A 49,698-nucleotide genomic window follows, 5' to 3' on the forward strand; every position below is an offset into this window, starting at 1 on the left:
AGTTCTTCGGGCTTACCAATATGGGCCAGAATTGCTGACCAGTTATCGTGAGAGTAATTCATCGGCACGTTAAATCATATCAGGCGTAATACCACAACCCTTAAGTTAGCGCTTATGGGGTTTTTCCCCACCGTTCAGGGTGTTCCCCGCGCCAGCGGGGATAAACCGGTCATCACGATGAATCAAAATTTCGCCCGGCTGTGTTCCCCGCGCCAGCGGGGATAAACCGATTGTTATAATTATTTATTGAAATATCATTCCGTGTTCCCCGCGCCAGCGGGGATAAACCGAATCTATTGTGAATTTGAAATGGTCCAGCACTGTGTTCCCCGCGCCAGCGGGGATAAACCGGGTAAAAACACGGTCTGAACCGACATTCATGTGTGTTCCCCGCGTCAGCGGGGATAAACCGGGCGCACTGGATGCGATGATGGATATCACTTGGAGTTCCCCGCCCCTGCGGTAGAACTCCCAACTCCCATTTTCATACCCATCAAGACGCCTTCGCCAGCTCCTTCACCAGCGGTAGCATTATCCGCATAACATCACGGCAGCGACGTTCTATTCTTCCTGGAAGTGCCTTATCAATATGTTGTTGATTATCCAGTCTTACGTCATGCCAGCTATTTCCCGCAGGGAATGCAGCTGTTTTTGCGCGTTGCTGATAACCATCCTTATTCCCAAGATTCCAATTTGTTGCTTCTACCGAAAGTACGGCAATACCGGCTTTGTCGAAAACTTCGGCGTCATTACAACAGCCAGTACCCTTCGGATAATTTTTATTCAAACCCGGATTGGTCGTTGCGGCAATTCCATGACTACGCGCAATTGCCAGTGCCCTGTCGCGCGTTAATTTCCTTACTGCTTCAGGGGTTTTTACACCACTGTTGAAATACAATTTATCGCCAACAATTAAGTTATCGAGATTAATCACCAGCAGCGTATTTTTCTTTTCGGTGTCACTCATCCGCTTGAGTAAATTCTCAGCGCCTAATTTCCCTTCCTCTTCACCGCTGGTCGCTACAAATCGAATACCATACTCGGTAGGCGTATTTTTCAGGCGTTCTGCCAATTCCAGCATGACACCTAAACCTGCGGCGTTATCATCCATTCCTTGTAACGTCAGCCCGCCGAGATTGGCATCGGCGTCAGCATCGCTCAGCGGGGCGTAAGTATCCAGATGCGCCATAATGATGATCTGCTGCGGCGCTTTGCCTTCATGAGCGGCAATCACCGTACTTCCCGTCACGTTATGCCAGCTCTTACGATTATCGCGGGCGGTATAAATATACCGACTATTAAATGTCCGAATATCACTGCGATAACCCATTTGCTGAAACTGTTGGCGAATATAATCGGCAGATAACATTTCTGCAGGAGTTCCGGTCATGCGTCCCGGAAAGAAAGTAGCAATATGTCGTGCCTGAGTATTAGCAAAATCGCCAGGTTTAGGTGACGAGGCGTGTACGGGGAGAATAAAGCATACGCCGAGCGCCAGGGCAGCGGTACGGTGGCGCAATGCGGAAAACATAGTGAGTCCTTAAATACCATGCAAATTTTTTTACCGCCATAGTATGAAACTGCCGCTGCGCTAAAACAATTTCAAATCTTCCTAAACGCCCGAAATCCGGTGCCTTAAGCACTTTTTGATATTAGCTTTGCCAAATCGTTATTCCGTTAAGGAACTACTCATTCTAATTGGTAATTTCATTCGTTCTCTTACGCTCCCTATAGTCGAAACATCTGATGGCAAGAAAATAGCGGTATTGCAAAGGAACGGTTATGGATCAAATACGACTTACTCACCTGCGGCAACTGGAGGCGGAAAGCATCCACATTATTCGCGAGGTGGCGGCAGAATTCTCAAATCCGGTGATGCTCTACTCTATCGGTAAAGATTCCAGCGTCATGCTGCATCTGGCGCGCAAGGCGTTTTATCCAGGTACGCTGCCTTTCCCGTTGCTGCATGTCGATACCGGCTGGAAATTCCGCGAGATGTATGAGTTCCGCGATCGTACGGCGAAAGCCTACGGCTGCGAGCTGCTGGTGCATAAAAACCCGGAAGGCGTGGCGATGGGGATTAATCCATTCGTGCACGGCAGCGCGAAACATACCGATATTATGAAAACTGAAGGCCTGAAACAGGCGCTGAACAAATACGGTTTTGATGCCGCCTTCGGTGGTGCGCGCCGTGACGAAGAGAAATCCCGCGCTAAAGAGCGAATCTACTCTTTCCGTGACCGCTTCCATCGCTGGGATCCGAAAAATCAGCGCCCAGAGCTGTGGCACAACTACAACGGGCAAATTAACAAAGGCGAAAGCATCCGCGTCTTCCCGCTCTCTAACTGGACCGAGCAGGATATCTGGCAATACATCTGGCTGGAAAATATCGACATTGTGCCGCTGTATCTCGCTGCGGAACGTCCGGTTCTGGAACGCGACGGTATGTTGATGATGATTGATGACAACCGTATCGACCTGCAACCGGGCGAAGTGATTAAAAAACGGATGGTGCGTTTCCGTACGCTGGGCTGCTGGCCGCTGACCGGTGCGGTGGAGTCAAATGCACAAACACTACCGGAGATCATCGAAGAGATGCTGGTTTCTACCACCAGTGAACGTCAGGGCCGCGTGATTGACCGCGACCAGGCGGGGTCTATGGAGCTGAAAAAACGTCAGGGGTATTTTTAAGATGAACACCGCACTTGCACAACAAATCGCCAATGAAGGCGGCGTCGAAGCCTGGATGATTGCGCAACAACATAAAAGCCTGCTGCGTTTTCTGACCTGTGGTAGCGTCGATGACGGCAAAAGTACTCTGATTGGTCGCCTGCTGCACGATACCCGCCAAATCTACGAAGATCAGCTCTCATCGCTGCATAACGACAGTAAACGTCACGGCACCCAGGGCGAAAAGCTGGATCTGGCACTGCTGGTGGACGGCCTGCAAGCTGAGCGCGAACAGGGCATCACCATTGACGTGGCTTACCGCTATTTCTCTACCGAGAAGCGTAAATTTATTATCGCCGACACCCCAGGGCACGAGCAGTACACCCGCAATATGGCGACTGGCGCATCGACATGTGAACTGGCGATCTTACTGATCGATGCCCGTAAAGGCGTGCTCGATCAAACCCGTCGTCACAGTTTTATCTCCACACTGTTGGGGATCAAACATCTGGTCGTGGCGATCAACAAAATGGATCTGGTGGATTACAGTGAAAAGACGTTCACCCGTATTCGTGAAGATTATCTGACCTTTGCCGGGCAGCTGCCGGGTAATCTGGATATCCGCTTTGTGCCGCTCTCTGCACTGGAAGGCGACAACGTGGCTTCGCAAAGTGAAAGTATGGCGTGGTACAGCGGTCCAACACTGCTCGAAGTGCTGGAAACCGTGGAGATCCAGCGAGTGGTGGATGCTCAGCCAATGCGCTTCCCGGTGCAGTACGTTAATCGCCCGAATCTCGATTTTCGTGGTTACGCCGGAACGCTGGCATCCGGTCGCGTAGAAGTCGGGCAACGAGTCAAAGTGCTGCCCTCTGGTGTGGAATCAAACGTCGCCCGGATCGTGACTTTTGATGGCGATCGCGAAGAAGCCTTTGCCGGAGAAGCGATCACCCTGGTGCTGACGGATGAGATCGACATCAGCCGTGGCGATCTGCTGCTGGCGGCAGACGAAGCGTTACCAGCTGTGCAGAGCGCGTCGGTGGATGTGGTATGGATGGCGGAACAGCCGCTTTCCCCGGGCCAGAGTTATGACATCAAAATTGCCGGTAAGAAGACGCGTGCTCGTGTTGATGGCATTCGTTATCAGGTTGATATTAATAACCTTACCCAACGCGAAGTTGAAAACCTGCCACTGAATGGGATCGGCCTCGTGGATCTCACTTTTGACGAGCCGCTGGTGTTAGATCGTTATCAACAAAATCCGGTGACGGGTGGGCTGATTTTTATCGATCGCCTGAGCAATGTGACCGTGGGTGCCGGTATGGTGCACGAGCCAGTTAGCCAGGCAACTGCTGCGCCATCTGAATTCAGTGCATTCGAACTGGAATTGAATGCTCTGGTTCGTCGCCACTTTCCGCACTGGGGCGCGCGCGATTTGCTGGGGGATAAATAATGGCGCTGCATGACGAAAACGTCGTCTGGCATAGCCATCCGGTCACTGTGCAACAACGCGAGCTACACCACGGTCATCGTGGTGTAGTGCTGTGGTTTACCGGCCTCTCCGGGTCCGGTAAATCAACGGTCGCCGGGGCGCTGGAGGAGGCGTTACATAAACTCGGCGTCAGTACGTATCTGCTGGATGGCGACAATGTTCGCCACGGATTATGCAGCGATCTCGGTTTTAGCGATGCCGATCGTAAAGAGAATATCCGTCGCGTCGGTGAAGTGGCGAATTTGATGGTTGAAGCCGGACTGGTGGTGCTGACCGCATTTATCTCGCCACACCGCGCCGAACGCCAGATGGTTCGCGAACGCGTAGGAGAAGGGCGCTTTATCGAAGTGTTTGTCGATACGCCGCTGGCGATTTGCGAAGCCCGCGATCCCAAAGGCTTATATAAGAAAGCGCGTGCCGGTGAACTGCGCAACTTTACGGGAATAGATTCCGTTTACGAAGCGCCTGAATCGGCAGAAATTCATCTCAATGGTGAACAATTAGTAACAAATTTGGTACAGCAATTATTAGATCTGTTGAGACAGAACGATATTATCAGATCCTGAGACACCACCGGGTTTCCATGCCCGGTTCGTCAAAGTAACAGGATCAAATATGCGTAATAGCCATAACATTACACTAACAAATAACGACAGCCTTACTGAGGATGAAGAAACCACATGGTCACTGCCTGGTGCCGTGGTCGGTTTTATCTCCTGGTTATTTGCGCTGGCGATGCCGATGTTGATTTATGGCTCTAACACGCTGTTCTTCTTTATCTACACCTGGCCTTTCTTTCTGGCGCTGATGCCCGTCGCGGTAGTGGTGGGGATTGCGCTGCATTCATTGATGGACGGAAAGCTACGCTACAGTATTGTTTTCACCCTGGTGACAGTAGGCATTATGTTTGGCGCACTGTTTATGTGGCTACTGGGCTAATTTGTACTTTCTTGTCTCCTCTGTTCATAATTCAAACCGTAACTAATAATGAGATTATGTTCTGCACGCCCTGGGTATACGTAACAATGGACAAATGTGGTACATTTGCCCGCGTTGTCGCGGTATCCCCAACAGAGGATGTAGAGTCGTCTTCGGATGCATGGGATGATGATGCCGTTTTTCAGGGGGCAGGATGGGTAAACTAACGCTGCTGTTGCTGGCTATTCTGGTCTGGCTACAGTATTCGCTGTGGTTCGGTAAGAACGGTATACATGACTATACCCGCGTCAATGATGATGTGGCGGCACAGCAAGCTACAAACGCGAAACTTAAAGCGCGAAACGATCAACTTTTTGCCGAAATTGACGATCTCAATGGCGGCCAGGAGGCGCTCGAAGAGCGTGCGCGTAATGAACTCAGCATGACCAGGCCGGGCGAAACTTTTTATCGTCTGGTGCCTGACGCGTCGAAGCGCGCACAGTCTGCGGGGCAAAACAATCGATAAATCAGCCCGGGAATTAACATGGCAACCACTCATTTGGATGTTTGCGCCGTGGTTCCGGCGGCCGGATTTGGCCGTCGAATGCAAACGGAATGTCCTAAGCAATATCTCTCAATCGGTAATCAAACCATTCTTGAACACTCGGTGCATGCGCTGCTGGCGCATCCCCGGGTGAAACGTGTCGTCATTGCCATAAGTCCTGGCGATAGCCGTTTTGCACAACTTCCTCTGGCGAATCATCCGCAAATCACCGTTGTAGATGGCGGTGATGAGCGTGCCGATTCCGTGCTGGCAGGTTTGAAAGCCGCTGGCGACGCGCAGTGGGTATTGGTGCATGACGCCGCTCGTCCTTGTTTGCATCAGGATGACCTCGCGCGATTGTTGGCGTTGAGCGAAACCAGCCGCACGGGGGGGATCCTCGCCGCACCAGTGCGCGATACTATGAAACGTGCCGAACCGGGCAAAAATGCCATTGCTCATACCGTTGATCGCAACGGCTTATGGCACGCGCTGACGCCGCAATTTTTCCCTCGTGAGCTGTTACATGACTGTCTGACGCGCGCTCTAAATGAAGGCGCGACTATTACCGACGAAGCCTCGGCGCTGGAATATTGCGGATTCCATCCTCAGTTGGTCGAAGGCCGTGCGGATAACATTAAAGTCACGCGCCCGGAAGATTTGGCACTGGCCGAGTTTTACCTCACCCGAACCATCCATCAGGAGAATACATAATGCGAATTGGACACGGTTTTGACGTACATGCCTTTGGCGGTGAAGGCCCAATTATCATTGGTGGCGTACGCATTCCTTACGAAAAAGGATTGCTGGCGCATTCTGATGGCGACGTGGCGCTCCATGCGTTGACCGATGCATTGCTTGGCGCGGCGGCGCTGGGGGATATCGGCAAGCTGTTCCCGGATACCGATCCGGCATTTAAAGGTGCCGATAGCCGCGAGCTGCTACGCGAAGCCTGGCGTCGTATTCAGGCGAAGGGTTATACCCTTGGCAACGTCGATGTCACTATCATCGCTCAGGCACCGAAGATGTTGCCGCACATTCCACAAATGCGCGTGTTTATTGCCGAAGATCTCGGCTGCCATATGGATGATGTTAACGTGAAAGCCACTACTACGGAAAAACTGGGATTTACCGGACGTGGGGAAGGGATTGCCTGTGAAGCGGTGGCGCTACTCATTAAGGCAACAAAATGATTGAGTTTGATAATCTCACTTACCTCCACGGTAAACCGCAAGGCACCGGGCTGCTGAAAGCCAATCCGGAAGACTTTGTGGTGGTGGAAGATTTGGGCTTTGAGCCTGATGGTGAAGGTGAGCATATTCTGGTTAGAATCCTCAAAAACGGCTGCAATACCCGTTTTGTGGCGGATGCACTGGCGAAATTCCTGAAAATTCATGCCCGTGAAGTCAGCTTCGCTGGGCAAAAAGACAAACATGCTGTTACGGAACAGTGGTTATGCGCTCGCGTGCCGGGCAAGGAAATGCCCGATCTGAGCGCCTTTCAACTGGAAGGCTGCCAGGTGCTGGAGTATGCGCGGCACAAGCGCAAGCTGCGTTTAGGCGCGCTGAAAGGTAACGCCTTTACCCTGGTTCTGCGCGAAGTGAGCAATCGCGATGACGTTGAACAACGTCTGATCGATATTTGCGTAAAAGGTGTACCGAACTACTTCGGTGCCCAACGTTTTGGGATTGGCGGTAGCAACTTGCAGGGGGCGCAGCGCTGGGCGCAAACCAATACTCCGGTGCGCGATCGCAATAAACGGAGTTTTTGGTTGTCGGCAGCCCGCAGTGCGTTGTTTAATCAGATTGTTGCTGAGCGCCTCAAAAAAGCAGACGTTAATCAAGTTGTTGACGGCGATGCGCTACAATTAGCCGGACGTGGTAGCTGGTTTGTAGCAACCACCGAAGAACTGGCGGAATTACAGCGTCGCGTCAACGATAAAGAGTTGATGATAACCGCCGCATTGCCAGGCAGTGGCGAATGGGGAACTCAGCGTGAAGCGCTGGCATTCGAACAAGCAGCTGTCGCCGCAGAAACTGAATTACAAGCTTTACTGGTGCGCGAAAAAGTTGAAGCCGCGCGCAGAGCGATGCTGCTGTATCCGCAACAATTAAGCTGGAATTGGTGGGATGACGTCACCGTAGAGATCCGTTTCTGGCTTCCGGCGGGTAGTTTTGCAACCAGCGTTGTCAGGGAACTTATCAACACAACAGGTGATTATGCGCATATTGCTGAGTAATGATGACGGGGTACATGCACCCGGTATACAAACGCTGGCGAAAGCCTTGCGTGAGTTTGCTGACGTTCAGGTGGTCGCCCCCGATCGTAACCGCAGCGGCGCTTCAAATTCTCTGACACTGGAATCCTCCCTGCGCACGTTTACCTTTGAAAATGGTGATATTGCTGTGCAAATGGGAACCCCGACCGATTGCGTCTATCTTGGCGTGAATGCTCTGATGCGTCCGCGCCCGGACATTGTTGTGTCCGGAATTAACGCCGGGCCGAATCTGGGGGATGATGTTATTTATTCCGGTACGGTAGCCGCCGCGATGGAAGGCCGTCATTTAGGTTTTCCGGCGCTTGCCGTCTCGCTTGACGGGCATAAACATTACGACACTGCCGCGGCGGTAACCTGTTCAATTTTGCGCGCACTGTGTAAAGAGCCGCTGCGCACCGGGCGTATTCTTAATATTAACGTTCCGGATTTACCCTTGGATCAAATCAAAGGTATTCGCGTGACGCGCTGCGGTACACGACATCCGGCAGATCAGGTGATCCCGCAGCAAGATCCGCGCGGCAATACGCTGTACTGGATTGGCCCGCCGGGCGGTAAATGTGATGCTGGTCCGGGGACCGATTTTGCTGCGGTAGATGAGGGCTATGTCTCCATCACGCCGCTGCATGTGGATTTAACTGCGCATAGCGCGCAAGATGTGGTTTCAGACTGGTTAAACAGCGTGGGAGTTGGCACGCAATGGTAAGCAGACGCGTACAAGCACTTCTGGATCAATTACGTGCGCAAGGTATTCAGGATGAGCAGGTGCTGAATGCACTTGCCGCCGTGCCGCGTGAAAAATTCGTTGATGAAGCGTTTGAACAAAAAGCCTGGGACAATATCGCTTTGCCGATAGGTCAGGGGCAGACAATTTCGCAGCCATATATGGTGGCGCGAATGACCGAATTACTCGAGCTGACGCCGCAGTCGCGGGTGCTGGAAATTGGCACCGGTTCGGGATATCAAACGGCAATCCTGGCGCATCTTGTCCAGCATGTTTGCTCGGTTGAACGGATTAAAGGCTTGCAGTGGCAGGCACGTCGCCGCCTGAAAAATCTTGATTTACATAATGTTTCAACCCGTCATGGCGATGGATGGCAAGGTTGGCAGGCACGTGCGCCGTTTGACGCTATCATTGTTACGGCGGCACCGCCGGAAATTCCAACTGCGCTAATGACGCAGCTGGACGAAGGCGGGATTCTCGTCTTACCCGTAGGGGAGGAGCACCAGTATTTGAAACGGGTGCGTCGTCGGGGAGGCGAATTTATTATCGATACCGTGGAGGCCGTGCGCTTTGTCCCTTTAGTGAAGGGTGAGCTGGCTTAAAACGTGAGGAAATACCTGGATTTTTCCTGGTTATTTTGCCGCAGGTCAGCGTATCGTGAACATCTTTTCCAGTGTTCAGTAGGGTGCCTTGCACGGTAATTATGTCACTGGTTATTAACCAATTTTTCCTGGGGGATAAATGAGCGCGGGAAGCCCAAAATTCACCGTTCGCCGCATTGCGGCTTTGTCACTGGTTTCGCTATGGCTGGCAGGCTGTTCTGACACTTCAAATCCACCGGCACCGGTCAGCTCCGTTAATGGCAATGCGCCTGCAAATACTAATTCTGGTATGTTGATTACGCCGCCGCCGAAAATGGGGACGACGTCTACAGCGCAGCAACCGCAAATTCAGCCGGTACAGCAGCCACAAATTCAGGCTACTCAACAACCGCAAATCCAGCCAGTGCAGCCAGTAGCTCAGCAGCCGGTACAGATGGAAAACGGACGCATCGTCTATAACCGTCAGTATGGGAACATTCCGAAAGGCAGTTATAGCGGCAGTACCTATACCGTGAAAAAAGGCGACACACTTTTCTATATCGCCTGGATTACTGGCAACGATTTCCGTGACCTTGCTCAGCGCAACAATATTCAGGCACCATACGCGCTGAACGTTGGTCAGACCTTGCAGGTGGGTAATGCTTCCGGTACGCCAATCACTGGCGGAAATGCCATTACCCAGGCCGACGCAGCAGAGCAAGGAGTTGTGATCAAGCCTGCACAAAATTCCACCGTTGCTGTTGCGTCGCAACCGACAATTACGTATTCTGAATCTTCGGGTGAACAGAGTGCTAACAAAATGTTGCCGAACAACAAGCCAGCTGCGACCACGGTCACAGCGCCTGTAACGGTACCAACAGCAAGCACAACCGAGCCAACTGTCAGCAGTACATCAACCAGTACGCCTATCTCCACCTGGCGCTGGCCGACTGAGGGCAAAGTGATCGAAACCTTTGGCGCTTCTGAGGGGGGCAACAAGGGGATTGATATCGCAGGCAGCAAAGGACAGGCAATTATCGCGACCGCAGATGGCCGCGTTGTTTATGCTGGTAACGCGCTGCGCGGCTACGGTAATCTGATTATCATCAAACATAATGATGATTACCTGAGTGCCTACGCCCATAACGACACAATGCTGGTCCGGGAACAACAAGAAGTGAAGGCGGGGCAAAAAATAGCAACCATGGGTAGCACCGGAACCAGTTCAACACGCTTGCATTTTGAAATTCGTTACAAGGGGAAATCCGTAAACCCGCTGCGTTATTTGCCGCAGCGATAAATCGGCGGAACCAGGCTTTTGCTTGAATGTTCCGTCAAGGGATCACGGGTAGGAGCCACCTTATGAGTCAGAATACGCTGAAAGTTCATGATTTAAATGAAGATGCGGAATTTGATGAGAACGGAGTTGAGGTTTTTGACGAAAAGGCCTTAGTAGAAGAGGAACCCAGTGATAACGATTTGGCCGAAGAGGAACTGTTATCGCAGGGAGCCACACAGCGTGTGTTGGACGCGACTCAGCTTTACCTTGGTGAGATTGGTTATTCACCACTGTTAACGGCCGAAGAAGAAGTTTATTTTGCGCGTCGCGCACTGCGTGGAGATGTCGCCTCTCGCCGCCGGATGATCGAGAGTAACTTGCGTCTGGTGGTAAAAATTGCCCGCCGTTATGGCAATCGTGGTCTGGCGTTGCTGGACCTTATCGAAGAGGGCAACCTGGGGCTGATCCGCGCGGTAGAGAAGTTTGACCCGGAACGTGGTTTCCGCTTCTCAACATACGCAACCTGGTGGATTCGCCAGACGATTGAACGGGCGATTATGAACCAAACCCGTACTATTCGTTTGCCGATTCACATCGTAAAGGAGCTGAACGTTTACCTGCGAACCGCACGTGAGTTGTCCCATAAGCTGGACCATGAACCAAGTGCGGAAGAGATCGCAGAGCAACTGGATAAGCCAGTTGATGACGTCAGCCGTATGCTTCGTCTTAACGAGCGCATTACCTCGGTAGACACCCCGCTGGGTGGTGATTCCGAAAAAGCGTTGCTGGACATCCTGGCCGATGAAAAAGAGAACGGTCCGGAAGATACCACGCAAGATGACGATATGAAGCAGAGCATCGTCAAATGGCTGTTCGAGCTGAACGCCAAACAGCGTGAAGTGCTGGCACGTCGATTCGGTTTGCTGGGGTACGAAGCGGCAACACTGGAAGATGTAGGTCGTGAAATTGGCCTCACCCGTGAACGTGTTCGCCAGATTCAGGTTGAAGGCCTGCGCCGTTTGCGTGAAATCCTGCAAACGCAGGGGCTGAATATCGAAGCGCTGTTCCGCGAGTAAGTAAGCATCTGTCACAAAGGCCAGTCTCAAGCGAGGCTGGCCTTTTCTGTGCACAATAAAAGGTCCGATGCCCATCGGACCTTTTTATTAAGGTCAAATTACCGCCCATACGCACCAGGTAATTAAGAATCCGGTAAAACCGAGAATGGTCGTTAACACTGTCCAGGTTTTCAGACCGTCTGCTACCGACAACCCCAGATATTTGGTCACAATCCAGAACCCTGAGTCATTAATATGTGACGCGCCAAGCCCACCAAAGCAGGCTGCCAGCGTCACCAATACGCACTGAATCGGATTCAATCCCATCACCGCTTCTGAGAGTAACCCGCCGGTTGTCAGTATTGCTACGGTTGCTGACTCCTGCGATGCACGCAGCGCCAGTGAAATAATAAATGCGGCTGGTAACAGAGGCAGGTCAATCATTTGTAGCATGTTGGCAAGGGCTTTGCCGACGCCCGATTCCACCAGCACTTTGCCAAATACCCCTCCAGCACCAGTAACCAAAATCACTACCGCCGCAGTAGGAAGCGCTGAGCCCATAATGTCGCTGGTGTGTTGTAAGCTCCAGCCGCGACGTAAAGCCAATAACCAGAATGCCAGCACCAGCGCAATCATTAGAGCTACCATTGGTGAGCCGATCAGCTGTAGCGTACCAAGCAGGGGATGCGAAGGCGGCATCAGTGTTGCGGAAACCGTACCCGCCATGATAATCGCGATAGGAATAACAATTAGCGAGGTGACCAGCGCGACGCCCGGTGGATTTATTTTATCGCTTAATTTTGTCGCGCCTTCCTCACTGGCCGGAGCCAGTTGCATCTGTTCCAGTACTTCTACTGACATCGCATATTGGCGCTTATTGATTATTTTCGCTGCAAAGTAGCCAACAACCCCTACGGGAATAGAAATCGCAATACCGATGATGGTTAGCCAGCCGATGTCTGCGTGGAGTAACCCCGCTGCGGCGACAGGGCCTGGATGCGGCGGTACCGCCACATGTACAGTTAGCATGATCCCAGCGACAGGCAGGCCAAATTTGAGTGGCGATATTTTGGCAACCTTGGCAAAACCGTAAATGATTGGCGCAAGAATAATAAAGCCGACATCAAAGAAGACGGGAATACCGAGGAAGAACGCTGCCAGAGTCAGCGCAGCGATAGTTCGTTTGTCACCTAACTTGCGACTGAAATAATTAGCCAGTGACTCTGCACCACCAGAGTGTTCGATCATACGCCCCAGCATAGCGCCCAGACCAATAATAATAGTGACGGAACCAAGCACACCGCCCATCCCGGCGATCATCACTTTACCCACTTCGCCCGCCGGTATACCCGCCGCAAGTGCGACTAACAGGCTGACGAGGAGCAGAGCAACGAATGGTTGTACCTTTGCCTTGATGACCAGCAGCAACAGCATGATTACGCCAGCTAACGCAATGCATAACAATGTAATTGTGGACATGGGAAACCCTGTCTGAAAGTTATAGTTAACCTACCCCATCCGTAGATGGGGGGATGTATGGGTACGTTGTAATTAGGGATTTAACGAATTAGCGCCAGGCGTCAAACCAGCCAAGCCCTTCTTCGGTGAGGCCACGAGGTTTATATTCACAACCGATCCAGCCCTGATATCCCACCTCATCGAACAGGCGGAACAGCCACGGATAGTTGATTTCTCCATCGTCCGGTTCATGTCGATCAGGTAGTCCGGCAATTTGTACGTGCGCATATTTCCCGGCGTAGTCGCGGATTAAATGCGTCAGGTTGCCATCTACTTTTTGCGCATGAAAAGTATCTAGTTGAATAAACACGTTATCTCGCGCAACCTCTTCAACAATAGCCAGTGCCTGATACTGGCTGGAGAAGAGATAATGAGGCTTAACGTCGGGGCTGAGTGCTTCAACTAATATTCGCTTGCCGTGTAGCGCAAAGCGGTCGGCAGCGTAGCGGAGATTATCGATAAATACTGCCCGGTACCGTTCAGCGTCTTCGCCAGCGGGCACGACGCCTGCCATCACATGGACTTGTTCACAATTGAGCGCCAATGCATATTCCAGTGCCAGGTCGATGTCTGCGTGTGCTTCGTGCTCACGTCCGGGAAGGGCGGATAATCCCCATTCCCCCGCATTAATATCTCCGGGAGCGGTATTGAACAGCGCCAGTGTCAGATGGTTTTGCTCCAGTTGCTTTTGGATTTGCAGGGTGGAGTAGTCATAGGGAAACAGAAATTCCACAGCATCGAACCCGGCTTTTCGCGCTGCGGCGAAGCGTTCAATAAAAGGCACTTCGGTGAACATCATGGATAAATTAGCTGCAAAACGAGGCATTGCATTAACTCCTTAATTCCGCAATTTCACCTGCGGTCAGATAACGGATCGGGCGGTCACCGAGAATAAAAATCAGCTTTGCCGTTTCCTCCAGCTCTTCCATATTGTTGGCGGCTTCTTGCAGGCTTTCACCGCAAACTACTGGGCCATGATTTGCCAGTAAAAAAGCCTGATTGTCTGCTGCCAGTTCCGCCAGATCCTGTGCGATGCGTTTATCGCCCGGTCGGTAATAAGGTACCAGCGGGACATTTCCCATCCGCATCACCACGTATGGTGTGAACGGACGAATAACGTTGCTGCTGTCCAGCCCTTGCAGGCAGGAAAGCGCCGTCGACCATGTGCTGTGCAAATGCACCACCGCTTTACAACGCGGATTGTTGCGATACAGCGCCAGATGAAAGAGCACCTCTTTCGAGGGTTTGTCACCACTTAACCATTCGCCATCCGCGGCGACTTTGGAAAGCCGCTGCGGATCGAGATTGCCCAGGCATGAACCTGTCGGTGTCGCCAGTAAATTCCCGTCAGGTAAAAGCAGCGACAGATTGCCAGCCGAACCGGTTGCATAGCCGCGCTGAAAGAATGAACTGGCAATCCGCGTCATCTCCTCTCGCAAAGACTGCTCTACTTTTGCGAAATCGCTCATGATAAAAACTCTCTTTGGGCTCGTGAAAAAAAGGCGTCATCACCGAAGTTGCCAGATTTAAGGGCGAGTGAGACAGGCTTATCCAGTGCGTTTACCCACGGCACGCCGGGGGAAATGGTTGGGCCAATATGAAACCCTTTTATGCCCAGGCTCTGTGTGACTACGCCGGAGGTCTCACCGCCTGCGACAATAAAGCGTGCCACGCCTTCCGCCGCTAACCGCGCCGCTAGTTGAGAAAACAGTGTTTCTACTGCCTGACTGGCTTTTTGTGCACCGTATTGCTGTTGAATTGCTGCCAATGCGTCAGTGCTGGCGGTGGCAAAAACCAGTGGAGCAAGTACACTTTCCTGGCCCAGAACCCACTCTGCCAGTTCGTGTGCATAAGTGGCCAGAGTTTCAGTTGAGAGGCAGCGTGCCACATCAACTTCACGGGCTGGTGCAATTTGACGGTAATGTGCTACCTGGCGGTTGGTCATTTGAGAGCATGAACCGGAGAGCACTACGCCGCGCCCAGCGAGCGGATGCCCTGCTTCGCGAGCCTGGTTACCGTTTTCTTGCGTCCACTGCCGGGCCAGGCCAATCGCCAGACCAGAACCGCCCGTTACCAGTGGGGCATCGCGCAAGGCTTCTCCCTGAATTTCCAGATGGTGTTCGGTCAGCGCATCAAGCACCGCGTAGCGGTAGCCCTCTTGCTGTAAGCGAGCCAGCTCTTGACGAACGGCATCCACACCTTGTTCGAAAACATGTGCCGAAACGACGCCGCAGCGCCCTGTGGATTGCGCTTCAACCAGACGGGGAAGATAGCTGTCGGTCATGGGATTTACCGGGTGATGGCGCATCCCGGATTCGGCCAGCAGTTGATTCATTACGAACAAATACCCCTGATAAACCGTACGTCCGTTGACCGGCAGGGCCGGAGAGAAGACCGTAAACGGCGTGTCGAGAGCATCCATTAATGCATCGGTAACCGGGCCGATATTACCTTTAGCCGTACTGTCGAAAGTAGAGCAGTATTTGAAATAGATCTGTTTGCAACCTTGCTGTTGCAACCAGCTCAGAGCCGCCAGCGATTGCTGTGTGGCTTCAACCACCGGACAGGAACGCGTTTTCAGGCTGATCACCAGTGCGTCGATTGCTTCCGGCATTTTACCTGTTGGAACACCGTTAATTTGTACCGTTGGTAGACCGTTTTCCACCAGAAAACTGGCGATATCCGTTGCGCCGGTAAAATCATCGGCGATAACGCCAATCTTGATCATGATTTCGCTCCCGGTAGAGTGATGCCAGAGAAAATCTTGATAACTGCGCTATCGTCTTCTTTCCCGTAACCCGCGTTACTGGCGCTGGTGAACATATTCAATGCTGTTGAGGCCAATGGCAGCGGGAAGTGCAGGACTTTGGCTGTATCGGCAACCAGACCAAGATCCTTAACAAAAATATCGACGGCTGAATGCGGGGTGTAATCGCCATCCACCACATGACGCATCCGGTTTTCGAACATCCAGGAATTTCCGGCGGCATTGGTCACGACGTCATACATCACATCCAGCGGGATCCCCGCACGGGCTGCAAGTGCCATCGCTTCGGCTCCGGCAGCAATATGTACGCCCGCTAACAACTGGTGAATAATTTTTACGGTCGAACCTAGTCCCGGTTCTGCACCTATGCGATAAACTTTTCCGGCAACGGCTTCCAGCACGGGTGCCAGTCGTTCAAAGGCAATATCGCTACCGGAGGCCATGACAGTCATTTCACCGTTAGCGGCTTTTACTGCACCACCAGAAACTGGCGCATCCAGCATTTCCAGATCGAATCCAGCCAGAGCGGTAGCAATTTCTTGCGCATCAGCACTAGCGATAGTGGAAGAAACCATTACTGCCGTACCGGGTTTCAGATGTTGTGCAACGCCTGTTTCACCAAACAGCACCTGTTTAACCTGGGCCGCATTGACCACCAGCACCAGCAGAGCGTCCAGTTTTTCGGCAAACGTCGCGGCGTTATCAGAAACCCCGCAAGCACCTGCCTCTTTCAACGTAGCGCAGGCATTGCTGTTCAGGTCTGCGCCCCAGGTAGAAAGACCTGCGCGGACACATGACAGTGCTGCTCCCATTCCCATTGACCCTAAGCCAACGATACCGACATGAAACTCAGATCCCGTTTTCATCTGCTCTCCTTGTTAATTTAAGTGATATTTTGTTTGATATTGTGAATATAAGCGCTGGAAGATAACGATATGGTGAGCTGATTCACATAAATTAACATTGTGTGTTATTTTATGTGAACTAAGCGTTAGTTGCGCCGCGCACGTTTCGCAGGCAAATAGCGTAGAATGTCAGCAGGACAAAGGAAGGAGCAAAAGTTGATACCCGTAGAGCGTCGCCAAATCATCCTTGAGATGGTAGCTGAAAAAGGCATTGTCAGTATTGCTGAACTAACGGACAGAATGAATGTGTCACATATGACCATTCGTCGGGATTTACAAAAACTGGAGCAGCAGGGAGCCGTTGTGCTGGTGTCCGGAGGCGTCCAGTCTCCGGGACGCGTGGCGCATGAACCTTCTCATCAGGTAAAAACTGCGCTGGCAATGACGCAAAAAGCGGCTATTGGCAAGCTGGCGGCAAGTCTTGTTCAGCCGGGAAGTTGTATCTATCTGGATGCGGGAACGACCACGTTAGCGATAGCACAGCATCTGATTCACATGGAGTCACTGACTGTGGTCACAAACGATTTCGTTATTGCAGACTACTTGCTCGACAACAGTAATTGCACAATTATTCACACTGGCGGTGCAGTGTGTCGGGAAAACCGTTCCTGTGTCGGGGAAGCCGCTGCGACCATGCTGCGCAGCCTGATGATTGATCAGGCTTTTATTTCTGCATCGTCATGGAGTGTGCGGGGGATTTCTACGCCAGCGGAAGATAAAGTCACGGTGAAACGGGCGATTGCCAGTGCCAGCCGCCAGCGAGTTTTGGTCTGTGATGCGACGAAATATGGTCAGGTGGCGACATGGCTGGCGTTACCATTAAGCGAGTTTGATCAGATTATCACAGACGACGGTTTGCCGGAGAGTGCCAGTCGCGCGCTGGCGAAGCAGGATCTCTCTTTGCTGGTAGCGAAAAATGAATAATGGCCTGCAATAACATTTGGTTACTCATGCTTCACAGAAGAAGCATGAGACTACTTTATTTTATAAAATGACAGCCGCCCGCTTTTCGGCGTGCCGGTATCAATATAAATCTGGTTAGCGAACGTCTGAATGTTATCAAACATCATATGTCCAAATATAAAATAATCAGCGCCGTTTATTTGTTGTAACTCGCCATTAAGCGATTTCTGCACACGATCAACAGGCCAGAGTAATTCGCTTTCTACTATTTCTTTACCAAACTGATATTCATCACCCGGATAATCTGCATGTGCGATGACATATTTTATGTTGTCATTAATGATTTCAATAATATGTGGAAGGTGATGGAATTTCAGCAACAGATCTATTGCCTCTTGTTGCTCTGAATCATTTAAATCGAAAAACCAGTCACCACCGCTGGCAAGCCACATATTTCCATCGCCGGTCGCGAACGCATCCAGCGCCATTGCTTCGTGGTTGCCTTTAACCGGCGTAAACCAGGGCTGGTTTAGCAGGCGCAGCACGTTAAGACTCTCCGGCCCACGATCGATGTTATCGCCTACCGAAATAAGTAAGTCGGTTTCAGGGCAAAAAGAGAGTTGATGTAAGCGGGATTGTAATAATTGATATTCACCATGAATATCACCAACGACCCATATATGGCGATAGTGATGGGCATTAATTTTTTGATAGCGTGTAGATGGCATGGTTTTACCCTGTAAAATAAGCTTTCCTATTATACAGGGTGTTTTTATTTTATTCGTCAGTTGTCGTTAATATTCCCGATAGCAAAAGACTATCGGGAATTGTTATTACACCAGGCTCTTCAAGCGATAAATCCATTCCAGCGCCTGACGCGGAGTCAGTGAATCCGGGTCCAGGTTTTCCAGAGCTTCGACCGCTGGCGAGGTTTCTTCCGGTACTGACAGCAAAGACATTTGCGTACCATCCACTTGCGTAGCGGCGGCGTTCGGCGAAATGCTTTCCAGCTCACGCAGTTTTTGCCGTGCGCGCTTAATCACCTCTTTTGGCACGCCTGCCAGAGCTGCAACCGCCAGGCCGTAGCTTTTGCTCGCCGCGCCATCCTGCACGCTGTGCATAAAGGCAATGGTGTCGCCGTGCTCCAGTGCATCGAGATGCACGTTGGCGACGCCTTCCATTTTCTCCGGTAACTGTGTCAGCTCGAAATAGTGGGTGGCAAACAGCGTCAACGCTTTAATCTTATTCGCCAGATTTTCCGCGCACGCCCACGCCAGCGACAGACCATCGTAAGTGGAAGTTCCGCGCCCAATCTCATCCATCAGCACCAGACTGTACTCGGTGGCGTTATGTAAAATATTGGCGGTTTCAGTCATCTCCACCATAAAGGTTGAGCGCCCGGAAGCCAGGTCATCTGCCGCGCCTACGCGGGTAAAGATACGGTCAATCGGGCCAATCTCGACTTTTTGCGCCGGTACGTAGCTGCCGATATAGGCCATCAGCGCAATCAACGCGGTCTGGCGCATATAGGTACTTTTACCGCCCATGTTCGGACCGGTGATGATCAACATACGGCGCTGCGGCGACAGATTCAGCGGGTTAGCGATAAATGGCTCATTCAGTACTTGTTCAACTACCGGATGGCGACCTTCGGTAATGCGAATGCCCGGTTTATCAATGAAGGTCGGGCAGGTGTAGTTCAGGGTATAGGCCCGTTCCGCCAGGTTAACCAGCACGTCGAGTTCCGCCAGCGCGCTCGCGCTCTGTTGCAACGCTTCCAGATGCGGCAACAGCAGGTCGAACAGCTCTTCATAAAGCTGTTTTTCCAGTGCCAGTGCTTTGCCTTTTGAGGTGAGAACTTTATCTTCGTACTCTTTTAGCTCTGGAATGATGTAGCGCTCGGCGTTTTTCAGCGTCTGGCGACGCATGTAGTTGATGGGTGCCAGATGGCTTTGCCCACGGCTGATTTGAATGTAGTAGCCGTGCACCGCATTAAAGCCAACTTTCAGCGTGTCCAGGCCGGTACGTTCACGCTCGCGGACTTCCAGACGCTCCAGATAATCGGTCGCGCCGTCAGCCAGCGCGCGCCACTCATCCAGCTCTTCGTTATAGCCCGATGCGATAACACCACCGTCGCGTACCAGCACCGGCGGTGTGTCGATGATTGCTCGCTCCAGCAGATCGCGCAGCTCGGCAAACTCGCCCATCTTCTCACGTAGCGCCTGTACCGGTGCACTATCGACAGTTTCTAACTGCGCACGCAGCTCCGGCAGTTGCTGGAAAGCGTGGCGCATACGGGCCAGATCGCGTGGGCGAGCAGTTCGTAAAGCCAGACGTGCCAGAATACGTTCCAGGTCGCCGACCTGACGCAGTACCGGCTGTAGCCCGGCGGTGAAATCCTGCAATGCGCCAATAGTTTGCTGGCGCTCAAGCAACACGCGGGTATCGCGCACTGGCATATGCAGCCAGCGTTTCAGCATACGGCTGCCCATCGGCGTGACGGTGCAGTCGAGCACAGAAGCCAGCGTATTTTCCGCACCACCCGCCAGGTTCTGGGTGATTTCCAGATTACGACGCGTCGCGGCATCCATAATGATGCTGTCCTGCTCACGTTCCATGGTGATGGAACGAATATGCGGCAGAGTCGTACGTTGGGTATCTTTCGCATACTGCAACAGACAACCGGCAGCACAAAGTCCGCGCGGCGCGTTCTCGACGCCAAAACCGACCAGATCGCGGGTCCCAAATTGCAGATTCAACTGCTGGCGCGCGGTGTCGATTTCAAACTCCCACAGCGGGCGACGGCGCAGGCCGCGACGGCCTTCAATTAACGACATTTCAGCAAAATCTTCTGCATACAGCAGTTCCGCAGGATTAGTGCGTTGCAGTTCTGCCGCCATCGTTTCGCGGTCAGCCGGTTCGCTCAGGCGAAAACGCCCGGAACTGATATCCAGCGTCGCGTAGCCGAAACCTTTGCTGTCCTGCCAGATAGCCGCCAGCAGGTTGTCCTGACGCTCCTGCAACAGGGCTTCATCGCTGATGGTGCCTGGCGTAACGATACGCACAACTTTGCGCTCAACCGGACCTTTGCTGGTCGCCGGATCGCCAATTTGTTCGCAGATGGCAACGGACTCGCCCTGATTCACCAGTTTGGCGAGGTAGTTTTCCACCGCATGGTAGGGGATCCCCGCCATCGGGATCGGCTCTCCCGCTGAAGCGCCGCGTTTGGTCAGTGAGATATCCAGCAGTTGCGACGCACGTTTTGCGTCGTCATAAAACAGTTCATAAAAATCACCCATCCGGTAAAACAGCAGGATCTCGGGATGCTGGGCTTTCAGCCTGAGATACTGCTGCATCATGGGCGTATGGGCGTCGAAATTTTCTATTGCACTCATGGGGTTATGTCCGGTTCCCTGATATTAAATGGGGTGTGATGGTTTTTATTTTCGTTGTAATCACATAAGGCGCACATGATACCGGAGTTAATCATTTCAGGGGAAGAAGCGAACGGCGAGTTCTTGATGCTGGTTCCGGGAAAGATGCTGTTTTGCAGCTTTTGCGTGATGCTTATGAAGCAAGTACGCAAAATTGCGTCGGTTGGCGAACCCTTCTTCTTTAGAGTCATAGTGCCCTTTAAGATTAAGATGTAATATAAATACATCTTAATGAGGTGGAGGCAGCATGTCCGGCAAGCGTATCTCTCGTGAAAAACTGACGATTAAAAAAATGATCGATCTTTATCAAGCGAAATGCCCGCAGGCGTCAGCGGAGCCGGAGCATTACGAGGCGTTGTTTGTTTACGCGCAAAAGCGGCTGGATAAATGTGTGTTCGGCGAAGAGAAACCAGCCTGTAAGCAGTGTCCGGTGCACTGTTACCAGCCTGCAAAGCGTGAAGAGATGAAACAGATTATGCGTTGGGCCGGGCCGAGAATGCTGTGGCGTCATCCGATCTTAACCGTGCGTCATCTCATCGATGACAAGCGTCCGGTGCCAGAACTGCCGGAAAAATATCGTCCGAAAAAACCTCATGAATAGTATGCCGGACAGGCAGATCTGTCCGGCAATTTGCAGTTAAATCAATGCCGATTTATCAATTCCCAGCCGCTTCATCCGTGACAGCAGGGTCGTGCGTTTCAGCCCCAGACGTTGCGCAGCGCCTTTAGGCCCGGCAACCACGCCGTTGGTTTCTTTCAGCACGCGCACAATCAACTGATATTCATCTTCGCCCTCCTGGGCGACAACCGTTGCGGCAGGCGGCGTTTCAGGTTCCGGTAAAACAATATCTGGCAATGACAGCTGCAGCACGTTACCGCGTGTTAGCAATACCGCGCGCTCAATGACGTTTTCCAGTTCGCGTACGTTACCCGGCCACTCCATGTTGCTCAAGGTGCGCAGCGTCTCGGCAGGAATGCTGTCGATATTGCGCCCCAGACGACGGGCAATTTTGAAGGTAAAGGCTTTCGCCAGCAGCGGAATATCTTCCGGACGCTCGCGTAGTGGCGGCAGGTGAATCGGGAATACGTTCAGGCGGTAATAGAGATCGCTACGGAACTCACGGTCGGCGACCATTTTTTTCAGATCGCGGTTAGTCGCGGCGATTAGACGCACGTCCGTCTGAATGATTTTGTTGCTGCCGAGACGTTCAAACTCCTGTTCCTGCAATACACGCAGCAACTTCGGCTGTAACTCCAGTGGCATATCGCCCACTTCGTCGAGGAACAGGGAGCTTTTATCCGCCAGTTCAAAACGACCGATACGCTGGGCGCTGGCACCGGTAAAAGCCCCACGCTCATGACCAAACAGATCGCTTTCCAGCAATCCGGCAGGCATCGCCGCGCAGTTCATTTTGACCATGCGGCGATTATTACGCCCACTGAGATTATGGATCGCACGGGCAATCAGCTCTTTACCCGTGCCAGTTTCACCGAGGATCAGCACGGTACTGTCACTTTGCGCCACCATTTCAACTTGTTTAAGCACGCTGTACATGGCTTCGCTGCGGCCAATAATCTCGCCAAATTCACTATCAACATTGTTGAGCTGCTCGGTCAGGGCGAGGTTTTCATCAACCAGCCGTTCTTTCAGACGATGGATTTCCTGATAGGCGAGGGCGTTATCGACAGCGATTGCCACACGTTCGGCAATCTGGCGCAGTAAATTCAGATTGGTAGTGGTAAACACTTTCTCTTCGCATTGCGCCAGTTTCAGCACGCCCAGCATGGTGTCGCCAGACATCAGCGGTAACAGGCACAAGGTTTGAATCTGGTTGCCCCAGGTGTCGAACAACATGCGTTCATAGGGGGCTAAATCGTCCCGCTCGTGGAGATTGATCAGCAGCATCTCTTTACTTTTGAACACGCGTTCGGTGAGGGTTCCGGCTTCATCGACTTCGCTCTGTTCGTGGGCGGGATGCTGTTTATCAAGATAGTGAGTGGAGTAGATGTTGAGTTTGTTTTTACGGTGGCTGCGTAAGACGATACTGATATCGTCAATGTCGAAATAGTAATGGATTTCTTTGGCGACTTCGCTGACCAGTTCGTCCATATCCAGGCGGGAAAGCACCGCGTTGGTGATGGCGACCAGGATGCGGAAGTTATCGCGTTCCCGGCATAACAACTCATAGTCGACATTGTTAACGACGCGGCTCTGGATTTGTTCGGTGACGACAGAAACGATCTGCGTAAATGTTTGCAGACGATTGAACTCTTTTTCGCTCCAGGGGCGATCGTCATAACGAATAAATTCACAGCCACCAAAAATATGCCCTTCCGCCGCCAGTGGCATCAGGCAATAGTGACCAAATTTTGGGTATAGCCCACCTGCGTCCAGCTGCGGCCAGGTTTCACAAAATTCTTCGTAACTGCAATGCAGCGTATCAGGGCGCGACAAAATGCTGCGTACCGGACCGTGTGCCAGAACAGTTTCGTCTTCATATTTAATGGGGGTGTCTTTTTCACGCGACGCGTAATAAGACGCACGTTGAGTCTGCGCTTGCCACAACACAATAGCCGCGTTGTCGGCGAGCGCAGAACGCTTTACCAGTTGCGAAAGAGCCTCACACAGCGAGGCCAGATCGGGCTGCTGCAATAGTGTCCGAGTGATGTCGAACAACCCTTGTTGTCCGAGATCACTCATCGGTGTATATGACATTTTGTTCTTCCAGGAAAGCACCGCAAAGCGGTGCAAAAGGTCATTGACTAACTATAGGAGATTTAGAATTTTATTAGCATATACGCGGAAGCGGTTCGGCGTGTGGTAAATCGAGGGTTCGTTTCACGCCATACAGACCGGCAAGACGAACACCTTTACGTTCCACCACTTCACCAATCAGCGCCGCGTCTTTCCCCAGTGGATGGGAATGTAACGCTGCCAGCACTTGCTCTGCCGCGTTGCGTTCAACAGCTATTACTAGTTTGCCTTCGTTGGCAAAGTTCAGGGCGTCCAGTCCCAGCAATTCGCAAACGCCACGCACGGCAGGTTTAACAGGCAGTGCCGCTTCTGAAAGTTCAATACCACAACCGCAGGCTGCCGCGAACTCATGAACCACCGCGTTTACACCACCACGGGTGGCATCACGCAGCGCTTTCACGCCGGGAATGTCACGCAGCGTCTGAATAAGCGGCGTCAGCACCGCGCAGTCGCTGACCAGTTCGCCATCCAGCCCCAGCTGCTCACGCAGGTTAAGGATAGTCGCCCCGTGGTCGCCGAGTGTACCGCTCACCAGCAATACATCGCCTGCGGTTAGCGTCTGTGCGCCCCAGTGAATATTCGCCGGAATTGCGCCCATGCCAGCGGTGTTGATAAACAGTTTATCTACCGCGCCGCGCTGCACCACTTTAGTATCGCCAGTAACGATGGCAATGCCTGCCGCGCGGGCGGTTTCTGCCATGCTGGTCACTACGGCTTTCAGTGTCTCCATCGGCAATCCTTCTTCGAGGATAAAGCCACAGGAGAGATAGCGCGGAATAGCGCCACTGACCGCAACGTCATTGGCTGTGCCGCAAATCGCCAGCTTGCCGATATTACCGCCAGGGAAGAACAGCGGGTCAATAACGTAACTGTCGGTGGAGAACGCCAGACGGTCGCCTTCCGCTACCAGCTGCGCCAGATCAAGACGTGCCTGATCTTCCTGCTCTGCCAGCCACGGGTTGGCAAAGGCTTCCATAAACAGGCTGTTGATTAATTGCTGCATCGCCTGGCCGCCGCTACCGTGGGCGAGTTGGATATTATTCACGCTTCACTCTCCTGCTGACGATACTGATACCACGCGGCGCACGCTCCTTCGGAGGAAACCATCAGCGCACCAAACGCGGTTTGAGGATTACAGGTGTTACCAAACAGCGGGCATTGATGCGGCTTACATTTGCCCGTTAATACCTCACCACAACGCGCGCGCGGGTCATCGCAGACCTGCTGCGGTGCCGGGCGGAAATGTGCTTCGGCATCGAATCGTTGATAATCCGGCGTCAGGTGCACGCCAGAAGATTCAATCACGCCTAAGCCGCGCCATTCGCTGTCGCCGTTGACACAGAACACATCGGCAATCGCCTGTTGCGCCAGCAGGTTACCGGCATCCGGTACCACTCGACGATACTGATTCTCTACCTTGCTGTGGGCCGCTATTTTCTGCTGCACCAGCATGACCACGCCTTGTAGTAGATCAAGGGGTTCGAATCCAGCAACCACCAGCGGACGATGAAAATCGCTGGCGATAAAATTATAGGCGTCGGTGCCGATAACCATACTGACGTGACCCGGCGCGAGGAACGCATCGATACCGTTATCCAGCTGTTCCAGCAAACTGCGCAACGTCGGGATAAGCGTAATGTGCTGGCAGAAGAAGTAAAAATTCTGCACATCACGCGCTTTCGCCTGTTGCAGAGTGATAGCGGTGGTCGGCATAGTGGTTTCAAAACCTAAGCCGAAGAACACCACTTTGCGGGTTGGATTCTCCTGCGCCAGTTTCAACGCATCCATCGGCGAGTAAACGATGCGCACATCGGCACCGCGTGCTTTTGCCTGCAACAGCGATCCCTGTTTCCCCGGCACGCGCATGGCGTCGCCAAAGGTACAGAAGATGACTTCCGGATGGCTGGCAATCTCCACGCAGGTGTCGATTCTACCCATCGGCAGTACGCACACCGGGCACCCCGGACCGTGGATAAACTCAACGTTTTCCGGCAGTAACTGGTCGAGGCCGAATTTAAAGATAGCGTGGGTATGACCGCCACACACTTCCATAATCCGCAGAGGGCGTTCGGCGGTGTAAGAGAGATGTGAAGCACGTTCGCGCAGATGCTCAATTAACTGCATCACCTGTTCCGGCGCGCGATATTCATCAACAAAACGCATTATTTTTCCTCGCCATACAACAGCGCGCCGACATCCGGCTCAACGTCAAACATGTTTTGTAAGGCGTCGAGAGTGTCGCGTGCTTCGGCTTCATTAATTACGCTCATGGCAAAGCCAACGTGTACCAGTACCCACTGGCCCACGCGCGGCTGACCGTTTTCATCGCAGCTGCCGACTAACGTTAAATCGACATCGCGCTGAATGCCGCAGACGTCGACTTTCGCCTGGTTGCCGTCAATGGTGCGGATCTGGCCGGGAACGCCTATGCACATCGCTGTGTCTCCAGCCAGTTCAGCCACTGGTCCATCCCTTCGCCGCTGGTGGCGGAAATAAGGATGATTTCAATTTCTGGATTGACTTCGCGGGCGCAGGCGATGCACTTTTCAACGTCAAAGTTGAGATACGGCAACAGGTCAACTTTGTTGAGCAGCATCAGCGAGGCGGCGGCAAACATATGCGGATATTTCAGCGGTTTGTCTTCACCTTCGGTAACGGAAAGCACCGCCACTTTGTGTTTTTCACCGAGATCGAAGCTGGCCGGGCATACGAGGTTGCCAACGTTTTCGATAAACAGAATACCGTTATCGTCCAGTGGCAGACGCGGTGCGGCGTCGGCAATCATCTGTGCGTCAAGATGGCAGCCTTTACCGGTGTTCACCTGAATCGCTGGTGTGCCGGTAGCGCGAATGCGTGCGGCATCGTTCACGGTTTGCTGGTCGCCTTCAATAACTGCGCACGGAACGCTGTCTTTCAGGCGCATTAGGGTTTCCGTCAGCAGGGTGGTTTTACCGGAACCAGGGCTGGAAACCAGGTTGAGCACCAGTTGCTTGCGGGCAGCAAAGCGCGCGCGGTTGCGTTCAGCCAGACGGTTATTTTTGTCCAGCACGTCAATTTCGACTTCCAGCATCCGACGCTGGCTCATGCCCGGTGCGTGAGTGCCCGCTTCGCCATGACCGTAATGCAGGTCGCCTTCTTCAGTCTGGCTGGGGGTAAATTCAGGCGCTTTAATGCCGGTGATTTTCATCTTCGGGCGTGCCGCCGGGGCAAATGGCGCGCTACGAAACGCGGAATGAGGGTTATGTTCATCACCCTCGATATACAGGTTGCCTTCACCGCAACCGCATGTTGTACACATCGCTCACTCCTGGTCTATTTCTATCCGCCGAATCTGTAAACCGTCGTCTGCCACAATCTGCAGCATGTCACCATGACACTGTGGACAGCGGCGGACGCGCTGGGTCAGTAGCGTCACATACTGTTGGCATGTTTCACACCAGCATTCGGCCTCTTGTTCTTCGAGGTGCAGTTTACAACCTTCCGCCACGCTGCCGCGGCAAACCAGATCAAAACAAAAGGCAAGAGAGCTGGTTTCGACACAAGAAAATGCGCCAATTTTGAGCCAGACCCCAGTTACGCGTTTTGCGCCGTGTTTTGCGGCCTGCTGTTCGATCAATTCCAGTGCCCGTTGGCAGAGGGTTATTTCGTGCATATCGCCTCCCATTAACTATTGCCAGCTACAAGCAATAATTGTGCCAGTGTTGATTATCCCTGCGGTGAATAATGTCGATGATGTCGAAATGACACGTCGACACGGCGACGAAATTCATCTTTAGCTTAAAAATCTCTTTAATAACAATAAATTAAAAGTTGGCACAAAAAATGCTTAAAGCTGGCATCTCTGTTAAACGGGTAACCTGACAATGACTATTTGGGAAATAAGCGAGAAAGCCGATTACATCGCACAGCGGCATCGTCGCCTACAGGACCAGTGGCACATCTACTGCAATTCGCTGGTTCAGGGGATCACGTTATCGAAAGCGCGCCTGCATCACGCCATGAGCTGTGCGCCAGACAAAGAACTCTGTTTCGTCCTTTTTGAACATTTTCGTATTTACGTCACCCTGGCGGATGGCTTTAACAGCCACACCATCGAGTATTACGTCGAAACAAAAGATGGCGAAGACAAACAGCGGATTGCGCAGGCGCAACTGAGCATTGACGGCATGATTGATGGCAAGGTCAACATCCGCGATCGCGAACAGGTTCTGGAACACTATCTCGAAAAAATCGCTGGCGTTTACGACAGCTTATACACCGCCATTGAAAACAATGTGCCGGTGAATTTAAGCCAACTGGTAAAGGGACAAAGCCCGGCAGCATGAGCTGAGGCTTTGCCCGTTTTGCAGGCGTTACGCCTGTTTGGGGATGGGCGTGTCGATGAGTGTCGAAAATGACATTTCATCGGCATGTTTTCGTCAAAAATGACAATCACCTGAGGAATGCCTGGTGAATCGTTTTGTAATTGCTGACTCCACGCTCTGTATCGGCTGCCACACTTGTGAGGCCGCCTGTTCAGAGACGCATCGCCAGCACGGCCTGCAATCAATGCCGCGCCTGAGAGTGATGCTGAATGAAAAAGAATCTGCGCCGCAGCTCTGTCACCACTGTGAAGATGCACCCTGCGCGGTGGTCTGCCCGGTTAACGCCATCACCCGCGTTGATGGGGCCGTGCAGTTGAATGAAAGCCTGTGCGTAAGCTGCAAACTGTGCGGCATCGCCTGCCCGTTTGGCGCAATTGAATTTTCCGGCAGCCGTCCGCTGGATATTCCGGCAAACGCCAATACCCCGAAAGCGCCACCGGCACCGCCTGCTCCGGCGCGTGTCAGCACATTGCTTGACTGGGTGCCAGGTATTCGCGCGATCGCCGTCAAATGTGACCTTTGTAGCTTTGATGAACAAGGTCCGGCCTGCGTGCGGATGTGCCCGACTAAAGCCCTGCATCTGGTGGATAACACCGATATCGCCCGCGTCAGCAAACGTAAGCGTGAGCTGACCTTTAACACGGACTTTGGCGATCTCACCTTGTTTCAGCAGGCTCAAAGTGGAGAGGCTAAATGAGCGCAATTTCCCTGATCAATAGCGGCGTGGCGTGGTTTGTCGCCGCCGCTGTTCTGGCATTTCTCTTTTCTTTTCAAAAAGCGTTAAGTGGCTGGATAGCTGGAATTGGCGGCGCGGTTGGTAGTCTGTATACGGCAGCCGCGGGCTTCACTGTACTGACTGGCGCGGTTGGCGTGAGCGGTGCGCTGTCGCTGGTAAGCTACGATGTGCAAATCTCTCCGCTTAACGCGATTTGGCTGATTACGCTCGGTCTGTGCGGTCTGTTTGTCAGCCTCTACAACATTGACTGGCATCGCCACGCGCAGGTGAAGTGCAACGGCTTGCAGATCAATATGTTGATGGCTGCCGCCGTCTGCGCCGTCATTGCCAGCAACCTCGGCATGTTCGTGGTAATGGCCGAAATCATGGCCCTGTGCGCGGTGTTCCTCACCAGCAACAGCAAAGAGGGCAAACTGTGGTTTGCGCTGGGGCGTCTTGGCACTCTGCTGCTGGCGATTGCTTGCTGGCTGCTGTGGCAGCGTTACGGCACGCTGGATCTGCGCCTGCTGGATATGCGTATGCAACAGCTGCCGCTCGGTTCCGATATCTGGCTGCTCGGAGTGATTGGCTTTGGCCTGCTGGCCGGGATTATTCCGCTGCACGGCTGGGTGCCGCAGGCACATGCGAACGCCTCTGCGCCAGCTGCCGCGTTGTTTTCTACGGTAGTCATGAAAATTGGCCTGCTGGGCATTTTAACCCTGTCACTGCTGGGCGGTAATGCACCGCTGTGGTGGGGGATCGCGCTGCTGGTGCTCGGCATGATCACCGCGTTTGTCGGTGGTCTGTATGCGCTGATGGAGCACAACATCCAGCGCCTGCTGGCTTACCACACCCTGGAAAATATCGGCATCATCCTGCTGGGGCTGGGCGCTGGCGTAACGGGTATCGCGCTCGAACAACCGGCGCTGATTGCTCTTGGCCTGGTCGGTGGTCTGTACCATCTGCTTAACCATAGCCTGTTCAAAAGCGTACTGTTCCTCGGGGCGGGGAGCGTCTGGTTCCGTACCGGTCATCGCGATATCGAAAAACTCGGTGGTATTGGCAAGAAAATGCCGGTTATCTCCATCGCCATGTTAGTCGGGCTGATGGCAATGGCTGCGCTGCCGCCGCTGAATGGTTTTGCCGGGGAATGGGTTATCTATCAATCATTTTTCAAACTGAGCAATAGTGGCGCGTTTGTTGCCCGTCTGCTGGGGCCGCTGCTCGCTGTGGGGCTGGCAATTACCGGTGCGCTGGCGGTGATGTGTATGGCGAAAGTCTATGGCGTCACGTTCCTCGGCGCGCCGCGTACCAAAGAAGCCGAAAACGCCACCTGTGCGCCGCTCCTGATGAGCGTAAGCGTAGTGGCACTGGCGATTTGCTGCGTAATTGGCGGTGTTGCTGCGCCGTGGCTACTGCCGATGCTCTCTGCTGCTGTACCTCTGCCGCTGGAGCCTGCTAACACCACCGTTTCTCAACCGATGATCACGTTGCTGCTGATTGCCTGCCCGCTGCTGCCATTCATCATTATGGCGATTTGCAAAGGCGATCGTTTGCCATCGCGTTCCCGCGGTGCGGCCTGGGTGTGCGGTTACGACCACGAAAAATCAATGGTGATTACCGCTCACGGTTTTGCCATGCCGGTGAAACAGGCGTTTGCGCCGGTGCTGAAACTACGCAAATGGCTGAATCCGGTGTCTCTGGTGCCGGGCTGGCAGTGCGAGGGGAGTGCGTTGCTGTTCCGCCGGATGGCGCTGGTTGAACTGGCGGTACTGGTGGTGATTATTGTTTCACGAGGAGCCTGAGAATGAGTGTTTTATATCCGTTAATTCAGGCGCTGGTGTTATTTGCCGTTGCGCCGCTGCTCTCCGGTATTACCCGCGTGGCGCGCGCCCGTCTGCATAACCGTCGTGGGCCGGGTGTGTTGCAGGAGTATCGTGACATTTTCAAACTGCTGGGCCGCCAGAGCGTTGGCCCGGATGCCTCCGGCTGGGTGTTCCGCCTGACGCCGTATGTGATGGTGGGCGTCATGCTGACTATCGCTACTGCGCTGCCGGTGGTGACCGTCGGTTCTCCGCTGCCGCAACTGGGTGATTTAATCACCTTACTGTATCTCTTTGCCATCGCGCGTTTCTTCTTTGCCATTTCTGGTCTGGATACCGGTAGCCCGTTTACCGCTATCGGCGCGAGCCGTGAAGCGATGCTTGGCGTGCTGGTCGAACCGATGCTGCTGCTTGGTCTGTGGGTTGCCGCACAGGTTGCCGGTTCCACCAACATCAGCAACATCACCGACACCGTTTATCACTGGCCGCTGAGCCAGAGCATCCCGCTGGTACTGGCGCTTTGTGCCTGTGCGTTCGCCACCTTTATCGAAATGGGCAAACTGCCGTTCGACCTGGCGGAAGCCGAGCAGGAGCTGCAGGAAGGCCCGCTCTCTGAATACAGCGGCAGCGGCTTTGGCGTCATGAAATGGGGTATCAGCCTGAAACAGCTGGTGGTGTTGCAGATGTTCGTCGGGGTGTTTATTCCGTGGGGACAAATGGAAACCTTCACCGCCGGTGGACTGCTGCTGGCGCTGGTGATTGCCATCGTAAAACTGGTGGTCGGCGTCCTGGTTATCGCGCTGTTCGAAAACAGCATGGCCCGTCTGCGTCTTGATATTACTCCGCGCATTACCTGGGCTGGGTTTGGCTTTGCATTTTTAGCGTTCGTCTCCTTGCTGGCGGCGTGATTAAAGAGAGTTTGAGCATGTCTGAAGAAAAATTAGGTCAACATTATCTCGCCGCGCTGAATGAGGCATTTCCGGGCGTCGTGCTGGACCACGCCTGGCAGACCAAAGATCAGCTGACTGTCACCGTAAAGGTGAACTACCTGCCGGAAGTGGTGGAGTTTCTTTACTACAAACAGGGTGGCTGGCTGTCGGTGCTGTTTGGTAACGACGAACGCAAACTGAATGGTCATTACGCCGTTTACTACGTGCTGTCGATGGAGAAGGGCACTAAGTGTTGGATTACGGTTCGCGTCGAAGTTGACGCCAACAAACCGGAATATCCGTCCGTGACACCGCGCGTTCCGGCGGCGGTGTGGGGCGAGCGCGAAGTGCGCGATATGTACGGTTTGATTCCGGTTGGTCTGCCGGATGAACGTCGTCTGGTGCTGCCGGATGACTGGCCGGATGAACTTTATCCGCTGCGTAAAGACAGCATGGATTATCGTCAGCGTCCGGCACCGACCACCGATGCTGAAACCTACGAGTTCATCAACGAACTGGGCGACAAGAAAAACAACGTCGTGCCGATTGGTCCGCTGCACGTCACTTCTGATGAACCGGGCCACTTCCGTCTGTTCGTCGATGGCGAAAACATTATCGACGCCGACTACCGTCTGTTCTACGTCCATCGCGGCATGGAAAAACTGGCGGAAACCCGTATGGGTTATAACGAAGTGACCTTCCTCTCTGACCGTGTGTGCGGGATCTGCGGCTTTGCCCACAGCACCGCCTACACCACGTCGGTGGAAAACGCGATGGGTATTCAGGTGCCAGAACGTGCGCAGATGATCCGCGCCATTCTGCTGGAGGTAGAACGCTTGCACTCGCATCTGCTCAACCTTGGCCTGGCCTGTCACTTTACCGGCTTCGACTCCGGCTTTATGCAGTTCTTCCGCGTGCGTGAAACCTCCATGAAAATGGCAGAGATCCTTACCGGTGCGCGTAAAACCTACGGCCTGAACTTGATCGGCGGGATTCGTCGCGATCTGCTGAAAGACGACATGATCCAGACCCGCCAGCTGGCACAACAGATGCGTCGTGAAGTGCAGGAGCTGGTGGATGTGCTGCTGAGCACTCCGAACATGGAACAGCGCACTGTCGGCATTGGTCGTCTGGACCCGGAAATCGCTCGCGACTTCAGTAACGTCGGCCCGATGGTCCGTGCCAGCGGTCACGCCCGTGATACCCGCGCCGATCACCCGTTTGTCGGCTATGGCCTGCTGCCAATGGAAGTCCACAGCGAGCAGGGCTGCGACGTTATTTCCCGTCTGAAAGTGCGTATCAACGAAGTCTATACCGCGCTGAACATGATCGACTACGGTCTGGATAACCTGCCGGGTGGCCCACTGATGGTGGAAGGCTTTACCTACATTCCGCACCGCTTTGCGCTGGGCTTTGCCGAAGCGCCGCGCGGCGATGATATCCACTGGAGCATGACCGGCGACAACCAGAAGCTGTACCGCTGGCGCTGCCGTGCCGCGACCTACGCGAACTGGCCGACCCTGCGCTACATGCTGCGCGGCAACACCGTTTCCGATGCGCCGCTGATTATCGGTAGCCTCGACCCTTGCTACTCCTGTACCGACCGCATGACCGTGGTCGATGTGCGTAAGAAGAAGAGCAAAGTGGTGCCGTACAAAGAACTCGAGCGTTACAGCATTGAGCGTAAAAACTCGCCGCTGAAATAAGGAATCGCCATGTTTACCTTTATCAAAAAAGTCATCAAAACCGGCACGGCGACCTCGTCTTATCCGCTGGAGCCGATTGCGGTTGATAAAAACTTCCGTGGTAAGCCAGAGCAGAACCCGCAGCAGTGCATCGGCTGCGCGGCCTGCGTCAATGCCTGCCCGTCAAACGCCTTAACGGTTGAAACTGACCTCGCCACAGGAGAGCTTGCCTGGGAGTTTAATCTTGGGCGCTGCATCTTCTGTGGACGCTGCGAAGAAGTCTGCCCGACGGCGGCGATCAAACTGTCGCAAGAGTACGAACTGGCGGTGTGGAAGAAAGAAGACTTCCTGCAACAGTCCCGCTTCGCGCTGTGCAACTGCCGCGTCTGCAATCGTCCTTTCGCCGTCCAGAAAGAGATCGACTACGCCATTGCGCTGCTTAAGCACAACGGCGACAGCCGCGCGGAAAACCACCGCGAAAGCTTTGAGACTTGCCCGGAATGTAAGCGCCAGAAATGCCTGGTGCCGTCCGACCGTATTGAACTGACTCGCCATATGAAAGAGGCCATCTGATGAGCAATTTATTAGGCCCCCGTGACGCCAACGGCATTCCGGTCCCCATGACGGTGGATGAATCCATCGCCAGCATGAAGGCGTCGTTACTGAAAAAAATCAAACGTTCTGCCTATGTTTACCGCGTGGACTGCGGCGGCTGCAACGGTTGCGAAATCGAAATTTTCGCCACGCTTTCGCCGCTGTTTGATGCAGAACGCTTCGGCATTAAAGTCGTTCCTTCACCGCGTCATGCGGATATTTTACTGTTTACCGGCGCGGTCACCCGTGCAATGCGATCCCCTGCGCTGCGTGCGTGGCAGTCCGCGCCGGACCCGAAAATTTGTATCTCCTACGGTGCCTGCGGTAACAGTGGCGGGATCTTCCACGATCTCTACTGCGTGTGGGGCGGTACGGATAAAATTGTCCCTGTGGATGTTTATATCCCTGGCTGCCCGCCAACGCCTGCCGCCACGCTGTACGGCTTTGCAATGGCGCTCGGCCTGCTGGAGCAGAAAATTCACGCCCGTGGGCCGGGTGAACTGGATGAACAACCGGCGGAGATCCTGCATGGTGATATGGTGCAGCCGCTGCGCGTGAAAGTGGATCGCGAAGCACGTCGCCTGGCGGGTTATCGTTACGGTCGTCAGATTGCCGATGATTACCTTACACAGTTAGGGCAGGGCGAAGAACAGGTTGCACGCTGGCTGGAAGCGGAAAACGATCCGCGTCTGAACGAGATTGTCAGCCATCTGAATCATGTTGTTGAAGAGGCGCGTATCCGATGAGTGAAAAGGTGGTGTTCAGTCAACTGAGCCGTAAATTTATTGATGAGAACGATGCCACGCCCGCCGAGGCGCAGCAGGTGGTCTATTACAGCCTGGCGATTGGTCACCACCTTGGGGTTATCGATTGCCTGGAAGCGGCGCTCACCTGCCCGTGGGATGAATATCTGGCATGGATTGCCACTCTGGAGGCAGGCAGTGAAGCCCGCCGCAAAATGGAAGGCGTGCCGAAATATGGTGAGATCGTCATCGACATTAACCATGTGCCGATGCTGGCCAACGCATTCAATAAAGCCCGGGCAGCGCAAACTTCGCAGCAGCAGGAATGGAGTACAATGCTGTTAAGTATGCTGCATGATATTCATCAGGAAAACGCCATCTATTTGATGGTGAGGAGACTGCGTGACTGACGTTTTACTCTGTGTTGGCAATAGCATGATGGGCGATGATGGCGCAGGTCCGCTGCTGGCGGAAAAGTGCGCCGCCGCGCCGAAAGGTAACTGGGTGGTGATTGACGGCGGTAGCGCACCGGAAAACGACATCGTCGCTATCCGTGAACTGCGCCCGACACGACTGCTGATTGTCGACGCCACGGATATGGGGCTAAACCCCGGCGAGATCCGCATCATCGACCCGGATGATATCGCCGAGATGTTTATGATGACTACCCATAACATGCCGTTGAATTACCTTATCGACCAGTTGAAAGAAGATATTGGCGAAGTGATTTTCCTCGGCATTCAGCCGGATATCGTCGGCTTTTACTACCCGATGACCCAGCCGATTAAAGATGCGGTAGAAACCGTTTATCAACGACTGGAAGGCTGGGAAGGAAATGGCGGCTTCGCGCAGTTAGCGGTGGAAGAAGAGTAGTTTTTCATTAAGGAATCAGGACAGGGATGTTCTTGATGGGGTGAACCAGCTCTGATGCCAAATGCTAAATTGCCCGATGCGCTGCGCTTATCGGGCCTTCATGGTTCGTGCGACATGTAGGCCGGATAAGGCGTTCACGCCGCATCCGGCACTGTTACCTACTCTAAATCTTCCCCATTACTGGCAATCACTTTTTTATACCACCAGAATGATTTCTTACGCGTGCGCGTCAGCGTACCGTTGCCTGCGTCGTCACGGTCAACAAAGACAAAGCCGTAGCGTTTGCTCATTTCACCCGTAGAGGCGGAAACTAAATCAATACAGCCCCATGTGGTGTAGCCCATCAGCGGAATGCCGTCTGCAATCGCTTCGCCCATTGCGCGGATATGTTCGCGTAAGTAGCTGATGCGATAGTCGTCGTTAATCTCGCCATTGGCAGCAAATTCATCTTTTGCGCCCAGGCCGTTTTCCACCAGAAACAGCGGCTTCTGATAACGATCGTACATCATATTCATGGTGATACGCAGACCGAGTGGATCAATTCCCCAGCCCCAGTCGCTCACCTGTAGATACGGATTACGCAGCGATTTCACCACGTTCGCCGCACTGCTGTTGTTGGCGTTCATCTCCGCCGAGGCGCAGCGCGAGGCGTAATAGCTGAAAGAGACAAAATCGACGGTGTTTTTCAGGATTTCATCATCGCCCGGTGCTTTGTTGATGGTTACCCCTTTTTCGCGGAATACGCGGGCAGAGTAAGCCGGATACGTGCCCCGCGCCTGCACATCGATAAAAAACAGGTTTTCCCGGTCTTTCTCCAGCGCCGCCCAGACATCTTCCGGCTTGCAACTGTAAGGGTAGAAGTTACCGCCCGCCAGCATACAGCCCACCTGATTTTGCGGGTTAACCTCATGGGCGATTTTGGTGGCTAGCGCACTGGCAACCAGCTGGTGATGCGCGGCCTGATATTTCACCTGATCCTGATTTTCACCTTCTTCAAACACCAGACCCGCGCCGGAGAACGGGCTATGCAACATAATGTTGATTTCATTGAAGGTTAGCCAGTATTTCACCAGACCATCAAATGCTTCAAAGCAGGTTCTGGCGTAGCGGCTGAAAAACTCCACCAGCTTGCGGTTACGCCAGGAGCCATATTCGGTGACCAGATGCATCGGCACATCGAAGTGGCACAACGTGACCAGCGGTTCGATACCGTACTTTTTACACTCTTCAAAGACAGAACGATAAAAAGCAATGCCCTGCTGATTGGGCGTGATTTCATCGCCCTGCGGAAAGAGACGGCTCCAGGCAATTGAGGTACGGAAAACCTTGAATCCCATCTCTGCCATCAGGGCGATATCTTCTTTATAACGATGATAAAAATCCGTCGCCTCATGGCTGGGATAAAACTCGTCATCTCGCAACTGAAAACGTTTTTCCAGCCCCAGTTTCACCGCCATTCGATGCTCGCCGTGTGGGATCATATCGACAGTGGTCAGACCTTTGTCACCTTCACGGAACGCACCTTCAGACTGGTTGGCGGCAAGCGCGCCGCCCCATAAAAAACTTTCTGGAAATACTGACATTTTCATCCTCAATTAAGACTTACTTCTTTGGCGACGGTCGGTTGTACGCTCTGATACTTTCGCGCCTGGGCAGCCGCTTCCTCAACAGGAATATCCTCAAAGCCGAGCAACAGTGTGAGGATAAACGACAGCACCACCGCCAGCGCCATGACCGCGAACACCCAGACGATGCTCATTGGATTCGCCGGATCGAAGAACTGCACGCTGGTAAATAGCCCCGGCGCTGCCATTGAGTGGCTGGCAAGCCCCGCCATACCGGCAACCGCGCCGCAAATAAAACCGCTGATAAGACTGGCGATAAGCGGACGTTTCAGGCGGATCGCCACGCCATATAACGCCGGTTCGGAAATCCCCGCCATAATGGCTGATGCCGCCGCAGCCAGCGCCGTCTGACGCAGTTCCGGGTTTTTCGTTTTCCACGCCACTGCCAGTGATGAACCGCCCAGCGACAGGTTAGCGCCGATCTCTGACGGCATGACCATCCCTTCTTTGCCGGTTTCGGCAATGGTCTGAATGATGGTTGGCGTAAAGACGCGGTGCATCCCGGTCATTACCAGCAGAGGCCACAGCGCGCCCATAATGGCGACTGAAAGCCAGCCCAGATAACCATGAATGGTGTAAACCAGCGCCGAAATGGCGCTACCGATCCAGATACCAATCGGGCCAATCAGCAGGATTGCCAGCGGTGCGGCAATCAACACAATCAGCATTGGTTTGAGGAAGTTTTTGGTCACCGCCGGTGTAATGCTGTCCACCCAGCGTTCGATATATGACAGGCACCAGGTCATCACCAGCGCCGGGATCACCGTGTAGGTGTATTTCACCGCGGTGACCGGAATCAGGGCAAATTCGACATGTTCACCCTGGGCCGCTTTCGCCATCAGTTCAATAAAACTCGGATGTACCAGCACACCCGCGATGGCAATCGCCAGCGACATATTGGTTTTAAATTTGATGGCGGCAGATGCCGCGACCATCAGCGGCAGGAAGAAGAAAGCACCGTCACCAATCACATTCAGAATGGTTAAGGTCGGCGATCCTTTTGTCAGCACGCCGCTCATCTCGAGGATCATTGCCAGCAGTTTGACCATCGATCCGCCGATAATCGCCGGGATCAGCGGTGACATGGTGCCGATCAGCGCATCGAGGATCCCCGCACCAATGCGACGTAGCGTGAGTTTGGGTTTACCCACGGGCTGTGCGGGCTGCATATCTCCCGGCAGCAGGCTGACGACTTCCTGAAAGGCTTGTGAAACGGTATTGCCGATAATCACCTGACACTGGTTGTCACTACGTACCACGCCGAGCACGCCGGGGATGGTTTTTAACGTCGGGCTGTCGATAAGTGCATCATCTTTGATAACAAAGCGCAACCGCGTCATACAGTGCGTGACCGCCGAGATGTTATCAACGCCGCCCAGTGCCGCTATCACCGAGCGTGCCAGCGCCGCATAATTTTTGGCCATCGGATTTTATCCTGTTATCAGTAGGGTAGATGTAGTTGTTATCAGTCGACGTGACGGAAAAATGCCGATGCTGAAACGGAATTAAGAAACCGGTTTCACAAAATCATGAATAGTTGTCACTAAATAAGCAAGAGAGTGAATTGTTCATTTTTTATATTTGTGAAACCGGTCACCTGAATATTTTTCCCGCCGATTGTGCAAGGACAATCGGCAAACGGTGCAGTACACTGCGTTGATTGCGTGTAAAGGGATGAAAATGATGACGACGATGCTGGAAGTGGCGAAGCGCGCCGGGGTTTCAAAAGCGACCGTTTCCCGCGTGCTTTCAGGTAATGGCTACGTCAGCCAGGAGACTAAAGATCGCGTGTTTCAGGCGGTAGAAGAGAGCGGTTACCGTCCAAACTTGCTGGCGCGCAATCTGTCGGCGAAGAGTACTCAGACGCTGGGGCTGGTAGTGACCAACACGCTTTACCACGGCATTTATTTTAGTGAATTACTCTTTCATGCCGCGCGAATGGCGGAAGAGAAAGGGCGGCAGTTGCTATTGGCAGATGGTAAACACAGCGCAGAAGAAGAGCGCCAGGCGATTCAGTATCTGCTGGATCTGCGCTGCGACGCGATCATGATTTACCCGCGTTTTTTAAGCGTGGATGAGATCGATGACATCATTGACGCGCACAGTCAGCCGATAATGGTGCTTAATCGCCGCCTGCGCAAAAACAGCAGCCATAGCGTCTGGTGCGATCATAAACAGACCAGTTTTAACGCCGTGGCAGAGTTGATAAACGCCGGGCATCAGGAGATTGCTTTCCTTACCGGCTCGATGGATTCCCCCACCAGCATTGAACGTCTTGCCGGGTATAAAGACGCGCTGGCGCAGCATGGTATTGCGCTCAATGAAAAACTTATCGCTAACGGTAAATGGACGCCTGCCAGCGGGGCCGAAGGGGTAGAAATGTTGCTCGAACGTGGGGCTAAATTTAGCGCGTTAGTTGCCAGTAACGACGATATGGCGATAGGTGCGATGAAAGCGTTACACGAGCGCGGCGTAGCGGTGCCAGAGCAGGTGTCAGTTATCGGATTCGATGATATCGCTATTGCCCCCTACACCGTTCCGGCGCTCTCCAGCGTAAAAATTCCGGTGACTGAGATGATTCAGGAAATTATTGGACGGCTGATTTTTATGCTCGATGGCGGGGATTTCTCACCGCCGAAAACCTTCAGCGGAAAACTGATCCGCCGCGACTCACTCATTGCTCCTTCGCGATAAACATTGTCATCACATGTCATCGTCACTAGTGTCGATGACATCGTTTTTCCTGCATTACAGAAATTAATTTCCTTAAATAACAGTAAATTAAAAACTGGCATGATTTGTGAATGTATCGGCGCATTAACTGTCATTGCTGGAGAATTTGATGAACCGTTTCATCATTGCTGACGCGAGTAAATGTATTGGTTGCCGTACCTGTGAAGTAGCGTGCGTGGTTTCTCATCAGGAAAATCAGGACTGTGCATCGCTGACCCCGGAAACTTTTTTACCGCGTATCCATGTCATTAAAGGTGTGAACATTTCCACGGCGACAGTTTGCCGTCAGTGTGAAGATGCACCGTGCGCTAACGTCTGCCCGAATGGTGCTATCAGCCGTGATAAAGGGTTTGTTCATGTGATGCAGGAACGTTGCATTGGTTGCAAAACCTGCGTTGTGGCTTGCCCGTATGGTGCGATGGAAGTGGTGGTACGTCCGGTGATCCGCAACAGCGGCGCGGGTCTGAATGTACGGGCTGACAAAGCCGAAGCCAATAAATGCGACCTGTGCAACCATCGTGAAGACGGCCCGGCGTGTATGGCGGCTTGCCCGACTCATGCGCTGATTTGTGTCGATCGTAATAAACTTGAACAACTGAGCGCAGAAAAACGCCGCCGTACGGCGCTGATGTTCTAAAAATCTTACAGAACTGTTCTGGCATCAAAGGAATTCCCGGAAATATTCGTAGAATACGGAGCGGGCGGTATCGCCGACCTGTGACTGCCGGATGCGACGCTGTCGTGTCCGGCAGGGCGGGTTACGCAATTCATGATGGCGGGAATAACTCAATGGCAAAAAACACATCTTGCGGTGTCCAACTGCGTATTCGTGGCAAAGTGCAGGGCGTCGGTTTTCGTCCGTTTGTCTGGCAGCTGGCACAGCAATTAAATCTTCACGGCGATGTCTGTAATGACGGCGATGGCGTAGAAGTCCGGCTGCGGGAAGACCCGGAAACGTTTCTTGTTCAATTGTATCAGCACTGCCCGCCGCTGGCGCGTATTGATAGCGTCGAGCGTGAGCCGTTTATCTGGTCACAACTGCCCACCGAGTTCACTATACGCCAGAGCACAGGCGGCACCATGAATACGCAAATTGTTCCCGATGCCGCTACTTGCCCTGCTTGCCTTGCCGAAATGAATACCCCAGGCGAACGGCGTTATCGTTATCCGTTTATCAACTGTACCCACTGCGGCCCGCGTTTCACCATTATTCGCGCCATGCCTTACGACCGCCCGTTTACCGTGATGGCGGCGTTTCCGCTATGTCCGGCCTGTGACAAAGAGTACCGTGACCCGCTCGATCGTCGCTTCCACGCCCAGCCGGTGGCCTGCCCGGAGTGTGGCCCGCATCTTGAATGGGTAAGTCATGGTGAACATGCGGAACAAGAGGCGGCATTACAGGCAGCTATCGCACAGTTAAAAATGGGCAAAATTGTCGCCATCAAAGGGATTGGCGGATTTCATCTTGCCTGCGATGCACGTAACAGTAACGCGGTGGCGACACTTCGGGCGCGCAAACATCGCCCGGCGAAACCGCTGGCGGTCATGTTGCCAGTGGCTGACGGTTTACCAGACGCTGCGCGCCAGTTGCTTACCACGCCCGCCGCGCCGATTGTGCTGGTGGATAAAAAATACGTTCCTGAGCTTTGTGATGATATCGCCCCTGACCTTAACGAAGTCGGGGTAATGTTGCCTGCGAACCCGCTCCAGCATTTGCTGTTACAGGAACTGCAATGCCCGCTGGTGATGACCTCCGGCAACCTGAGCGGTAAACCACCAGCTATCAGCAACGAACAGGCGCTGGCGGATTTGCAGGGCATTGCCGACGGATTTTTGATACATAACCGCGACATCGTGCAGCGGATGGATGATTCGGTGGTGCGCGAAAGCGGCGAAATGCTGCGCCGTTCGCGGGGGTATGTGCCGGATGCGCTGGCTTTGCCTCCGGGCTTTAAAAATGTTCCGCCTGTGCTGTGTCTCGGCGCGGATCTGAAAAATACCTTCTGCCTGGTGCGCGGTGAACAAGCGGTGTTGAGTCAGCATCTGGGCGATTTAAGTGACGATGGCATCCAGATGCAGTGGCGCGAAGCGTTACGCCTGATGCAAAACATCTACGATTTCACCCCGCAATACGTTGTGCATGACGCACATCCGGGCTATGTCTCCAGCCAGTGGGCGCGCGAAATGAATCTGCCGACGCAAACGGTGCTGCATCATCATGCCCACGCAGCGGCGTGTCTGGCAGAGCATCAGTGGCCGCTGGATGGCGGTGATGTCATTGCTTTGACGCTCGACGGTATCGGTATGGGGGAGAATGGCGCTTTGTGGGGCGGCGAGTGCCTGCGGGTGAACTATCGCGAATGTGAGCACCTGGGCGGCTTGCCTGCAGTGGCGCTTGCTGGTGGCGATTTGGCGGCGAAGCAGCCGTGGCGAAACCTGCTGGCGCAGTGCCTGCGCTTTGTGCCGGAGTGGCAGAATTATCCCGAAACAGCGAGTGTGCAACAGCAAAACTGGAGCGTGCTGGCGCGGGCCATTGAGCGTGGAATTAACGCGCCGCTGGCGTCATCGTGTGGGCGTTTTTTCGATGCAGTGGCGGCGGCACTGGGCTGTGCGCCAGCCACGTTAAGTTATGAAGGTGAAGCGGCTTGTGCTCTGGAGGCGCTCGCAGCCTCATGCCACGGAGTGACGCATCCGGTGACAATGCCGCGGGTGGACAATCAACTGGATCTCGCCACTTTCTGGCAGCAGTGGCTGAACTGGCAGGCACCGGTTAATCAACGCGCGTGGGCGTTTCATGATGCGCTGGCGCAGGGTTTTGCCGCGTTGATGCGTGAGCAGGCCACGATGCGTGGTATCACTACGCTGGTATTTAGCGGCGGGGTTATTCATAACCGTTTGCTGCGTGCACGTCTGGCGCATTATCTCGCTGATTTCACATTGCTCTTTCCACAGAGTTTACCGGCGGGTGATGGCGGTTTGTCTCTGGGGCAGGGGGTTATTGCTGCGGCGCGTTGGTTAGCGGGTGAAGTCCAGAACGGATAAAACGTGTTGCATTTGGACACCATTGCCGGATGCGGCGTAAACGCCTTATCCGGCCTACACATGCGTCCCCGTAGGTCGGATAAGACGCGCCAGCGTCGCATCCGACATTTTAGGCACAGTAGCCCACCTACATCGGCAATGTTTTCAACAATCCAAATGCCTCTTTCATCCGATCCTCACTGACCACAAAGGCGCGAAGCTGGTCAGCATCGTCAACGCCGCGCGCCACCATTCCCTGGCGTTCGGTATTAATTTGCCAGCGTAAATCCTGACGCTGGGTTTCGCCTGCCAGATGCAGCGGTAATTCCGGCGTTTTGATTTTCACCAGCATCGCCGGGAGTTTCAGCGGCGTGTTATTGCCGAGAAGATTTTTTGCCAGCACCATCGCGCTAAGTTGAATCGGCTGGAGGAACGGCAATACCTGACCGTTAATTTCCGCGCAATCGCCCAGCGCGTAAATATCGGTATTACTGGTTTGCAGATAACTATCGACGCAAACGCCGCGATTAATCGTCAGCCCGGCGCGTCGTGCCAGGGCGGTTTCCGGGCGCAGTCCGGTGGCGGCAATTACCGCATCCACTTCGATATTGCGCTGGCGGTCCAGCGTTGCCTGAATGCCAGAATCCGTTTTTTCCAGCCCCTGTAACTGAGATTTCAACAGCAGATGAACGCCCATCTCCGTCAACCGATGCTGCAAGCGGCTGCTTACTTCCGGTGGCATTAACGACGCCAGAATACTGGCAGCGTTGTCGATTAGCGTGACCGCTTTGCCTGCACGACAAAAATCCATCGCCAGTTCGCTACCAATCAAACCACCGCCAACAATCAACACGCGTCGGGCATCCCGCAGTTGCGTTTCACAGGCGCGATACTCTTGCTGACTATTTAACGTCAGCATTAACTCACGCCCAGGCACAGGCGGGACAAAGGCACTGGCACCGGTTGCCAGTACTAGCTTGTCGTATTGCCACTGATTATTCTGGCTTTTCACCACACGGGCTTCGGCATCGATATCCGTCACCCAGGTTTGTGGAAACAGGTGCAGATTAAACTGCTCGGCAAATTCACCCGCCGTCTGGCGGGTAAGGTCATCGGCACGTTGCCCCTGACTGATAACATGGCTGAGGTCAGGTTTGTTGTACTCATCCATGCTGTCGGCGGCAATCAGGGTTAATGGAATAGTGGCGTCCTGTTTGCGAATATTTTTCACCAGTTGGCGGGCGGCGAAGCCCGAACCGATGATCACAATGCCGTTACTCATTTTGCCTCCGATGCCAGTTCTTCAAAGACGTCTTTGCCGAGGGAGCATTCCGGGCAGAGGAAGTTATCCGGGACTTCACTCCACGGCGTTCCTGGCGCAACGTCCTGCATTGGCTCGCCTTTTGCCGGATCGTAAATCCACTGGCAGACGCTGCACTGCATCCGTGGGCCGAGGTCAGCCGTCGTGGTGGCAGAGGTTTCTTCTTTAACTACCGTATTCACCGTGCTCTGCGGCAGCGGCGCGAGCGCCCACTGACGGGCGATTTCGCGACCGTGTTCACGGCATAACTTCAGAGCGTCCTGGTCTGGTCGCCATTTCGCTTTCAGGCTAAGCGACATTTCGAAACCCGCATCCTGCAGGCGCGTGGAAAGACGATCCACCGCACCGCCGCTCCAGCCGTGAGAGCCGAAAGCACTGGCGCGTTTGTTACGGAAGCGTAAACCAGTCATCTCCTCCACCAGCCCGGCGATTTTCGGCATCATCACGTTATTCATCGTCGAAGTGCCGACCAGCACGCCTTTTGAGCGGAAGACATTAGTCAGGATTTCGTTTTTATCGCTTCGGGCGACGTTGAAAATTTTCACCGCCACGCGTGGGTCGGTTTCCGCAATCCCCTGGGCGATAGCGTCAGCCATCATGCGGGTGTTATTCGACATGGTGTCGTAGAAAATGGTGATTCTGTCTTCCTGATAATCAGCCGCCCATTTCAGGTACAGCTCGACAATTTGCGTCGGGTTATCGCGCCATACCACGCCGTGGGAAGTGGCTATCATATCGACTGGTAAGTTAAAGCCCAGGATCTCGGTAATTTTCGGTGTTACCAGGCGGCTGAACGGCGTCAGGATATTGGCGTAGTAACGCTGGCACTGCTCGAAAAGCTCCGTCTGATCCACTTCATCGTTGAACAGATGCTCGTCGCAGTAGTGTTGACCGAAAGCATCGTTACTGAACAGCACCGCGTCGCCTGTCAGGTAAGTCATCATGCTGTCCGGCCAGTGCAGCATTGGTGTTTCGACAAAAATGAGCTGTTTGCCGTTGCCGATATCCAGCGTGTCGCCAGTTTTCACCACATTAAAATTCCACTCCGGATGATGGTGATGACCATTTATCGAGTCGATAGCGTTGGCTGTACAGTAGATCGGCGTATCGGGAATTTGTGCCATCAGTTCGGTCAGCGCCCCGGCGTGGTCCTCTTCTGCATGGTTAATCACGATGTAATCGATATCCGCCAGATCGATTTCATTACGCAGGTTCTGCACAAATTCGCGGCTGAATTTATGGTCGACGGTGTCGATCAGCACGTTTTTTTCTTCGCGGATGAGGTAGCTGTTGTAACTGCTGCCGCGCAGCGTTTTATATTCCGTACCGTGAAAATCACGCACTTCCCAGTCACGTTGACCAACCCAATGAATGTTATTTTTCACCACAATAGACATAGCAACCTCAATTTATTCAGCGTGTTCTAAAAAGATGTCTTGCTAATTGCAGATTACGTGCCAGTTTTTTATCTGATTGTTTTTACTATATAAATAAAATTATGCTCATTAATGAGTAGTCAAAATGACTATCAATCAAATGGTCGATATGACAATATCTATAGTCAAATTGACAGTGAGGCAAAGATGAGTTTTTCCGTTGATGTGCTGGCGAATATCGCCATCGAATTGCAGCGTGGGATTGGTCATCAGGATCGTTTTCAGCGCCTGATCACCACGCTACGTCAGGTGCTGGAGTGCGATGCGTCTGCGTTGCTACGTTACGATTCGCGGCAGTTTATTCCGCTTGCCATCGACGGTCTGGCAAAGGATGTACTCGGTAGACGCTTTGCGCTGGAAGGGCATCCACGGCTGGAAGCGATTGCCCGCGCCGGGGATGTGGTGCGCTTTCCCGCAGACAGCGAATTGCCCGATCCCTATGACGGTTTGATTCCTGGGCAGGAGAGTCTGAAGGTTCACGCCTGCGTTGGTCTGCCATTGTTTGCCGGGCAAAACCTGATCGGCGCACTGACGCTCGACGGGATGCAGCCCGATCAGTTCGATGTTTTCAGCGACGAAGAGCTACGGCTGATTGCTGCGCTGGCGGCGGGAGCGTTAAGCAATGCGTTGCTGATTGAACAACTGGAAAGCCAGAATATGCTGCCAGGCGATGCCACGCCGTTTGAAGCGGTGAAACAGACGCAGATGATTGGCTTGTCCCCTGGCATGACGCAACTGAAAAAAGAGATTGAGATTGTGGCGGCGTCCGATCTCAACGTCCTGATCAGCGGTGAGACTGGAACCGGTAAGGAGCTGGTGGCGAAAGCGATTCATGAAGCCTCGCCACGGGCGGTGAATCCGCTGGTCTATCTCAACTGTGCTGCACTGCCGGAAAGTGTGGCGGAAAGTGAGTTGTTCGGGCATGTGAAAGGAGCGTTTACTGGCGCTATCAGTAATCGCAGCGGGAAGTTTGAAATGGCGGATAACGGCACGCTGTTTCTGGATGAGATCGGCGAGTTGTCGTTGGCATTGCAGGCCAAGCTGCTGAGGGTGTTGCAGTATGGCGATATTCAGCGCGTTGGCGATGACCGTTGTTTGCGGGTCGATGTGCGCGTGCTGGCGGCGACTAACCGCGATTTACGCGAAGAGGTGCTGGCAGGGCGATTCCGCGCCGATTTGTTTCATCGCCTGAGCGTGTTTCCACTTTCGGTGCCGCCGCTGCGTGAGCGGGGCGATGATGTCATTCTGCTGGCGGGGTATTTCTGCGAGCAGTGTCGTTTGCGGCAGGGGCTCTCCCGCGTGGTATTAAGTGCCGGAGCGCGAAATTTACTGCAACACTACAGTTTTCCGGGAAACGTGCGCGAACTGGAACATGCTATTCATCGGGCGGTAGTTCTGGCGAGAGCCACCCGCAGCGGCGATGAAGTGATTCTTGAGGCGCAACATTTTGCTTTTCCTGAGGTGACGTTGCCGCCGCCAGAAGTGGCGGCGGTGCCCGTTGTTAAGCAAAACCTGCGTGAAGCGACAGAAGCGTTCCAGCGTGAAACTATTCGTCAGGCACTGGCACAAAATCATCACAACTGGGCTGCCTGCGCGCGGATGCTGGAAACCGACGTCGCCAACCTGCATCGGCTGGCGAAACGTCTGGGATTGAAGGATTAAATAATCCCGGCCTGATAGAAATCCTGCAGGTTTATTGCGCCGGTGAGTTTGCCGTTTTCATCCACCACCGGTGCGGCAGTGATTTTGCGCTTCATCAGGATCTCTTTGGCGTCGATGGCGCGACTTTGCGATTGCAACGTGGTGCCGCCGACCGTCATCGCTTCATTGACTGGCGTGGTGAGTGCGCCGCCGCCAACCAGCCAGCGACGTAAATCGCCGTCGGTAAAGACGCCTTGTACCTGTTGTTGAGCGTCACATACCGCCACCAGCCCCAGACCGGTGCGGCTGAGTTCCAGCATCGCATCCATCACGCTGGCGGTTAACGCCACCTGTGGGATGGCATCGTCACGGCGCATCAGATGATGCACTTTATTCAGCAAGCGAGCGCCCAGTGCCCCGGCTGGGTGGGAGCGGGCAAAATCTTCTTCATTAAATCCGCGCGCCTGCATGACCGCCATCGCCAGCGCGTCACCCATCATCAGGGTATTGACGGTGCTGGAGGTCGGCGCAAGGTGCATCGGGCAGGCTTCGCGTTCTACGGAGATATCCAGCACCGCTTTTGCCGCCAGGCCCAGCGGTGACGTCGGTTTGCCGGTCATCGCCAGCAGCGCGATAGATTTATCTTCCAGACGCGGAATAATCAGATCCAGTTCCTTCGCGCCACCGGAGTAAGAGATAAACAGCATCACATCGCGGCTTTCGATCATCCCCAGATCGCCGTGCAGCGCTTCTGCCGGATGGACAAAAAAAGCCGGAGTGCCGGTACTGGCAAGCGTTGCGGCGATTTTCTTACCAATGTGGCCCGATTTGCCAATTCCCGAAACCACCACTTTGCCTTCACAGTGCAGGATGATATTGGCGGCGCGAACAAAATCATCGCCCAGACGTTCCGGTAAACGGCTTGCTTCCTGCAACTCCAGCATTAACGTCTGACGTCCCGCGTTCAGTAGTGCTTCACTCATTGCTCTCTCCGGTTATGATCACATCGATCCCTTTCTCTTCCAGCGCCTGACGAAACGCCGGATCGATACCTGCGTCGGTAATCAGCTTATCGACGCTTTCAAGACTGCAAACTACGTTGGGGCTTTTACGGCCAAACTTTGATGAGTCCGCCATCAAAATCACTTCGCGCGCGGCATTGCACATTGCCTTACTGACGGTATAAACCTCGTTAAAGGTGGTTACGCCCGCATTGAGATCGATGCCGTCGGTGCCCATAAACAATTTATCGAAGGTGAAATGCTCGAAGGCATTCTCTGCCAGTTGCCCGTGAAATGAGGCCGATTTTTTGCGAAACGTTCCGCCTGGCATCAGGATAGTTTGTTCGTTATCCAGTTCGGATAGCGCATTGACGATATGCAGGCTGTTGGTCATCACCGTGATGTTATTAAAGCGCGAGAGCAGGGGAACCATCTGCAAAACGGTACTGCCAGCATCAAGAATGATCGAATCGCCATCATGGATAAAACTAACGGCAGCTTCTGCAATCAGCTCTTTCTTGTGGGTGTTGATGAGTGTTTTATGATCGATAGGCGGATCGGATTCCTCTTTATTCAACACCACTCCGCCATAAGTACGAATGACGGTTCCGGCATGTTCCAGAATGACCAGATCTTTGCGAATGGTTGTGCCTGTGGTGTCAAAGTATTGCGCCAATTCTTCAACCGAGCATTTACCCTGCTTTTGCAGATACTCCAGAATGGCGGCCTGACGCTGACGAGGTTTCATGGGCGTGATTACCTGATTTAGGTTTCAAAATGATAACTTCGCAAGCAAGTAACATTCACAACGAAATTATCCACGTTTCAGTTTAAGCGCCAATGATAGAGCATTCTGTGATAGTGGATCATGGGGAAAGATCACATCGGGCTGTAAATCACCCGCATGCATACCGGTAATTGCGGGAATTTTTTGCGGTCGGGCGAAGACGGTCAGTCCTTTCATAAACAAGGTGTCGACGATGCGCTGCTGATCGTCCAGCGCGATGGCGACCACGACCCGCGGTTTAAAGCGCCCGCTGGAACGGCCCACGCCAACCCGCCCTTGCTGGCATAGTGTGTCGAAGGCACGGTTAAAACGAGAAATTTGCCAGCCGCCTAAGGCCAGTTGCGCACACCAGGCGATAACGGCGACGGTGATGAGTGCGGATACCATAACTTTTCCTTAATGTAGTGGCGGAAGTCCTGTATGCCTGATGAGCGTAGCGCATCAGGCATTCTATAGTCTCACGGAGATCCTTAAGGAAGTTGCGATTAAGTGGTCCGCAGCTCCCGATATGACGCCCCAAACCGTCCTTTATCGACGTCCTGTGGCTCAATTTTCCAATTTTCAGCCCAAAATCGTCTCTTCGTGGCTGATTT

At 53.4% G+C, this 49,698-nt stretch carries 50 protein-coding genes and 1 CRISPR repeat array; of the genes, 28 read left to right on the forward strand and 22 right to left on the reverse strand.

Annotated features, from left to right (window positions below; translation table 11 throughout):
- Together K0778_RS27735 and iap are read right to left on the reverse strand one after the other, a co-directional pair.
- A partial coding sequence (locus tag K0778_RS27735) for a hypothetical protein (RefSeq protein WP_223671452.1) occupies positions 1 to 62 on the reverse strand: 62 nt, incomplete at its 3' end.
- Positions 63 to 139: 77 nt separating this feature from the next.
- Positions 140 to 412: a CRISPR direct-repeat array (repeat unit 29 nt; unit sequence GTGTTCCCCGCGCCAGCGGGGATAAACCG).
- Positions 413 to 493: 81 nt separating this feature from the next.
- A complete protein-coding gene (iap, locus tag K0778_RS17365) occupies positions 494 to 1,531 on the reverse strand; it encodes an alkaline phosphatase isozyme conversion aminopeptidase (protein WP_000490430.1) in 1,038 nt (345 codons plus the stop codon).
- 251 nt (positions 1,532 to 1,782) lie between these two features.
- On the opposite strand from iap, the gene cysD reads away from it, so the two are divergent.
- From cysD to rpoS, 12 genes are all read left to right on the forward strand, one after another.
- Positions 1,783 to 2,691, forward strand: coding sequence for a sulfate adenylyltransferase subunit CysD (cysD, locus tag K0778_RS17370; RefSeq protein WP_000372108.1), 909 nt, complete (start codon positions 1,783 to 1,785; stop codon positions 2,689 to 2,691).
- Position 2,692: 1 nt separating this feature from the next.
- Positions 2,693 to 4,120 carry a sulfate adenylyltransferase subunit CysN gene (cysN, locus tag K0778_RS17375; protein WP_001090386.1) on the forward strand — a complete coding sequence of 476 codons (1,428 nt, stop codon included), beginning with the start codon at positions 2,693 to 2,695 and terminating at the stop codon, positions 4,118 to 4,120.
- Positions 4,120 to 4,725 carry an adenylyl-sulfate kinase gene (gene cysC, locus K0778_RS17380; RefSeq protein WP_001173673.1) on the forward strand — a complete coding sequence of 202 codons (606 nt, stop codon included), beginning with the start codon at positions 4,120 to 4,122 and terminating at the stop codon, positions 4,723 to 4,725. The genes cysN and cysC overlap by 1 nt, the downstream gene beginning before the upstream one ends.
- A gap of 49 nt (positions 4,726 to 4,774) precedes the next feature.
- A complete protein-coding gene (locus tag K0778_RS17385; RefSeq protein WP_001246104.1) occupies positions 4,775 to 5,098 on the forward strand; it encodes a DUF3561 family protein in 324 nt (107 codons plus the stop codon).
- A gap of 193 nt (positions 5,099 to 5,291) precedes the next feature.
- A complete protein-coding gene (ftsB, locus tag K0778_RS17390; RefSeq protein WP_000517476.1) occupies positions 5,292 to 5,603 on the forward strand; it encodes a cell division protein FtsB in 312 nt (103 codons plus the stop codon).
- An 18-nt stretch (positions 5,604 to 5,621) separates the two neighbouring features.
- Entirely contained in the window at positions 5,622 to 6,332 is a 711-nt protein-coding gene (gene ispD / locus K0778_RS17395; RefSeq protein ID WP_000246138.1) for a 2-C-methyl-D-erythritol 4-phosphate cytidylyltransferase, read from the forward strand.
- Positions 6,332 to 6,811: a 2-C-methyl-D-erythritol 2,4-cyclodiphosphate synthase gene (gene ispF, locus K0778_RS17400; RefSeq protein ID WP_001219242.1), complete on the forward strand. Its 480-nt coding sequence runs from the start codon at positions 6,332 to 6,334 to the stop codon at positions 6,809 to 6,811. The genes ispD and ispF overlap by 1 nt, the downstream gene beginning before the upstream one ends.
- Positions 6,808 to 7,857: a tRNA pseudouridine(13) synthase TruD gene (gene truD, locus K0778_RS17405; protein ID WP_000568943.1), complete on the forward strand. Its 1,050-nt coding sequence runs from the start codon at positions 6,808 to 6,810 to the stop codon at positions 7,855 to 7,857. The genes ispF and truD overlap by 4 nt, the downstream gene beginning before the upstream one ends.
- On the forward strand, positions 7,838 to 8,599 hold the full coding sequence (gene surE / locus K0778_RS17410; protein ID WP_001295182.1) for a 5'/3'-nucleotidase SurE: 762 nt from the start codon (positions 7,838 to 7,840) through the stop codon (positions 8,597 to 8,599). Before truD ends, surE begins: the two co-directional genes overlap by 20 nt.
- Complete coding sequence (pcm, locus tag K0778_RS17415; RefSeq protein WP_000254708.1) at positions 8,593 to 9,219, forward strand: protein-L-isoaspartate O-methyltransferase; 627 nt, start codon at positions 8,593 to 8,595, stop codon at positions 9,217 to 9,219. The genes surE and pcm overlap by 7 nt, the downstream gene beginning before the upstream one ends.
- 184 nt (positions 9,220 to 9,403) lie before the next feature.
- Positions 9,404 to 10,498, forward strand: a complete 1,095-nt coding sequence (nlpD, locus tag K0778_RS17420) for a murein hydrolase activator NlpD (protein ID WP_224692580.1) — start codon at positions 9,404 to 9,406, stop codon at positions 10,496 to 10,498.
- A gap of 62 nt (positions 10,499 to 10,560) precedes the next feature.
- Positions 10,561 to 11,553: an RNA polymerase sigma factor RpoS gene (gene rpoS, locus K0778_RS17425; protein WP_000081550.1), complete on the forward strand. Its 993-nt coding sequence runs from the start codon at positions 10,561 to 10,563 to the stop codon at positions 11,551 to 11,553.
- Positions 11,554 to 11,646: 93 nt separating this feature from the next.
- Here the strand turns inward: rpoS and K0778_RS17430 are convergent, their stop codons facing one another.
- The 5 genes from K0778_RS17430 to ltnD all read right to left on the reverse strand — a co-directional run bounded on the left by K0778_RS17430 (position 11,647) and on the right by ltnD (position 16,683).
- Positions 11,647 to 13,011, reverse strand: a complete 1,365-nt coding sequence (locus tag K0778_RS17430; protein ID WP_063084638.1) for a GntP family transporter — start codon at positions 13,009 to 13,011, stop codon at positions 11,647 to 11,649.
- 88 nt (positions 13,012 to 13,099) lie between these two features.
- A complete protein-coding gene (locus tag K0778_RS17435; RefSeq protein ID WP_001136918.1) occupies positions 13,100 to 13,876 on the reverse strand; it encodes an HPr family phosphocarrier protein in 777 nt (258 codons plus the stop codon).
- 4 nt (positions 13,877 to 13,880) lie between these two features.
- A complete protein-coding gene (locus tag K0778_RS17440; RefSeq protein WP_001278994.1) occupies positions 13,881 to 14,519 on the reverse strand; it encodes an aldolase in 639 nt (212 codons plus the stop codon).
- A complete protein-coding gene (otnK, locus tag K0778_RS17445) occupies positions 14,516 to 15,778 on the reverse strand; it encodes a 3-oxo-tetronate kinase (protein WP_000590405.1) in 1,263 nt (420 codons plus the stop codon). Before otnK ends, K0778_RS17440 begins: the two co-directional genes overlap by 4 nt.
- Positions 15,775 to 16,683: an L-threonate dehydrogenase gene (ltnD, locus tag K0778_RS17450; protein ID WP_063084637.1), complete on the reverse strand. Its 909-nt coding sequence runs from the start codon at positions 16,681 to 16,683 to the stop codon at positions 15,775 to 15,777. The genes otnK and ltnD overlap by 4 nt, the downstream gene beginning before the upstream one ends.
- 195 nt (positions 16,684 to 16,878) lie before the next feature.
- Here ltnD and ygbI point away from each other — a divergent pair, with 195 nt between their 5' ends.
- A complete protein-coding gene (gene ygbI / locus K0778_RS17455; RefSeq protein WP_001295181.1) occupies positions 16,879 to 17,646 on the forward strand; it encodes a DNA-binding transcriptional repressor YgbI in 768 nt (255 codons plus the stop codon).
- 50 nt (positions 17,647 to 17,696) lie between these two features.
- Here ygbI and pphB read toward each other — a convergent pair whose 3' ends face one another.
- Together pphB and mutS are read right to left on the reverse strand one after the other, a co-directional pair.
- Complete coding sequence (gene pphB / locus K0778_RS17460) at positions 17,697 to 18,353, reverse strand: protein-serine/threonine phosphatase (protein ID WP_001141320.1); 657 nt, start codon at positions 18,351 to 18,353, stop codon at positions 17,697 to 17,699.
- Positions 18,354 to 18,458: 105 nt separating this feature from the next.
- Positions 18,459 to 21,020, reverse strand: coding sequence for a DNA mismatch repair protein MutS (gene mutS / locus K0778_RS17465; RefSeq protein WP_001272928.1), 2,562 nt, complete (start codon positions 21,018 to 21,020; stop codon positions 18,459 to 18,461).
- Between the two features lie 75 nt (positions 21,021 to 21,095).
- On the opposite strand from mutS, the gene K0778_RS17470 reads away from it, so the two are divergent.
- Positions 21,096 to 21,275 carry a hypothetical protein gene (locus tag K0778_RS17470; RefSeq protein WP_000611928.1) on the forward strand — a complete coding sequence of 60 codons (180 nt, stop codon included), beginning with the start codon at positions 21,096 to 21,098 and terminating at the stop codon, positions 21,273 to 21,275.
- A gap of 31 nt (positions 21,276 to 21,306) precedes the next feature.
- Entirely contained in the window at positions 21,307 to 21,660 is a 354-nt protein-coding gene (locus K0778_RS17475; protein WP_000015497.1) for a nitrous oxide-stimulated promoter family protein, read from the forward strand.
- 36 nt (positions 21,661 to 21,696) lie between these two features.
- On the opposite strand, the gene flhA is transcribed toward K0778_RS17475, so the two are convergent.
- The 6 genes from flhA to hypA form a co-directional block, all read right to left on the reverse strand.
- Complete coding sequence (gene flhA, locus K0778_RS17480; RefSeq protein WP_001618802.1) at positions 21,697 to 23,775, reverse strand: formate hydrogenlyase transcriptional activator FlhA; 2,079 nt, start codon at positions 23,773 to 23,775, stop codon at positions 21,697 to 21,699.
- A gap of 73 nt (positions 23,776 to 23,848) precedes the next feature.
- Positions 23,849 to 24,859, reverse strand: coding sequence for a hydrogenase maturation carbamoyl dehydratase HypE (hypE, locus tag K0778_RS17485; protein WP_001059922.1), 1,011 nt, complete (start codon positions 24,857 to 24,859; stop codon positions 23,849 to 23,851).
- On the reverse strand, positions 24,856 to 25,977 hold the full coding sequence (gene hypD, locus K0778_RS17490; RefSeq protein WP_063084636.1) for a hydrogenase formation protein HypD: 1,122 nt from the start codon (positions 25,975 to 25,977) through the stop codon (positions 24,856 to 24,858). Before hypD ends, hypE begins: the two co-directional genes overlap by 4 nt.
- Complete coding sequence (gene hypC / locus K0778_RS17495; RefSeq protein WP_000334881.1) at positions 25,977 to 26,249, reverse strand: hydrogenase 3 maturation protein HypC; 273 nt, start codon at positions 26,247 to 26,249, stop codon at positions 25,977 to 25,979. The genes hypD and hypC overlap by 1 nt, the downstream gene beginning before the upstream one ends.
- Positions 26,240 to 27,112: a hydrogenase nickel incorporation protein HypB gene (gene hypB, locus K0778_RS17500; RefSeq protein WP_000337665.1), complete on the reverse strand. Its 873-nt coding sequence runs from the start codon at positions 27,110 to 27,112 to the stop codon at positions 26,240 to 26,242. The genes hypC and hypB overlap by 10 nt, the downstream gene beginning before the upstream one ends.
- A gap of 3 nt (positions 27,113 to 27,115) precedes the next feature.
- Positions 27,116 to 27,466, reverse strand: a complete 351-nt coding sequence (gene hypA, locus K0778_RS17505; RefSeq protein ID WP_001299100.1) for a hydrogenase maturation nickel metallochaperone HypA — start codon at positions 27,464 to 27,466, stop codon at positions 27,116 to 27,118.
- Positions 27,467 to 27,677: 211 nt separating this feature from the next.
- On the opposite strand from hypA, the gene hycA reads away from it, so the two are divergent.
- From hycA to hycI, 9 genes are all read left to right on the forward strand, one after another.
- Entirely contained in the window at positions 27,678 to 28,139 is a 462-nt protein-coding gene (hycA, locus tag K0778_RS17510) for a formate hydrogenlyase regulator HycA (protein ID WP_000158056.1), read from the forward strand.
- 124 nt (positions 28,140 to 28,263) lie between these two features.
- The gene (hycB, locus tag K0778_RS17515; protein ID WP_001079186.1) at positions 28,264 to 28,875 is read left to right on the forward strand and encodes a formate hydrogenlyase subunit HycB; all 612 of its coding nucleotides are present in this window, start codon (positions 28,264 to 28,266) and stop codon (positions 28,873 to 28,875) included.
- Positions 28,872 to 30,698, forward strand: coding sequence for a formate hydrogenlyase subunit 3 (gene hycC / locus K0778_RS17520; protein WP_001274388.1), 1,827 nt, complete (start codon positions 28,872 to 28,874; stop codon positions 30,696 to 30,698). Before hycB ends, hycC begins: the two co-directional genes overlap by 4 nt.
- A 2-nt stretch (positions 30,699 to 30,700) precedes the next feature.
- Complete coding sequence (gene hycD, locus K0778_RS17525; RefSeq protein ID WP_000115199.1) at positions 30,701 to 31,624, forward strand: formate hydrogenlyase subunit HycD; 924 nt, start codon at positions 30,701 to 30,703, stop codon at positions 31,622 to 31,624.
- 17 nt (positions 31,625 to 31,641) lie between these two features.
- Entirely contained in the window at positions 31,642 to 33,351 is a 1,710-nt protein-coding gene (hycE, locus tag K0778_RS17530) for a formate hydrogenlyase subunit HycE (protein ID WP_001288122.1), read from the forward strand.
- Positions 33,352 to 33,360: 9 nt separating this feature from the next.
- Positions 33,361 to 33,903 carry a formate hydrogenlyase subunit HycF gene (gene hycF, locus K0778_RS17535; protein ID WP_000493785.1) on the forward strand — a complete coding sequence of 181 codons (543 nt, stop codon included), beginning with the start codon at positions 33,361 to 33,363 and terminating at the stop codon, positions 33,901 to 33,903.
- Complete coding sequence (gene hycG, locus K0778_RS17540; protein ID WP_000067392.1) at positions 33,903 to 34,670, forward strand: formate hydrogenlyase subunit HycG; 768 nt, start codon at positions 33,903 to 33,905, stop codon at positions 34,668 to 34,670. Before hycF ends, hycG begins: the two co-directional genes overlap by 1 nt.
- On the forward strand, positions 34,667 to 35,077 hold the full coding sequence (hycH, locus tag K0778_RS17545; protein ID WP_063084633.1) for a formate hydrogenlyase assembly protein HycH: 411 nt from the start codon (positions 34,667 to 34,669) through the stop codon (positions 35,075 to 35,077). The genes hycG and hycH overlap by 4 nt, the downstream gene beginning before the upstream one ends.
- Entirely contained in the window at positions 35,070 to 35,540 is a 471-nt protein-coding gene (gene hycI / locus K0778_RS17550) for a hydrogenase maturation peptidase HycI (protein ID WP_000132961.1), read from the forward strand. The genes hycH and hycI overlap by 8 nt, the downstream gene beginning before the upstream one ends.
- 158 nt (positions 35,541 to 35,698) lie before the next feature.
- Here the strand turns inward: hycI and ascB are convergent, their stop codons facing one another.
- Positions 35,699 to 37,123 carry a 6-phospho-beta-glucosidase AscB gene (gene ascB / locus K0778_RS17555; protein ID WP_000110363.1) on the reverse strand — a complete coding sequence of 475 codons (1,425 nt, stop codon included), beginning with the start codon at positions 37,121 to 37,123 and terminating at the stop codon, positions 35,699 to 35,701.
- Positions 37,124 to 37,131: 8 nt separating this feature from the next.
- A complete protein-coding gene (gene ascF / locus K0778_RS17560) occupies positions 37,132 to 38,589 on the reverse strand; it encodes a PTS cellobiose/arbutin/salicin transporter subunit IIBC (protein WP_001107828.1) in 1,458 nt (485 codons plus the stop codon).
- Between the two features lie 259 nt (positions 38,590 to 38,848).
- Between ascF and ascG the strand changes: the two genes are divergently transcribed.
- The 3 genes from ascG to hypF all read left to right on the forward strand — a co-directional run bounded on the left by ascG (position 38,849) and on the right by hypF (position 42,940).
- Positions 38,849 to 39,859, forward strand: a complete 1,011-nt coding sequence (gene ascG / locus K0778_RS17565) for a DNA-binding transcriptional regulator AscG (RefSeq protein WP_001394680.1) — start codon at positions 38,849 to 38,851, stop codon at positions 39,857 to 39,859.
- A 148-nt stretch (positions 39,860 to 40,007) separates the two neighbouring features.
- On the forward strand, positions 40,008 to 40,535 hold the full coding sequence (hydN, locus tag K0778_RS17570) for an electron transport protein HydN (protein ID WP_001078777.1): 528 nt from the start codon (positions 40,008 to 40,010) through the stop codon (positions 40,533 to 40,535).
- 152 nt (positions 40,536 to 40,687) lie between these two features.
- A complete protein-coding gene (gene hypF / locus K0778_RS17575) occupies positions 40,688 to 42,940 on the forward strand; it encodes a carbamoyltransferase HypF (RefSeq protein WP_001107701.1) in 2,253 nt (750 codons plus the stop codon).
- Between the two features lie 127 nt (positions 42,941 to 43,067).
- Here hypF and norW read toward each other — a convergent pair whose 3' ends face one another.
- Both norW and norV read right to left on the reverse strand, forming a co-directional pair.
- Positions 43,068 to 44,201, reverse strand: a complete 1,134-nt coding sequence (gene norW, locus K0778_RS17580; protein ID WP_000064752.1) for an NADH:flavorubredoxin reductase NorW — start codon at positions 44,199 to 44,201, stop codon at positions 43,068 to 43,070.
- A complete protein-coding gene (gene norV, locus K0778_RS17585; RefSeq protein ID WP_000029634.1) occupies positions 44,198 to 45,637 on the reverse strand; it encodes an anaerobic nitric oxide reductase flavorubredoxin in 1,440 nt (479 codons plus the stop codon). The genes norW and norV overlap by 4 nt, the downstream gene beginning before the upstream one ends.
- A gap of 186 nt (positions 45,638 to 45,823) precedes the next feature.
- Between norV and norR the strand changes: the two genes are divergently transcribed.
- Complete coding sequence (gene norR / locus K0778_RS17590; protein WP_000010746.1) at positions 45,824 to 47,338, forward strand: nitric oxide reductase transcriptional regulator NorR; 1,515 nt, start codon at positions 45,824 to 45,826, stop codon at positions 47,336 to 47,338.
- Here the strand turns inward: norR and gutQ are convergent.
- The 3 genes from gutQ to gutM form a co-directional block, all read right to left on the reverse strand.
- Positions 47,335 to 48,300 carry an arabinose-5-phosphate isomerase GutQ gene (gene gutQ, locus K0778_RS17595; protein WP_001287420.1) on the reverse strand — a complete coding sequence of 322 codons (966 nt, stop codon included), beginning with the start codon at positions 48,298 to 48,300 and terminating at the stop codon, positions 47,335 to 47,337. The two genes, norR and gutQ, sit on opposite strands and share 4 nt — an antisense overlap.
- On the reverse strand, positions 48,293 to 49,066 hold the full coding sequence (gene srlR / locus K0778_RS17600) for a glucitol operon DNA-binding transcriptional repressor SrlR (RefSeq protein WP_000804550.1): 774 nt from the start codon (positions 49,064 to 49,066) through the stop codon (positions 48,293 to 48,295). The genes gutQ and srlR overlap by 8 nt, the downstream gene beginning before the upstream one ends.
- Positions 49,067 to 49,132: 66 nt before the next feature.
- Positions 49,133 to 49,492, reverse strand: coding sequence for a transcriptional regulator GutM (gene gutM / locus K0778_RS17605; protein ID WP_000252908.1), 360 nt, complete (start codon positions 49,490 to 49,492; stop codon positions 49,133 to 49,135).
- Between the last annotated feature and the right edge of the window lie 206 nt (positions 49,493 to 49,698).

Origin of the sequence: Escherichia sp. XD33 (genome assembly GCF_019375075.1) — a bacterium.
In the GTDB taxonomy this organism is placed as follows: Bacteria; Pseudomonadota; Gammaproteobacteria; order Enterobacterales; family Enterobacteriaceae; genus Enterobacter; species Enterobacter flexneri_A.

Coding starts and splice junctions, on each gene's coding strand:
- gutM (WP_000252908.1), bottom strand. CDS start 49,492: ATGGTATCCGCACTCATCACCGTCGCCGTTATCGCCTGGTGTGCGCAA.
- norR (WP_000010746.1), top strand. CDS start 45,824: ATGAGTTTTTCCGTTGATGTGCTGGCGAATATCGCCATCGAATTGCAG.
- hycD (WP_000115199.1), top strand. CDS start 30,701: ATGAGTGTTTTATATCCGTTAATTCAGGCGCTGGTGTTATTTGCCGTT.
- hypB (WP_000337665.1), bottom strand. CDS start 27,112: ATGTGTACAACATGCGGTTGCGGTGAAGGCAACCTGTATATCGAGGGT.
- ltnD (WP_063084637.1), bottom strand. CDS start 16,683: ATGAAAACGGGATCTGAGTTTCATGTCGGTATCGTTGGCTTAGGGTCA.
- hypA (WP_001299100.1), bottom strand. CDS start 27,466: ATGCACGAAATAACCCTCTGCCAACGGGCACTGGAATTGATCGAACAG.
- hycF (WP_000493785.1), top strand. CDS start 33,361: ATGTTTACCTTTATCAAAAAAGTCATCAAAACCGGCACGGCGACCTCG.
- pphB (WP_001141320.1), bottom strand. CDS start 18,353: ATGCCATCTACACGCTATCAAAAAATTAATGCCCATCACTATCGCCAT.
- K0778_RS17430 (WP_063084638.1), bottom strand. CDS start 13,011: ATGTCCACAATTACATTGTTATGCATTGCGTTAGCTGGCGTAATCATG.
- iap (WP_000490430.1), bottom strand. CDS start 1,531: ATGTTTTCCGCATTGCGCCACCGTACCGCTGCCCTGGCGCTCGGCGTA.
- cysC (WP_001173673.1), top strand. CDS start 4,120: ATGGCGCTGCATGACGAAAACGTCGTCTGGCATAGCCATCCGGTCACT.
- hycH (WP_063084633.1), top strand. CDS start 34,667: ATGAGTGAAAAGGTGGTGTTCAGTCAACTGAGCCGTAAATTTATTGAT.
- cysN (WP_001090386.1), top strand. CDS start 2,693: ATGAACACCGCACTTGCACAACAAATCGCCAATGAAGGCGGCGTCGAA.
- cysD (WP_000372108.1), top strand. CDS start 1,783: ATGGATCAAATACGACTTACTCACCTGCGGCAACTGGAGGCGGAAAGC.
- hypC (WP_000334881.1), bottom strand. CDS start 26,249: ATGTGCATAGGCGTTCCCGGCCAGATCCGCACCATTGACGGCAACCAG.
- norV (WP_000029634.1), bottom strand. CDS start 45,637: ATGTCTATTGTGGTGAAAAATAACATTCATTGGGTTGGTCAACGTGAC.
- pcm (WP_000254708.1), top strand. CDS start 8,593: ATGGTAAGCAGACGCGTACAAGCACTTCTGGATCAATTACGTGCGCAA.
- ftsB (WP_000517476.1), top strand. CDS start 5,292: ATGGGTAAACTAACGCTGCTGTTGCTGGCTATTCTGGTCTGGCTACAG.
- hycA (WP_000158056.1), top strand. CDS start 27,678: ATGACTATTTGGGAAATAAGCGAGAAAGCCGATTACATCGCACAGCGG.
- hycG (WP_000067392.1), top strand. CDS start 33,903: ATGAGCAATTTATTAGGCCCCCGTGACGCCAACGGCATTCCGGTCCCC.
- K0778_RS17475 (WP_000015497.1), top strand. CDS start 21,307: ATGTCCGGCAAGCGTATCTCTCGTGAAAAACTGACGATTAAAAAAATG.
- srlR (WP_000804550.1), bottom strand. CDS start 49,066: ATGAAACCTCGTCAGCGTCAGGCCGCCATTCTGGAGTATCTGCAAAAG.
- K0778_RS17385 (WP_001246104.1), top strand. CDS start 4,775: ATGCGTAATAGCCATAACATTACACTAACAAATAACGACAGCCTTACT.
- hycE (WP_001288122.1), top strand. CDS start 31,642: ATGTCTGAAGAAAAATTAGGTCAACATTATCTCGCCGCGCTGAATGAG.
- hydN (WP_001078777.1), top strand. CDS start 40,008: ATGAACCGTTTCATCATTGCTGACGCGAGTAAATGTATTGGTTGCCGT.
- otnK (WP_000590405.1), bottom strand. CDS start 15,778: ATGATCAAGATTGGCGTTATCGCCGATGATTTTACCGGCGCAACGGAT.
- ispF (WP_001219242.1), top strand. CDS start 6,332: ATGCGAATTGGACACGGTTTTGACGTACATGCCTTTGGCGGTGAAGGC.
- ascF (WP_001107828.1), bottom strand. CDS start 38,589: ATGGCCAAAAATTATGCGGCGCTGGCACGCTCGGTGATAGCGGCACTG.
- rpoS (WP_000081550.1), top strand. CDS start 10,561: ATGAGTCAGAATACGCTGAAAGTTCATGATTTAAATGAAGATGCGGAA.
- hypD (WP_063084636.1), bottom strand. CDS start 25,977: ATGCGTTTTGTTGATGAATATCGCGCGCCGGAACAGGTGATGCAGTTA.
- ispD (WP_000246138.1), top strand. CDS start 5,622: ATGGCAACCACTCATTTGGATGTTTGCGCCGTGGTTCCGGCGGCCGGA.
- mutS (WP_001272928.1), bottom strand. CDS start 21,020: ATGAGTGCAATAGAAAATTTCGACGCCCATACGCCCATGATGCAGCAG.
- flhA (WP_001618802.1), bottom strand. CDS start 23,775: ATGTCATATACACCGATGAGTGATCTCGGACAACAAGGGTTGTTCGAC.
- hypF (WP_001107701.1), top strand. CDS start 40,688: ATGGCAAAAAACACATCTTGCGGTGTCCAACTGCGTATTCGTGGCAAA.
- ascG (WP_001394680.1), top strand. CDS start 38,849: ATGACGACGATGCTGGAAGTGGCGAAGCGCGCCGGGGTTTCAAAAGCG.
- norW (WP_000064752.1), bottom strand. CDS start 44,201: ATGAGTAACGGCATTGTGATCATCGGTTCGGGCTTCGCCGCCCGCCAA.
- K0778_RS17470 (WP_000611928.1), top strand. CDS start 21,096: ATGATACCGGAGTTAATCATTTCAGGGGAAGAAGCGAACGGCGAGTTC.
- K0778_RS17440 (WP_001278994.1), bottom strand. CDS start 14,519: ATGAGCGATTTCGCAAAAGTAGAGCAGTCTTTGCGAGAGGAGATGACG.
- hycC (WP_001274388.1), top strand. CDS start 28,872: ATGAGCGCAATTTCCCTGATCAATAGCGGCGTGGCGTGGTTTGTCGCC.
- gutQ (WP_001287420.1), bottom strand. CDS start 48,300: ATGAGTGAAGCACTACTGAACGCGGGACGTCAGACGTTAATGCTGGAG.
- K0778_RS17435 (WP_001136918.1), bottom strand. CDS start 13,876: ATGCCTCGTTTTGCAGCTAATTTATCCATGATGTTCACCGAAGTGCCT.
- truD (WP_000568943.1), top strand. CDS start 6,808: ATGATTGAGTTTGATAATCTCACTTACCTCCACGGTAAACCGCAAGGC.
- surE (WP_001295182.1), top strand. CDS start 7,838: ATGCGCATATTGCTGAGTAATGATGACGGGGTACATGCACCCGGTATA.
- ascB (WP_000110363.1), bottom strand. CDS start 37,123: ATGTCAGTATTTCCAGAAAGTTTTTTATGGGGCGGCGCGCTTGCCGCC.